At 62.8% G+C, this 57,671-nt stretch carries 53 protein-coding genes (2 of these 53 running past the window's edge); 45 read left to right on the plus strand and 8 right to left on the minus strand.

Translation table 11 applies throughout. From position 1 onward, the window contains the following. The 20 genes from hisH to KOL99_RS10700 all read left to right on the plus strand — a co-directional run. Positions 1–454 carry the 3' portion of an imidazole glycerol phosphate synthase subunit HisH gene (hisH, locus tag KOL99_RS10605; protein ID WP_216510453.1) on the plus strand. The gene continues 167 nt to the left of window position 1, outside the view, so the window shows 454 of its 621 coding nt (coding positions 168–621); its start codon lies beyond the left edge, outside the window; its stop codon occupies positions 452–454. 2 nt (positions 455–456) lie between these two features. Beyond that, complete coding sequence (locus KOL99_RS10610) at positions 457–1,218, plus strand: AglZ/HisF2 family acetamidino modification protein (RefSeq protein ID WP_216510454.1); 762 nt, start codon at positions 457–459, stop codon at positions 1,216–1,218. 1 nt (position 1,219) lies between these two features. Further along, complete coding sequence (locus KOL99_RS10615) at positions 1,220–2,506, plus strand: glycosyltransferase (protein ID WP_216510455.1); 1,287 nt, start codon at positions 1,220–1,222, stop codon at positions 2,504–2,506. Next, on the plus strand, positions 2,500–3,963 hold the full coding sequence (locus KOL99_RS10620; protein WP_216510456.1) for a lipopolysaccharide biosynthesis protein: 1,464 nt from the start codon (positions 2,500–2,502) through the stop codon (positions 3,961–3,963). Before KOL99_RS10615 ends, KOL99_RS10620 begins: the two co-directional genes overlap by 7 nt. A 15-nt stretch (positions 3,964–3,978) precedes the next feature. Then, positions 3,979–4,980: a D-glucuronyl C5-epimerase family protein gene (locus KOL99_RS10625; protein WP_216510457.1), complete on the plus strand. Its 1,002-nt coding sequence runs from the start codon at positions 3,979–3,981 to the stop codon at positions 4,978–4,980. A gap of 385 nt (positions 4,981–5,365) precedes the next feature. Then, a complete protein-coding gene (locus KOL99_RS10630; protein ID WP_216510458.1) occupies positions 5,366–6,802 on the plus strand; it encodes a hypothetical protein in 1,437 nt (478 codons plus the stop codon). Beyond that, positions 6,793–7,794, plus strand: coding sequence for a radical SAM protein (locus tag KOL99_RS10635; protein WP_216510459.1), 1,002 nt, complete (start codon positions 6,793–6,795; stop codon positions 7,792–7,794). The genes KOL99_RS10630 and KOL99_RS10635 overlap by 10 nt, the downstream gene beginning before the upstream one ends. Next, a complete protein-coding gene (locus KOL99_RS10640; RefSeq protein WP_216510460.1) occupies positions 7,775–8,575 on the plus strand; it encodes a glycosyltransferase family 2 protein in 801 nt (266 codons plus the stop codon). The genes KOL99_RS10635 and KOL99_RS10640 overlap by 20 nt, the downstream gene beginning before the upstream one ends. Beyond that, positions 8,562–10,265 carry a hypothetical protein gene (locus KOL99_RS10645; RefSeq protein WP_216510461.1) on the plus strand — a complete coding sequence of 568 codons (1,704 nt, stop codon included), beginning with the start codon at positions 8,562–8,564 and terminating at the stop codon, positions 10,263–10,265. The genes KOL99_RS10640 and KOL99_RS10645 overlap by 14 nt, the downstream gene beginning before the upstream one ends. Beyond that, positions 10,265–11,563, plus strand: a complete 1,299-nt coding sequence (locus KOL99_RS10650) for a glycosyltransferase (RefSeq protein WP_216510462.1) — start codon at positions 10,265–10,267, stop codon at positions 11,561–11,563. Before KOL99_RS10645 ends, KOL99_RS10650 begins: the two co-directional genes overlap by 1 nt. A 19-nt stretch (positions 11,564–11,582) precedes the next feature. Next, positions 11,583–12,557, plus strand: coding sequence for a glycosyltransferase family 2 protein (locus KOL99_RS10655; protein WP_216510463.1), 975 nt, complete (start codon positions 11,583–11,585; stop codon positions 12,555–12,557). 26 nt (positions 12,558–12,583) lie between these two features. Continuing rightward, the gene (locus KOL99_RS10660; RefSeq protein WP_216510464.1) at positions 12,584–13,753 is read left to right on the plus strand and encodes a glycosyltransferase; all 1,170 of its coding nucleotides are present in this window, start codon (positions 12,584–12,586) and stop codon (positions 13,751–13,753) included. Continuing rightward, the gene (locus KOL99_RS10665; RefSeq protein ID WP_216510465.1) at positions 13,750–14,691 is read left to right on the plus strand and encodes an NAD-dependent epimerase/dehydratase family protein; all 942 of its coding nucleotides are present in this window, start codon (positions 13,750–13,752) and stop codon (positions 14,689–14,691) included. Before KOL99_RS10660 ends, KOL99_RS10665 begins: the two co-directional genes overlap by 4 nt. 30 nt (positions 14,692–14,721) lie before the next feature. Then, positions 14,722–15,318 carry a GNAT family N-acetyltransferase gene (locus KOL99_RS10670; protein ID WP_216510466.1) on the plus strand — a complete coding sequence of 199 codons (597 nt, stop codon included), beginning with the start codon at positions 14,722–14,724 and terminating at the stop codon, positions 15,316–15,318. Position 15,319: 1 nt separating this feature from the next. Then, positions 15,320–16,471, plus strand: a complete 1,152-nt coding sequence (locus KOL99_RS10675; RefSeq protein WP_216510467.1) for a DegT/DnrJ/EryC1/StrS family aminotransferase — start codon at positions 15,320–15,322, stop codon at positions 16,469–16,471. Next, positions 16,471–17,070, plus strand: coding sequence for a sugar transferase (locus tag KOL99_RS10680; protein ID WP_216510468.1), 600 nt, complete (start codon positions 16,471–16,473; stop codon positions 17,068–17,070). Before KOL99_RS10675 ends, KOL99_RS10680 begins: the two co-directional genes overlap by 1 nt. 4 nt (positions 17,071–17,074) lie before the next feature. After that, the gene (locus KOL99_RS10685; RefSeq protein ID WP_216510469.1) at positions 17,075–18,505 is read left to right on the plus strand and encodes a flippase; all 1,431 of its coding nucleotides are present in this window, start codon (positions 17,075–17,077) and stop codon (positions 18,503–18,505) included. Between the two features lie 430 nt (positions 18,506–18,935). After that, positions 18,936–20,762 (plus strand): polysaccharide biosynthesis protein, encoded by a 1,827-nt coding sequence (locus tag KOL99_RS10690; RefSeq protein ID WP_456237510.1) that lies wholly within the window; start codon positions 18,936–18,938, stop codon positions 20,760–20,762. A 63-nt stretch (positions 20,763–20,825) separates the two neighbouring features. Further along, a complete protein-coding gene (locus KOL99_RS10695; RefSeq protein ID WP_216510471.1) occupies positions 20,826–21,203 on the plus strand; it encodes a GxxExxY protein in 378 nt (125 codons plus the stop codon). A 56-nt stretch (positions 21,204–21,259) separates the two neighbouring features. Continuing rightward, the gene (locus tag KOL99_RS10700; protein WP_216510472.1) at positions 21,260–22,888 is read left to right on the plus strand and encodes a capsule assembly Wzi family protein; all 1,629 of its coding nucleotides are present in this window, start codon (positions 21,260–21,262) and stop codon (positions 22,886–22,888) included. Positions 22,889–23,307: 419 nt separating this feature from the next. Here the strand turns inward: KOL99_RS10700 and KOL99_RS10705 are convergent, their stop codons facing one another. Continuing rightward, complete coding sequence (locus KOL99_RS10705; RefSeq protein ID WP_216510473.1) at positions 23,308–23,955, minus strand: hypothetical protein; 648 nt, start codon at positions 23,953–23,955, stop codon at positions 23,308–23,310. Between the two features lie 335 nt (positions 23,956–24,290). Here KOL99_RS10705 and KOL99_RS10710 point away from each other — a divergent pair, with 335 nt between their 5' ends. The 5 genes from KOL99_RS10710 (at position 24,291) to KOL99_RS10730 (ending at position 29,268) form a co-directional block, all read left to right on the plus strand. Beyond that, positions 24,291–25,175, plus strand: a complete 885-nt coding sequence (locus tag KOL99_RS10710) for an ExeA family protein (RefSeq protein WP_236026050.1) — start codon at positions 24,291–24,293, stop codon at positions 25,173–25,175. A 25-nt stretch (positions 25,176–25,200) separates the two neighbouring features. Further along, a complete protein-coding gene (locus KOL99_RS10715) occupies positions 25,201–26,046 on the plus strand; it encodes a hypothetical protein (RefSeq protein ID WP_216510474.1) in 846 nt (281 codons plus the stop codon). Positions 26,047–26,051: 5 nt separating this feature from the next. Next, positions 26,052–26,333 carry a YcgN family cysteine cluster protein gene (locus KOL99_RS10720; RefSeq protein WP_236026052.1) on the plus strand — a complete coding sequence of 94 codons (282 nt, stop codon included), beginning with the start codon at positions 26,052–26,054 and terminating at the stop codon, positions 26,331–26,333. 180 nt (positions 26,334–26,513) lie between these two features. After that, positions 26,514–27,767 carry a DUF6178 family protein gene (locus tag KOL99_RS10725; protein WP_216510475.1) on the plus strand — a complete coding sequence of 418 codons (1,254 nt, stop codon included), beginning with the start codon at positions 26,514–26,516 and terminating at the stop codon, positions 27,765–27,767. A 280-nt stretch (positions 27,768–28,047) separates the two neighbouring features. Then, positions 28,048–29,268: a hybrid sensor histidine kinase/response regulator gene (locus KOL99_RS10730; RefSeq protein ID WP_216510476.1), complete on the plus strand. Its 1,221-nt coding sequence runs from the start codon at positions 28,048–28,050 to the stop codon at positions 29,266–29,268. On the opposite strand, the gene mtaB is transcribed toward KOL99_RS10730, so the two are convergent. The 4 genes from mtaB to KOL99_RS10750 form a co-directional block, all read right to left on the minus strand. Continuing rightward, positions 29,265–30,560, minus strand: coding sequence for a tRNA (N(6)-L-threonylcarbamoyladenosine(37)-C(2))-methylthiotransferase MtaB (mtaB, locus tag KOL99_RS10735; protein WP_216510477.1), 1,296 nt, complete (start codon positions 30,558–30,560; stop codon positions 29,265–29,267). The genes KOL99_RS10730 and mtaB overlap by 4 nt on opposite strands. A 227-nt stretch (positions 30,561–30,787) precedes the next feature. Further along, the gene (gene cysE, locus KOL99_RS10740; RefSeq protein ID WP_216510478.1) at positions 30,788–31,456 is read right to left on the minus strand and encodes a serine O-acetyltransferase; all 669 of its coding nucleotides are present in this window, start codon (positions 31,454–31,456) and stop codon (positions 30,788–30,790) included. 321 nt (positions 31,457–31,777) lie between these two features. Then, positions 31,778–32,716, minus strand: a complete 939-nt coding sequence (gene miaA / locus KOL99_RS10745; RefSeq protein ID WP_236026054.1) for a tRNA (adenosine(37)-N6)-dimethylallyltransferase MiaA — start codon at positions 32,714–32,716, stop codon at positions 31,778–31,780. After that, the gene (locus tag KOL99_RS10750; protein WP_216510479.1) at positions 32,713–34,074 is read right to left on the minus strand and encodes a S41 family peptidase; all 1,362 of its coding nucleotides are present in this window, start codon (positions 34,072–34,074) and stop codon (positions 32,713–32,715) included. Before KOL99_RS10750 ends, miaA begins: the two co-directional genes overlap by 4 nt. A gap of 202 nt (positions 34,075–34,276) precedes the next feature. On the opposite strand from KOL99_RS10750, the gene KOL99_RS10755 reads away from it, so the two are divergent. Next, a complete protein-coding gene (locus KOL99_RS10755) occupies positions 34,277–34,867 on the plus strand; it encodes a DUF502 domain-containing protein (protein ID WP_216510480.1) in 591 nt (196 codons plus the stop codon). Between the two features lie 9 nt (positions 34,868–34,876). Further along, complete coding sequence (locus tag KOL99_RS10760; RefSeq protein ID WP_216510481.1) at positions 34,877–35,848, plus strand: D-2-hydroxyacid dehydrogenase; 972 nt, start codon at positions 34,877–34,879, stop codon at positions 35,846–35,848. 136 nt (positions 35,849–35,984) lie between these two features. On the opposite strand, the gene KOL99_RS10765 is transcribed toward KOL99_RS10760, so the two are convergent. Both KOL99_RS10765 and KOL99_RS10770 read right to left on the minus strand, forming a co-directional pair. Then, positions 35,985–37,742: a sensor histidine kinase gene (locus tag KOL99_RS10765; protein ID WP_216510482.1), complete on the minus strand. Its 1,758-nt coding sequence runs from the start codon at positions 37,740–37,742 to the stop codon at positions 35,985–35,987. Then, positions 37,739–38,419, minus strand: coding sequence for a response regulator (locus KOL99_RS10770; RefSeq protein WP_216510483.1), 681 nt, complete (start codon positions 38,417–38,419; stop codon positions 37,739–37,741). Before KOL99_RS10770 ends, KOL99_RS10765 begins: the two co-directional genes overlap by 4 nt. Positions 38,420–38,908: 489 nt before the next feature. Here KOL99_RS10770 and KOL99_RS10775 point away from each other — a divergent pair, with 489 nt between their 5' ends. From KOL99_RS10775 to KOL99_RS10785, 3 genes are all read left to right on the plus strand, one after another. Further along, complete coding sequence (locus KOL99_RS10775; protein ID WP_216510484.1) at positions 38,909–40,558, plus strand: AMP-binding protein; 1,650 nt, start codon at positions 38,909–38,911, stop codon at positions 40,556–40,558. 125 nt (positions 40,559–40,683) lie between these two features. Further along, a complete protein-coding gene (locus tag KOL99_RS10780; protein ID WP_216510485.1) occupies positions 40,684–41,874 on the plus strand; it encodes a M24 family metallopeptidase in 1,191 nt (396 codons plus the stop codon). A gap of 216 nt (positions 41,875–42,090) precedes the next feature. Then, the gene (locus KOL99_RS10785; protein ID WP_216510486.1) at positions 42,091–43,416 is read left to right on the plus strand and encodes a citrate (Si)-synthase; all 1,326 of its coding nucleotides are present in this window, start codon (positions 42,091–42,093) and stop codon (positions 43,414–43,416) included. A gap of 313 nt (positions 43,417–43,729) precedes the next feature. Here KOL99_RS10785 and amrA read toward each other — a convergent pair whose 3' ends face one another. Continuing rightward, on the minus strand, positions 43,730–44,275 hold the full coding sequence (gene amrA, locus KOL99_RS10790) for an AmmeMemoRadiSam system protein A (RefSeq protein WP_216510487.1): 546 nt from the start codon (positions 44,273–44,275) through the stop codon (positions 43,730–43,732). 494 nt (positions 44,276–44,769) lie between these two features. On the opposite strand from amrA, the gene KOL99_RS10795 reads away from it, so the two are divergent. The 15 genes from KOL99_RS10795 to coaBC all read left to right on the plus strand — a co-directional run. After that, complete coding sequence (locus KOL99_RS10795) at positions 44,770–44,970, plus strand: hypothetical protein (protein WP_183346630.1); 201 nt, start codon at positions 44,770–44,772, stop codon at positions 44,968–44,970. 148 nt (positions 44,971–45,118) lie between these two features. Beyond that, on the plus strand, positions 45,119–45,532 hold the full coding sequence (ndk, locus tag KOL99_RS10800; RefSeq protein ID WP_183346629.1) for a nucleoside-diphosphate kinase: 414 nt from the start codon (positions 45,119–45,121) through the stop codon (positions 45,530–45,532). Between the two features lie 65 nt (positions 45,533–45,597). Beyond that, positions 45,598–46,632, plus strand: coding sequence for a 23S rRNA (adenine(2503)-C(2))-methyltransferase RlmN (gene rlmN, locus KOL99_RS10805; protein ID WP_216510488.1), 1,035 nt, complete (start codon positions 45,598–45,600; stop codon positions 46,630–46,632). Positions 46,633–46,696: 64 nt separating this feature from the next. Continuing rightward, a complete protein-coding gene (mtnP, locus tag KOL99_RS10810; RefSeq protein WP_216510489.1) occupies positions 46,697–47,560 on the plus strand; it encodes an S-methyl-5'-thioadenosine phosphorylase in 864 nt (287 codons plus the stop codon). A 92-nt stretch (positions 47,561–47,652) separates the two neighbouring features. Further along, entirely contained in the window at positions 47,653–48,570 is a 918-nt protein-coding gene (locus tag KOL99_RS10815; RefSeq protein ID WP_216510490.1) for a PfkB family carbohydrate kinase, read from the plus strand. Positions 48,571–48,672: 102 nt separating this feature from the next. Continuing rightward, the gene (locus KOL99_RS10820; protein WP_216510491.1) at positions 48,673–49,425 is read left to right on the plus strand and encodes a tetratricopeptide repeat protein; all 753 of its coding nucleotides are present in this window, start codon (positions 48,673–48,675) and stop codon (positions 49,423–49,425) included. A gap of 1 nt (position 49,426) precedes the next feature. After that, a complete protein-coding gene (locus tag KOL99_RS10825; RefSeq protein WP_216510492.1) occupies positions 49,427–50,299 on the plus strand; it encodes a helix-turn-helix domain-containing protein in 873 nt (290 codons plus the stop codon). A 247-nt stretch (positions 50,300–50,546) separates the two neighbouring features. Next, positions 50,547–50,927 carry a response regulator gene (locus KOL99_RS10830; protein WP_012530095.1) on the plus strand — a complete coding sequence of 127 codons (381 nt, stop codon included), beginning with the start codon at positions 50,547–50,549 and terminating at the stop codon, positions 50,925–50,927. A 56-nt stretch (positions 50,928–50,983) separates the two neighbouring features. Further along, complete coding sequence (locus KOL99_RS10835) at positions 50,984–51,427, plus strand: universal stress protein (RefSeq protein WP_216510493.1); 444 nt, start codon at positions 50,984–50,986, stop codon at positions 51,425–51,427. An 88-nt stretch (positions 51,428–51,515) separates the two neighbouring features. Further along, positions 51,516–52,706: a hybrid sensor histidine kinase/response regulator gene (locus tag KOL99_RS10840; protein ID WP_216510494.1), complete on the plus strand. Its 1,191-nt coding sequence runs from the start codon at positions 51,516–51,518 to the stop codon at positions 52,704–52,706. Between the two features lie 72 nt (positions 52,707–52,778). Then, positions 52,779–53,186 (plus strand): response regulator, encoded by a 408-nt coding sequence (locus KOL99_RS10845; protein WP_216510495.1) that lies wholly within the window; start codon positions 52,779–52,781, stop codon positions 53,184–53,186. Between the two features lie 10 nt (positions 53,187–53,196). Further along, on the plus strand, positions 53,197–54,777 hold the full coding sequence (locus tag KOL99_RS10850) for an NAD(P)/FAD-dependent oxidoreductase (RefSeq protein ID WP_216510496.1): 1,581 nt from the start codon (positions 53,197–53,199) through the stop codon (positions 54,775–54,777). Between the two features lie 141 nt (positions 54,778–54,918). Then, the gene (locus tag KOL99_RS10855) at positions 54,919–56,094 is read left to right on the plus strand and encodes a 3'-5' exoribonuclease YhaM family protein (RefSeq protein ID WP_216511114.1); all 1,176 of its coding nucleotides are present in this window, start codon (positions 54,919–54,921) and stop codon (positions 56,092–56,094) included. Positions 56,095–56,160: 66 nt separating this feature from the next. Then, on the plus strand, positions 56,161–56,790 hold the full coding sequence (locus tag KOL99_RS10860) for an MBL fold metallo-hydrolase (RefSeq protein ID WP_216510497.1): 630 nt from the start codon (positions 56,161–56,163) through the stop codon (positions 56,788–56,790). 9 nt (positions 56,791–56,799) lie between these two features. Further along, positions 56,800–57,671 carry the 5' portion of a bifunctional phosphopantothenoylcysteine decarboxylase/phosphopantothenate--cysteine ligase CoaBC gene (coaBC, locus tag KOL99_RS10865; protein WP_216510498.1) on the plus strand. The gene runs 352 nt beyond the window's last position, so the window shows 872 of its 1,224 coding nt (coding positions 1–872); it begins with the start codon at positions 56,800–56,802; its stop codon lies off the right edge, out of view.

The following is a 57,671-nucleotide window of genomic DNA, read 5'->3' on the forward strand; positions in this document are numbered from 1 at the left end:
AGCCGAGCAGGGGATTCGCGAGGTGCTCGACCGCAAGGCGCTGGTCGAGAAGGTGCCGGTGCTGGGAATCTGCCTGGGGATGCAGCTGCTCACCGATTCCAGCGAGGAGGGCCAACTCCCCGGGCTGGGGTGGATACCGGCGCAAACCCTTGCCTTCACCGGACGGGTGGACAGCGCTGCCTGCCGGGTGCCGCACATGGGGTGGAACGTCGTGACGGTCGCGGCGCAAAACCCCGTCACCCAGGGGTTCGAAAGCGTCGAGGAGATGCGCTTTTACTTCGTGCACTCGTACTTCGTCCGTTGCCGGCACCCGGAAAACGTGCTCTTGAAGACGACCCACGGCGTGAGCTTCGACTCCGCCATCTTCAGGGACAACATCTACGGGGCCCAGTTCCACCCCGAGAAGAGCCACAAATACGGCATGATGTTCCTAGAAAATTTCGCAAGGCTCTAATTATGCTCCGAACCCGTGTGATACCCTGTCTTCTGCTCAAGGACGAGAGTCTGGTGAAGACGGTGAAATTCAAAAACTACAGCTACATCGGCGATCCCATCAACACGGTCCGGATCTTCAACGAGCTCGAGGTGGACGAGCTGGTGTTCCTGGACATCGTGGCCAGCCGGGAAAACCGTCCCCCCAATTTCAGGATCCTCGAGCAGATCGCCAACGAGTGCTTCATGCCCCTTGCCTACGGCGGCGGGCTGTGCAACATCGATGACGTCGGGCGTATCTTCGCCATCGGGTTCGAGAAGGTCATCGTGAACTCGCAAGCGGTTGCCGATCCCGCGTTCATCTCGCGCCTGGCCGACCGCTTCGGCTCGCAGAGCATCGTGGGCTCCGTCGATGCGCGCAAGAACCTGTGGGGGCGCTACGAGGTCTTCACCCACGGCGGCACCAGAAAGAGCGGCAAGACGGCCGTCGAGTGGGCGGTCGAACTTGAGAGAATGGGGGCGGGGGAGCTCCTGATCACCTCCATGGATCGCGAGGGGACCTGGGCCGGGTACGACGTGAACCTCACCGAGGGGGTCGCCGCCGCGGTCAAAATCCCGGTCATCGCCAACGGCGGTGCCGGTTCGGTGGCACACCTGGGCGAGGTCGTCAAGCGCGGCAACGCCTCCGCCGTCGCCGTCGGGAGCATGGTCGTGTTCCAGGGCAAGGACCTCGGCGTGCTGGTCAACTTTCCGGACAAGCGTGACCTGAAAGAGGCCCTCCTCTAGCATGGCGCACAAGAAGCCCCGCATCCTGATAGGGTTGTGCGAGATAGCCGGCTACAACGGCTCACTGCAGTCCGGCTTCGAGGCGCTCGGGGTCCGCGCCGACTTCTACGACCTTTCCTGCCACGCCTTCGCCTACCAGGGGACGCGGGTGGAGAACCCTTTGGTCTCGCTGATCCGCCGCCTCGACGGCATGGCCAACTCCAACCGCGGCGCAGCCGCGAGATTCCCCTGGCTCGTCCTGTATTACTTCTGCACCGCGCTGTTGTGCCTTTGGACCCTGCCGCGCTACGACAGCTACATCTTCACCTTCGGCAGGTCCTTCCTGCGCTGCTACGACCTTCCGCTTCTGAAGTTCCTCGGCAAGCAGGTGATCTTCATCTACCTGGGGAGCGATTCCCGTCCTCCGTACCTGAACCGGAAGAGCCACGAACTCGATGTCACCGCTATCTGGCGGCAGACGCGGGCCGTGAAGCTGTGCGTGCGGCGCGTCGAACGGTGGGCCGATTACATCGTGAACCATCCCCCCACGAGCCACTTCCACGAGAGAAAGGTGGTGCAGTTCATGAAAATGGGGATACCCACCTGGTTCGCTCCGCCCCCCCCGTCGAGCGCACCCGGCGCTAGCGAGGGGGTCCGGATCCTGCACGCCCCGTCGCATTCCGAAGGGAAGGGGACCGACCGGATACGAGAGGCGATAGCGAACCTCAGGAAAAAGGGGCACCGCATCGACTACGTGGAGATCACCAATCGTCCCAACGCGGAGGTGCTGCACGAGCTCGAGCGATGCGACTTCGTGGTGGACGAGCTCTACTCCGACACCCTGATGGCCCGCTTCGCCTCGGAGGCCGCTTTCTTCGGTAAGCCCGCCGTGGTCGGAGGATACGCGCAGGAAAAGGACCTGGGCACCCTGACCGCTTTGGAGATCCCGCCGGTGCACCACTGCTCCCCGGCGCAGATCGAGGCGGCGATCGAGAAGCTCGTGGTCGACGAGGCCTACCGCACCGACCTCGGACGCCGGGCCAAAGAATTCCTGGGGCGGCAGTGGTCTTCCCGCGTGGTGGCGGAGCGCTTCTTGAGACTCATCAACAACGAGGCCCCCACGGAGTGGTTCTTTGATCCCGCCGAGCTCCGCTACCTGTACGGCTGGGGCATGCCCGACGAGCTTGCGCGGCAAAGCCTGCGCAGGTACCTGAGCCAGGGGGGCGAGGCGGCCCTGTGCCTCGACGACAAGCCCGAACTGGTGCGCCGGTTCCGCGAGTTCGTCGACGGCGGTGACCGCCGATGCTGAGGCGGTTCTTCAAGGACAGCGTCCTTTACGGCTTCGCCGGACTCCTATCGCGTGGCATCTCGGTGATCCTGGTTCCCGTTTACACGAGGATCCTCGCGCCGGGGGACTTCGGGGTCGTCGACCTCGTTGCGGTTTTCGCCTCGCTGGTGAACGTGCTGGTGCCGCTGGGGATCTCAAGCGGCATCGCCCGCTACTACCCCGAGGCCAGAAGCGGTGCCGACAAAAGCGCCTACGCCTCGAGTGCCCTGTGGTTTACCGTAGCGGCGTACACGGTCTTCTCCCTCGCCGCCCTCTCGATATCGGGGCCGCTGGCCCGGCTGCTGCTGGGCGATCCCGCCTGGCAGCCGGTTTTCCGGCTCGGGATCGCCTCCATCTGTGCCACCGGGCTGTTCTACTTTTTCCAGAATCTGCTGCGCTGGCAGTTAAAGCCGCGGCTGTACATCCTCTCCAGCCTCGCGTCGACCGTGGTCACCGCCGTCGTGGCGGTCTTTTGCGTCGTGGTCTTGAGAAACGGCGTCGCCGGCATCATCACGGGGCAAATTGCGGGGGGGGTCGCCGGCTCCGTCATCGCCTGGCATGCCAATCGCGAGGTGTACGCGTTCACCTTCAAGCGTTCGTCGCTCACGATGATGCTGGTCTTCTCGCTCCCCATCGTGCCGGCCCTCGCCTCCGAGTTCGTCACCAACTACGTCGACCGGATCGCCGTCCGAACCCTTCTGGGCGTGTCCGAGCTGGGCATCTACGGCATCGGCTTTCGTTTCGCCTCCGTGGTCAGCCTGCTCATGATCGGGTTCAACAGCTCGCTCACCCCCCTCATCTACAACAGCTACCGGGAGGAGGGGACCCCCGGCGACATCGCGCGGATCTTCAGGGTCTTCCTGGCGCTGGCCCTGCCATTTCAGCTTTGCATCGCGCTCTTCTCCAAGGAGATCGTGCTCGTGTTCACCACGCCCAAGTTTTACGGCGCCTGGCGCATCATCCCGATCCTGTCGCTTGCGCTCATGATGCTCACCTTGTACAACTTCGCCCCCGGCATGGATATCGCCAAGAGGACCAGGATGATCTCGCTGATCCACCTGGCCACGGCCCTGATCAACACGGCCTTGAACTTCACACTGATACCGCTTCTGGGGATCGCTGGCTCGGCCCTCGCCACCATGGTCAGCGCCGCCTTCTCCTTCGCGGTCTACATGGCGATGAGCCAGAGGCTCTACTACGTGCCGCACAACTGGGGGCGCATCCTGGCGGCGGTGGCAATGGCTGCGCTGTTCGCGCTCTGCGGGACGCTGTTGTTCCCGGAGTTCCGGCTCTCTGCCGGCACCGTCATCGCAAAGCTCGGCCTGGCCTGTCTGTTTTGGGTGGGGTCGCTGCCAGTCATCTTCGGCGTGGCGGAGACAAAGGCGCTCTGGAACCGGGTCGGGCGGAGGTTGCCGCTCCGCCTCGGACAGGCGTCCTGACAAGGAAGGCACATCATGCACCTGGAAATCGGGATGGGGCTCGTATCCCGCGATGCGGATCTCGGCGACTACTACCTGGACTTCTCCAACACCACCGATGAGGTCGGGTCCGGGTTCTATGGCCCCATCGATCGGGACGGGGTCCCCCTGGTGGACTACGACAAGCTGTTTAGCTGTCCAGGTGTCCCGGCGCGCAGTGGGGGGTACGGCGTCCACTACACGCCCGTGACGATCGCCCAGTACGGGCTTGGGCTCTACAGTCGCCACCTCAAGCAGGAGAACCCCGGCGCCTACCGGCTCTTCCTTGCCCAGGCCGACTGGCACTCACGCAATCTCGGCAGGACGCCCGGGGGATGGGGGGTCTGGCTGCATCCTTTCGACTTTCCCCTCTACGACCTGCGGGCTCCCTGGGTCTCGGCGATGGCGCAGGGACAGGGCATCTCGCTGCTGTTGCGGGCTTTCCAGGCCTCCGGTGAGGAGCGCTACCTGGAGGCGGCGCGGCTTGCCTTTGACTCGTTCGGGCATGACCTCCTGGAAGGGGGGGTGTCGCGGCGGGACGCGACAGGGGACGTCTGGCTCGAGGAGTACCCGACCGATCCCGCCTGCCATGTGCTCAACGGTTTCATCTTCGCCCTGTGGGGGGTGCTGGACTACTTCAGGGCCACGGGAGAGCGTTGCGCCGGTGACCTGTACCGGGAGTGCAGCGCCACCCTGAGCAGGAACATGCACAGGTACCAGGGGGTCTTCTGGTCCAAATACGACGTCCTGACCGGCGACAACGTTTCGCGCGACTACCACCTGATACACATCATGCAGCTCAAGGTGATGGCGCAGCTAAACGGCGACGCGACGCTGGCCGAAACGGCGCAGCGCTGGGAAGGGTACGCCCGCGGCAATGGGTGGCTCCTGCGCACCCCATTCAGGTGCCTGCGCGGGGTCATGCGCAGAGTCGGCCTGTGTCGGCCAAAAGGGGTGCGCGGCGTGAACGTCACCCAGCCGGTGACCATGGCGGGGTGACGCCGGCAGGCCGCCCCGGCTCCGTGCAGAGCTCCGGGGACGGCTCGCGGCGCGATCTGGGCCGCGGCCGGCATGACCATCGTACCAGCCGGCGCACCAAGGAGCTGTGGCCGGCGCTTCTGAATCTGCGGGCGTTGCCGTGCTTTCCAGACCGCATATTCCGGCTGTTTGAAGAAAAGTTAATTTCCCGTTGACTTTTAACGAAGGGTTGATATTTTACTATGTCTTTAATTACGGAAAACTTTGAGGATGCTGTGACGACAGCAGTCATAATAGATCTCAGCTGCAACACCACTGACTGTGAGTTAGGCAATTCCCCCCGGTCCTCGTGCATCGCTGAAGGAGCGGGAAGCCGCCTGAACCAATACCGTACCGCCGGAACAACATGCTGATTGCCCTGCGTCCCAAACTTGTCTTTTTCCTGAGCGGCCTGATCGTTTGCTTGGCGTTTCTCTCCTCGGCCCCCACCGACCCGGAAGCCCGCGCGGGGCTGGCGGATGCCGGCTACAACCTGTTCCGCAGGTACGTGCTGGGGGCGGTTTCGACGTGGGACGTGCTGCTTGCGGTGCTTGTTGCCCTTCTTTTCTGGAGCAACCTGTCGACGGCGCGCCCAGCCAACCTGCTGAGCCGGTTTTTCAGCAACAGGATCGTCAACCTGTACTTCGGGATGATGGCCCTGGGGATCGTGGTCGGGGTGTTCGTCATCCTGACGGGGCAGATGCAGGCCTTCTCGATCAAGGACTGGGTGCGCTCGATCATTCCGGTGGCGTACCTGTTCGCCGTCTACTTCGTGGTCGTCAACGTCGTGCGGACTCCGCAGTATCTGGAGCTCATCTGGAAGGTCCTGGAATGGGTTGCCGTCGCCCTGGTCTGCTACGGCTTTTATCGCACCTACGGGGTGCTGACCGGGAACATCAGGACGCTCGCCCCCGGCGATATCCCGATCATTTTGTACTCCGAGATGGTGTACTTCGACCTCCCGGTCTGCGTCTACTGCGCGACGGTCTGGAGCGGCAGGAAACTCGGGCTGTTCCGCTGGATCCTCATGCTCTGCATGGTCGGCTTCGTCCTCGCCAGCACGAGGCGCTTCAACTACATCATGCTGGCGGCCAACATCCTGACGACCCTGGTGGTTGCGCACAGGGCCGGGCTTTTCAGCTACGGCAAGCTCATCCTGCGGTCGAGGTACATCGTGGCGTGCCTGGTGGCCTTTGTGGCGCTGCTGCTGGTGAAACTCCCGGCGCTGGTTGATGGCATCTGGTTCGCCATCCAGACCATCAACATGTTCTCCGAGGTCGGCTTCCAGTACACCGGGGAGTATCGGTTGCTGCAGATCCAGAACATATTTCTCAACTTCATGGACCGCCCGGTGACGCTGCTGACCGGCTTCGGCATCGGGAGCAAGTGGCACGCCATCGAGCCGCTGCCCACAACGACCGACACCGTCGGCTCGTTCATGGCCTTCGACGCGAACGTGGTGGCGGGGGGAGGGGACTGGCTGCCCTTCTTCCATGTCCCCTACTTCTCGACCTTGTTCAGGTTCGGGCCGGTGGGAATGATGGTGCTTTTCTACATCGTACGCAGGCTCTACCTGGACTTCACCGGGTTCATCCGCACCATTGACAACCAGGAGCACAAGATCATCCTGGTGGCCTTGGCGAGCCTCTCGCTTATGCCCGTCATCGTGCTTGGCGACACTCCCTCGCCGGTAGGGTACATCCTCATGGCGCTTAACCTGGGGCTCATCGAGGGGTACCGCGCCTGGTGCAGGGGCGGTGGGGACAACGGGGCCCACGCAAGCAAGGAGGCGGCATGCTCGTGACGGAGGCCCTTGCGGCATGCTCAGCCGTGCTCGGCAGAGCTGCCTTTGCTCCGGGGAGTGCGCCGAATCTGGCGCGGGCAGCCGTGTACGCGCTGAACCCGCTGCGACGGCCGCGCGTCGGGCACTATCCCGCCAGCTACACCGTGTACGTGAACACCCGGTGCAACTACCGCTGCGACTTCTGCTACCTCAAGGTGGACCGGCTGGAGTCGGTTGAGCTCACCATCCCCGCCCTGGAGCGGATCGTGAACCACCCGTTCAACCGCTACGCCTTCAGGGTCACCTTGGGAGGTGGCGAGCCTTTCCTGCACCCCGAGCTCTTCGACTACATCGAGTTGCTGAAGAACAGAGCTAAGTACGTGTCGGTCTACAGCAACGGCTCGCTGCTGGAACGGCACCTGGAGCAGCTCGAGCGGGGGGGGCTCGACTCCCTGCACGTGAGCCACTACGACGGCAAGTACGATGCCGTCAGGCCGGCGATGCGCGAGGTGACCGCCAAACGGCTGGTCCCGTCGGTCTGCTTGCGCAAGATCATCACGGTAGAGAACCTGCACCAGATGGAGCAGGTCATCGAGACCGCCCTTGAGGACGGCATCGGCTCGGTAGTCTTCAACAACTACTACCCCGGCAGCGACGCGGAAAAACGTCTGCCGGTCACCGCCGGACACCGCCCCTACCTCGAGGAACTCAAGCGGGTAAAGGCGAAGTTCGCTGGCGCGCCGGTACGGGTCAGCTACCTAAACCCGGTGGAGCCGCAGGGGGCGTTCAACTGCCAGAACCTCGGGCTCAGCATCATATATGACGCGCACGGAAACGTGGCGCCATGCTGTTTCATTACGCCTCCCAAGGCGCAGTACGGCAATCTCTTCACGGACCGGGATATCTGGAACACCGGGGAGATGATGACCTTAAGGAGGGGAGACTGTGCAAGCTGCACCAACTGTTTCTTCAGGAAAGGGATCAGCAATAGAATTGCCTCTTTCTGCAGATGAACCTGCCGCGCCGCAGGTGACCTCGCACGAGGCCTGGAGGGGGGATGCGGGGCGCCGGCAGTGGTACCTTTCCGTCGTCCTGCCGGTATACAACGAGGAGAAGGCGGTCAGGGAGCATCTGGGACAGATCCACCAGAAACTGGGCCAGATGCTTGGGCGCAGGCCGTTCGAGATCGTCGTCGCCGACAACGGCAGCACCGACGGCACTCGGGAGGCCGTGGCGGCGGTCGCGGCACGTTACGACAACATCGTCTACGACCATACTCCCTGCCGCGGCCGCGGCGGCGCTTTGGCCAGGGGATTCAGGGTGGCCCGCGGGGAGTACATCGCCGTCCTTTCCATAGACAGGGCCTGGAACGAGGAGTTCCTGATCCACGCCATGGAGCACCTCGAGGGGGGCACCGACATCGTCTACGGCCCCAAGAGCCATCCCGACTCCATGGTCCGCCGCCCCCTCACGAGAAAGGTCGGGTCGATCGTCACCCGGCTGATCATGGCGGCCCTGTTTCGCAGGGGCCTTCCCGAGACCCAGTGCATCAAGGTCTTTCGCGCCAGCGCCATCCCCTTTCTCAAGGAACTGGGCAGCTACAACTACTTCGCCGAGGCCGACTTCGCCCTGAGGGCCTACCTGCAAAAGGCGTCGTGCGCCTACCTCCCGGTAGAGGTGAGGGATTTCCGCAAGTCGTCGAAGGTCAAGATCTCCTCCCTGTTAGAGTTCGTCGTGGAGGCACGGCATTTCCGCAAGAACATCTGGATTGCGGGGTTGAATGAGAAACGCTGAAGCAACCTGGAGATACGCGCCGGCTGTGCTGCTGTGCGCACTGCTGATCGTGCTGCACCTCGGGATCCTCGACACCATCCCCCTTTACCGGGACGAACTCGCGTATCTCACCCGGGTGCAGAACCAGAACTGGAACTTCTTCGACACCTACCGCTTCTACCGCTTCCTCGGCATCATCGTCAACTACCTGGTGTACTGGGGGACCGGAGGATCGGAACTGCTGCTCTCGGCGGTGCTCGCGTTTTCCGCATTCCTTCTTCTGCTTCTGTTCGCGGGAAGCTTCGCAAGCGCGTACGGCGGCGGCAGGCGGGGGATCGTGCTCTTTTGCATCCTCTTCCTCGCCTTTCCCTTCTCGCTGGACCTCCTCCTTTTGAGGGTATACGCGCAGCTCGTGTCGATTGCCCTGGTCTTCTACAGCTGCTGCCTGATCGAGCGCTACCAGGGTGAGGGGAAAGGGCGGCTCCTCGTCTGGGCAGCCGCGGCGTATGCCGTTTCACTCTTCATCTACGAGATCACGCTCCTCATGCCTCTTTTTTTCGTCCTTTTGCTGGCCGGCAGGCAACTGCAGGCGGGGAAAAGGGTCAAAGGGGTGCTGGCGCTGGGGGCATTGTCGGCCATTCCCTTGCTCGCGTACCTGTTCACGCAGTTCCACTTCGTCAAGCAGCAGCCCAAGATGACGGCGCCGGTGCTCCTCGCCGCCAATGGACTCACCTTCGGGGATCAGGTGGTCCGCAAGGCGCTCCTGGTCGCCTACAACCTCAAGTGGTCTTGGCACTACATGCTCGAGCAGTTGGCCGCGACGGGGCCGGCTGCCCTTTGCGTCCTCGCCGCGACGGTCGTGTTCGCGGGCTATGCCCTGTGGCGCGCCCTTTCGGATCCTGCCGTCTACCTTGGCCGGAGGGACTCCATCTTCTGCATCGCCAACGGGGCGGTGCTGAACTGCTGCTTCCTCGGGGTCTGGAGCTACTACTGGTTGGCCTTCAGGTATCTCGCGGTGCCGTACTACTACAACTACTACGTCCTCGCCGCGGGAAGCGCCTGCATCGCCGCCGGGGCCCTGTCGCTGGCATCCACCCTGCTGCTGGGCTCCAGATGGGCACGGGGAGTGACGGTCTTTGCCGTGATGGCCGCCTTCGTCGCCAACCTCGGCCTGTTCTTGTCGCACCGCTTCGCCATCGGCACATCGCTTGAGGAGGTGCGCAGGTTCGCCCGGGAAATCGACCGGTCCTACCGGGGAAACCAGGGGGGCTACGAGTACCTCGCCATCCTGGACATGCCACCGCAAACCGGGCTGGCACGGAACATAAGCGCCTACAACACCGCTCTCATGAAGTACCTCGGCTACCTGGACCCCCGGTGGGGCTCCCTGAAGCGGGTCACCTATTGGGCCGGAGCCCCTCACGGCTCCGTGACCCCCTTGCCGGGAGGGACGACCGCCCCGGCGGACAAGGTGATCCTGGTAAGGTACACGAGAACCGCCGGGGGGGCGGCCCTGCCGGTTCCCGCTCCCCCGGGTGCCGCAGCGTCCCCCGAGCCCCCGGATCCCTGCCGGGTCTCCCTCGCGGGGTACGCCCTCTCCTACAGCGCGCAGGAGGATAACTTCACCTTCACCAGGAGGCAGTACACGATGGCGCAGGCAACAACCGCGCGGGGGCAGCGGCCGCTGCCGGCCCCGGAAGGGGAGCGTTGATGAGTGACAAACGACAGGTGGCGCTTGTGATCACCTACTACCATCCCCCCAGCAACGTGACCGGAACGCTGCGCCCGCTTGCCTTCGCGAAGTACCTCGAGGAGCATGGCTACGACGTCCAGATTCTCACTACCGATAAGCACGGCCGCATCGAGGGAGAGGACGAAACCAAGATCCTGAGGGCGCTGGAGCCGTATGGGCGCCTGGTGGCACCGTTCAAGCGACTGCTCTTGCGCTCGACCCCTACCGAGAACAGGGGGGGGGCCCGGGTGCTCTCCTCCGGGAGCAGGCTGGCCCGGCTGCAGAACTACCTCCTGGTCCCCGACCAGGCGGTCACCTGGATACCGTTCGCGGTCCGGCTCGCCGCGCAGCGCTACCGTAAGGCGCCGTTCGATGTCATCTTCAGCACGTCGCCGCCGGAGAGTCCGCACCTGGTGGCGGCGCTCCTAAAACGGAAGTTCGGTGTCCCCTGGATCGCCGATTTCCGCGACGGATGGCTCTTCGAGCCCCTAAAGCCCCCCGAGTGCTACCAGGGGCTGCATGGGAAACTGCTGAAGGCCCTGGAGGGTGTGGTGGTGGCGGGGGCCGACCGGGTCATCGGTGTGACCGCTCCCATCGCGCAGGACTTCCGCGATCGCTATCCGGAGCACGCGCAGAAGGTGGCGGTTCTGACCAACGGGTACGACCATGCCGAGATCGACGGGGTGGAGCGTCGCAGGCGCGAGGATGGGGTATTCCAGATCACCTACACCGGAGCCCTCTCGGTGAGCCGCCCCGGCCGCACCGTGCTCCCCTTCTACCAGGCGGTGGCTGGTGCCGTGCGGGAAAACCGCGCCGGCATCGCCGACCACCTGAAGGTGACCTTCGTCGGCGAAATCCTCTCACAGGAGCGGGAGGCGGTGGTCAGCTTGGGGCTTGAGCGGTGGGTGGAGTTCAAGCCGTCGGTCCCAAGGCCCCAGGCGATTCAGCTGCAAAAGGATGCCGACGTCCTGCTCCTGATCACCGAACCGGGGCGCAAGGGGGTGGCAACGGCGAAACTTTTCGACTACATCGGGGTGCGGCGGCCGGTCCTGGCGCTGGCCAAGGGGGACACAGCGGGCCGGATCGTCGGGGACCTCGGCATCGGCCCCGTGGTGGACCGGCTCGAGGTAGCCGAGATACAGCAGGCCGTCTGCGCGCTTTACGACCGGTGGCGCGCCGGGAACCTCGACCTGCCGGGAGCCCCGCCAAAAGAGTACGAGCGGCGCTACCAGGCCGGTGTTTTGGCAGGCATGTTCGACGCGCTGCTCAAGCGCTAGTAAAAAGGAAGGAGTCATCTTGCATCAACCCGACCTCGTCTCCGTCGTGATACTCAATTGGAACGGCGCGGCTTACCTTGCGGACTGCATTGCAAGCCTAAAGGCGCAGACCTACCGCAAACTCGAGATCATCGTTGTCGACAACGGCTCGACCGACGGCTCGTTGAAGATGCTCGCCGCCGAGTACCCGGAGTTTCCGGTCCACGCCAATGGGAAAAACCTCGGGTTCGCCGAGGGGATGAACGTCGGGGTCGCGCGAAGCCGCGGCGAGTTCGTGCTCCTCCTGAACGAGGACACCTATCTTGCCCCGGACTTCATCGAGCACGGCGTCAAGGAAATGCTGGACCATCCCCGCATCGGCTGGACGGGCGGGGTCGTGTATGCGCTGAGCGACGGGGAGCGCACCCAGCGCCTCGTCAACGCCGGGTACCTGCTCAGGAAAAGGTTCCAGCTCACCACCTCGCCGCGCATCGACGCCCGTCATGAGGTGCTCATGGCCAACAACTGCGCCATGTTCCTGCGGCGTACCGCCTTGGACGACGTGCGGGATGACCACGGCTGGCTGGACCGGGAGTACTTTGCCTACTGGGAGGACACCGACCTCGCGCTCAGGCTCTGCCTGAAGGGGTGGGGATGCTCTTTCCTGCCGCAGATGCGCATGTGGCACGTGATTTCCGGCTCGTTCGGAGGGCGCAGTCGCCTGATCGACAAGCCCCCGGCGCTTCGGCGCATCAGCCTGCGCAACCGCTACCGGACGTTGATCAAGGACCTGCCGCTCGGCATGCTCATCGAACTCGGTCCCTTTTTGCTGCTGACCGAGATCCTCATCGTGCCGTATTTCCTGTTCCTCTCCCCACGCACGCTTTTGTGCAACCTGGGGGCAATCGGCGACGCGGTGAGGGGATTGCCCGCGCTGCTCTCCCAAAGAAGCGCCATCCAGCGAGGGCGCAGGGTCGCGCACGCCAGGCTGCGATCCTTCTTCGCCGGGTGGTAACCATGTCAACTTCAGGAAAAGGAACCATGCCCGAAGCAAAAGTACTTCACGTCATCGGCGGTAGCCAGTTCGGGGGAATCGTCCCCTACGTCGCTTCGCTGGTCAAGATGGCCAGGGAGCAGAACATGGAGGCGGAGGTTCTCGCCACGGCTCCCAGGGTCGTAGACTATTACCGCCAGCGCGGCATCAAGGTGGTCTCGGTGCTGGGTATCGACCGGGAGATCAGCCCAACCGGCGACCTCTCCGGACTCTTCCGTCTGATAGCCCATCTGCGCCGGCACCACTACCGGGTGGTGCACACGCACACCTCGAAGGGGGGTATCATCGGGAGGCTCGCCGCCCACTTGGCCGGCGTCCCGGTAATCATCCACACCACCCAGGGGTATGCCTTCCAGGATTACGCCCAAACCAGGTTCATGCGCTGGCTTTTGCTCACCGCGGAGCGGATTGCCACCGGCTGGTGCCATCTCATCATTGCCGCCAACAAGTTCGACCGTGACCTCGCCATCGAGACCGGGATCGTGCGCCCAGAGAAGATCGTCACCATCAAAAACTGCATCGATCTGGACACCATCGACCGCACCCCTGCTCCCGAGGGAATCAGGGCGTCGCTCGGGCTTGGTCGGCAGGGGAAGGTGATCGGCGTCATGGCGCGCCTCTCCCCCCAGAAGGGGCTCGAATACTTCTTCGACGCGCTTCCATCGGTGCTGGCCGAATTCCCTTCGGTGCAGGTGCTGGTGGTGGGGGAGGGGGAGTTGCTCCAGGCGCTCAAGGCGCGGGTGGAAGGGCTGGGGCTTTCGGGGCAGGTGGTTTTCGCGGGGTTCCGCTCCGATTGGATCGAGGTGCTGCGCGCCATAGACCTGTTCGTCATGCCGTCGCTGTGGGAGGGACTGCCCATCACCCTGCTGGGCGCGATGGCAACCTCCCGCCCCATCGTCACCACCAGGATCAAGGGGATCACCGACGTCTGCGGGGACGGCGAGGTCGCGCTCCTCGTGGAGCCGGCCAACAGCGCCGCACTGTCGGACGCGATGGCGCGGTTGCTGCGCGATGAAGCGGCGGCGGCTCGTTACGGCGCAGGGGCAAGACGCCGGGTTGAGGAGGAGTACTCGGAGACGGTGATGAACGCGCGCATCTGGAACTGCTACCAGACGCTTCTGGCCGGCAAGCCTCTTACTGCCGCGGAGGGCGCGTGACCGGCTCCAGCTGCCTCATAACCGGCGGTGCCGGTTTCATCGGCTGCCACCTGGTCCGGGGCCTCGCGGATGTGGGGTGGAGGGTGAAGGTGCTGGACAGCTTCGTCCCCGAGGAGTGGGCGGGAAGGGATCCGCGTGCCGAGTACGTCGCGGGGAACTTCAGCGACCGGGACCTCCTTCAGAAGATCCTGCCCGGTGTGGACGTGCTCCTGCATCTGGCCTCCACCACCACACCGGCCATGGCCTACGGCCGCTCTGCGTACGACGTCGAGACAAACCTGATCGGGACGCTGCACCTGTTGGAGGAGGCGCTCAGGCAGGGGGTGGGGCGCGTCGTTTTCCCTTCATCGGGGGGGACCGTGTACGGCAAGGTGCTCAGAACACCGATCACGGAGAAACATCCAACGCGCCCCATCTCATCCCACGGCATCATCAAGCTTGCCATAGAGAACTACATCCAGATGCTGAGTCACGAGAAGGGGCTCAAGTATACCATCATGCGTATCGCCAACCCCTACGGCCCCGGGCAGAGGCCGGGCGCATCGCAAGGGGCGGTCGCCGTGTTCGCCGGGAAGATTCTCAACAACGAGCCGGTGGAGATCTGGGGCGACGGAAGCGTGGTACGGGACTTTCTCTACGTGGGCGATCTGGTGCAGGCGGTGCTGGCGGCGCTGAGGTCGAAGGAGTCGGTGAACCAGATCCTGAACATCGGCTCCGGCTGTGGCGTCTCGATACGCGAACTGCTCTCGGTGATCGAGGAGGTGACCGGCCGACGGGCCGATGTGCGTTTTCAGCCGGCACGCAACTTCGACGTCCCGGTAAACATCCTCTCCATCAAGAAGGCGAGGGCAAAGCTCGGTTGGCAGCCCGAAACGAGGCTTTTGGAAGGGGTGAGGGACACCGTTCCCTGGATCGAAGGGTTCCTGTCGCGCAGGTAACCAAATGGGAGGTTTACTATCGTACGGAAAATGAGTACTGACGATGTCCCTGGCGTGGTGCAGGTGCATCTTTCGAGCTTTCCCGGGTTCTTTCTCTCCTTTTTGGGGCCGCGGTTCCTGGGGATCTTCTACCGCGGCATCCGGGAGGATGAGTCCGGCATCGGCTATGTCTATCTGAACCCAGCAGGAGAACCGGCCGGTTTCGTGGCCGGCACTGTCAACCCGCGCGGCTTCTACAAGAGGCTTTTGAAGCGGGACTGGCTCAGGTTTTCCCTCGCCTCGCTTGGCCCCATCGCCAGGCGTCCGGCGGCGGCGGGGAGGATCGTCCGGGCCTTGTTGCACCCAGGCCAGAATCCGGTGGGGGACAGCGTGGCCGGGCTCTTCTCCATAGGGGTGCTCCCCGAGTTGCAGGGGACGGGGGCGGGCAAGCTCCTGGTGCGCGCCTTTCTCGATGAGGCTGCTGCACGTGGGTGCCGCTCGGTCTTTCTCACCACCGACCGCGACGGCAACGATGCGGTGAACCTCTTCTACCAGAAACTCGGCTTCACCCTCGAGCGCCAGTACGTCACACCGCAAGGGCGCAGGATGAACGAGTACTGGATCTCTCTAGCACCGCAAGGAGTTTGACATGAGCGATTTTCTCCCGTTCGCTCTCCCCGACATCGGTGAGGACGAAATTAACGAGGTCATTGATTCACTGCGCTCGGGGTGGCTGACCACCGGACCCAAGACCAAGCGCTTTGAGGAGGATTTTGCCGCGTTTGTCGGCAACGGGGTTGAGGCGATCGCAGTCAACTCCGCCACGGCCGGCCTGCACCTTGCTCTTGAGGCGGTGGGGGTCGGGCCTGGGGACGAGGTCATCACCACCTGTTACACGTTTACCGCTACGGCCGAGGTGGTGCGCTACCTCGGTGGCGAGCCGGTCTTCGTGGACATCGATCCATGCACCTTCAACATCGACACGGCCCGGATCGAGGCGGCCATCACCCCGCGCACCAAGGCCATTGTCCCGGTCCACTTCGCCGGGCTTGCCTGCGAGATGGGAGCCATCCTCGAGGTCGCCAGGCGCCACGGGCTAAAGGTCGTGGAGGACGCGGCGCATGCCCTTCCCACGGTTCAGGGGGGCACTCTCGTGGGGACGCATCCCACCGACGCCACCGTCTACAGCTTCTACGCCACCAAGACCATCACTACCGGAGAGGGGGGGATGGTGGTCACCCGCAACCCCGATACGGCGAAGCGCTGCCGCACGATGCGGCTGCACGGCATCAGCCGCGACGCCTTCGACCGCTACACCTCGACCAAGCCCTCCTGGCACTACGAGGTGGTGGCTCCGGGGTGCAAGTACAACATGACCGATCTGGCCGCCTCCCTTGGCATACACCAGCTGAAAAAGGCGTGGGAATTCAGGCAAAAGCGCGAGTCGATGGCTGCGGTCTACGATGAGGCGTTTGCGGGGCTCCCGGTCCTGCTCCCGCCGAAAGCTCCTGCCGGCGACACCCATGCCTGGCACCTGTACGTGCTTCGCCTGACGGACCAGGCGCCGGTGCGGCGGGACCGCTTCATCGAGCTCATGGCGCAAAGGGGGATAGGCTGCAGCGTCCACTTCATTCCGCTCCATCTCCACCCCTACTGGCGCGATAGGTACGATCTCGCCCCTGAAGCGTACCCAGACGCGCTGCACGCCTACCGCTGCGCGGTAAGTCTGCCGCTTTTCACGCGCATGACCCCGGATGACCAAGCCCGCGTGATCGCCGCCGTGAGGGACATTCTGTCGTGATGGCCAAGAGGGGATTCGACATCCTGTTTACCGTGCCCGGGCTCGTCCTGCTCGCGCCCCTGTTCGCGTTCGTGGCCGTCTGGATCAAGCTTGATTCCTCGGGGCCGGTATTTTTCAGGCAGGTGCGGGTGGGGCAAAACGGTCGTCCCTTCAGGATCTATAAGTTCCGTACCATGTGTATGGAGGCGGAGGCGAGGGGGCGCCAGATAACGGTGGGGGAGGACCCGCGCATCACCGCTTCGGGCCGACTTCTGCGCAAGTACAAGCTGGACGAGCTTCCGCAGCTCATCAACGTGTTGATGGGCGACATGAGCCTCGTCGGACCGCGCCCCGAGGTGCCGCGCTATGTCTCGCTCTACCCTGACTCGGTGCGGGACGTTGTCCTCTCGGTAAAGCCTGGCATCACCGACCGTGCTTCCATCGAGTACAGGGACGAGAACAAGGTGCTTGGGGCGGCTGCCGACCCCGACCGGGCCTACGTCGAGGAGATCATGCCGGTCAAGCTCGGTTACTACGTGAGATACGTCCAGGAGCGCTCCCTGTGGATCGATATCAAGCTCGTCTTCGCAACCTTGTGGGCACTGCTGGGGAAGAGGTAGCGAAATGTCCTCGCTCTCCAGGAACTCCCTTTTCAGCACGCTGTCGCTACTGTTGAAGTTCGGGACCAACGCGGGGCTCTCCATCGTGCTTGCGCGAATTCTTGGCGCCGCTGAATTTGGGCGCTTCGTCTTCGTCGCCACCTTCACCGGCATCTTTGCCGTCATCGTTGATTACAGTTTCCACGTGCAGGTGGTGCGCGAAGTGGCAAGAGCCCCCGAAAGCGTCCGCACCACCGTGCAGCGGATGCTCTCGGCGAAGCTCCTCCTTGCCCTTTTCTGTACCGTTTTGGTAGCAGCGACGGCCGCCTCCTCGCAGCCTCCCGGCATCGCCGCGGCCGTCGTGGTCCTTTGGGCAGGGGCGCTCTTTTGCTCCCTCGGGCAGTTCCTGAACAACGCATTCAGGGGGATCGGCCGGTTTGAACTGGAAACCTACCCGATGCTCTTTTTGAACGCGCTGCTGATACTCTTCGTCGTGGCTCTGCTCGTTTTCGTCCGCGACCTCGTCCTCGTTGCCGCAGCTTACACGGCGGCGCGGCTTCTGTACTTCCTGGTGAGTTACCGAAATTTCCGCAGGCTCTTCGGCAAGCTTTCCTTCAGGTTCGGGTTCCGCGAGGAAATCAAAACCCTGCACGAGCTGTTTCCTTTCGCGCTCTACTCAATTCTCGCCGTCGTTTATCTGCAGATGGACACGGTCATCCTCTCTTACCTGAAGGATGACGCGCAGGTTGGACATTACCAGGCCGCGATGAGGGTGGCGTTCGGGGCCACGATCATCCCCGAGATCCTTGTCGCGTCTTTTCTCCCCCTGCTCGCCAAGGCCATCCGCAGCGACGCCGGTCATTTCCGCTGCCAGGCGCTGCTTCTCAACAAGTGCCTGCTGGTGAGTGGGGCGGCCATTGCATCGTTTCTGGCCGTCTTTGCCGGCCCCGTGGTGCAGGTCATTTACGGCAGCGGGTATGCCCCTGCGGCGCTGCTGCTGAAACTGCTGGCACTCCTCGTATTCCTGCGCTTTGCCGGCGCCGGTTTCGAGATGATGCTCAACATCTCCAGCAACAAGAGAGGCCCCGCTTTGTGCGTGAGCCTGCCAGCAGCGTTTAATGTCGCCGTCAACCTCTGGGCCATCCCCAGGTTCGGCGCCGTTGGGGCGGCATGCACCAGCATCGTCACCCATCTTGTAGTCGGCTCCCTCTACGCCCTCTTCGTGTACCGCTCTGTGCACGGAATCTTCATTGGAAGGCTTTGTGTGCGCGGAATGCTGCTTAGTGTTTTCGCGGGAATCCTGGCGCTGTTCATGAATCAGTTCGGTCCTGCCTGGGGAGTGCTTGCTTTCCTGGCCCTTCCGACTCTGCTTGCCCGCTTTGCTCTTGACAGCACCGAACTGGCTGCCGTTTACCGTCTTCTCAACCGAACCTTTCCAACGTCGCAACGCGTCTAAGAAACCTCTTCGGCTTCGTTCCATGGTCGGGTATCTGTCAGACTGTCTTGGTCCGATAGTATGTGAATAAATTTAAGGTAGGAAATAGTTTATATTTGTTGGTGGTGAGGCCCTCCCAATGACAGAATTTTGTGGTCCAAAGTTGCTTGTGCAGGTTCCAGAAAGTGACTTGGCCCCTGTAATTCATGCGGTAGACTTTATGCGATATTAGAGTTTGCTTTTTTAACAGTTGGTGTTATAGTCAAAGTCTGTTTCGATTAATGTGCTCCAGCTTAAGTCTTTGATTCTGTTGCTTTGCTGTGGGGGGGATATGTTCCGCGCGAGAAGGATTCTGGTATTTTTCCTCGACTTATTTCTAATTGCCGCTGCCTTCGTTCTCTCTTTCCTGCTCCGTTTCGATTTCCAGATCCCGATCAATCAAAGTTTTAACTTGCGTGACGGACTGCTGGTGGTTCTTGCCATCAAACCGATGTTGTTCATCGCCTCCGGCATGTACCGTAGCATCTGGCGCTATGCCTCGTTACAGGACGGCTACGAGATCTTCAAGGTCGTGACGCTCTCCTCTTTGGTTTCGGTACTCTCGCTTGTTTTCATGAAAGGTCCGTTGGGGTTGCCTCGATCGATATACTTCTTGGATTGGTTCATTCTGTTTTCCATGGTTGCCACCAGCCGTTTGCTCTGGCGTATCTACCGGGAAACCCGGTTAATCCCCAGGCTGCGCAAGGGGAGAAGGACACTCATCATCGGGGCGGGCGAGGCGGGGAACCTGTTGCTCAAGGAGATCCGGAAACAGGCCGACGCTACCTACAACGTGGTTGGCTTCGTGGATGACGATCCCGAAAAAACAGGCATGCGCCTTTCCGGCGTCCGCGTGCTGGGGGGGACGGACCGGCTCTGCGCGCTGGTGCGCAAGTACAGCATCGAGGAGGTCATCTTCGCCATCCCCTCGGGCGGTCCGGAGTTGATGCGCCGCGTGATCACCAACTGCGAGCGGGCCAAGGCGCGCTTCAAGACCCTGCCGGGCATCACCGACATCATCGACGGCAAGTTCTCCATGAGCCAGATCAAGGACGTGGAGATCGAGGACCTGCTCGGCCGCGACCAGGTGGTCTTGGACCAGACCGCTATCCGCAACTACCTCACTGACAAGAGGGTTCTGGTGACCGGTGCGGCGGGAAGCATTGGCAGCGAGATCTGTCGCCAGGTGGCGCTTTTCAAACCGGCGAAGCTGGTGCTGTTCGATCACGCCGAGACGCCGCTCTTCTACATCGAAAAGGAACTGGCCACCGCCTTCCCGGACCTGCGCATCATCCCGATGGTGGGGGACGTGAAGAACCAGGACAGGGTCGAGACCGTCTTCGACGAGTTCGGTCCGGAGGTGGTGTTCCACGCTGCGGCATACAAGCATGTCGCGATGATGGAGTACAACCCCGCCGAGGCGGTGCTGAACAACGTTATGGGGTCCAAGATAGTCGCCGACGCTGCCCACAAGTTCAAGGTGCGCAACTTCGTCATGGTCTCCACGGACAAGGCGGTCAACCCGACCAACGTCATGGGGGCCACCAAGAGGAGCGCCGAGATCTACGTCCAGGCTCTGGCGGCAAGAAGCCAGACCAAGTTCACCACCGTCCGGTTCGGCAACGTTTTGGGGAGTAACGGCAGCGTCATCCCGCTCTTCAAGGAGCAGATCAGAAGGGGCGGGCCGGTGACCGTGACCGACAAGGATGTGGTGCGCTACTTCATGACTATTCCGGAGGCGTCTCAGCTGGTCATGCAGGCAGGGTGCATCGGTCACGGCGGCGAGATCTTCGTCCTGGACATGGGGGAACCGGTCCGCATCCTTTCGCTCGCCGAGGAACTGATCAGGCTCTCCGGTTTCATCCCCCACAAGGAGATCGAGATCCAGTTCACCGGCCTAAAGCCGGGGGAGAAGCTCTTCGAGGAGCTTTTGATCGACGGAGAGGGGATCAAGCCCACAAGCCATAAGAAGATCCGGGTTATGGCGCCGGTGGAGACCGATCTCAAAAAGGCTTCGGCCGATCTTGAAGAGCTTTTCAACCATGCGAAGGCCCATGACCTGGGAGCGGTGCTCGCCTCCTTGCGCAGCATCGTCCCTGAGTTCGTGCCGCGCTACCAGTTCGATGTGGCTCCGCCGTTCGCGTTTCAGCGGGTCAGGCCCGACCTGTTCCCGCCCCAGAAACTCTCATTCGTCAGAACCCTCCGCGTCGCCGGCACCAGCGAGGGGACGGCTGCCTAAACCGGCTCACGCCAAGCCGCAAAGACGCAAAGAAAGGCTTCAAGATAACGAGGAGGTGTGCCAATGACCGAAAACGAGATAGCCTCCGTGGTCGTTGATGCCTCTTATAAGGTTCACAAAACGCTCGGGCCTGGGCTGCTGGAATCAGTGTACGAAACCGTCCTTGCATACGAATTGCAACTGAGAGAAATACCAGTTTGCCGTCAACGGCCTCTTCCTGTAATTTACGAGTCTCTTGTATTAGATGAAGGATACCGTGCGGACCTGATTGTAGCCGATAAAGTAATTGTTGAACTGAAGTCTGTAGAAAAAATAATTCCTGTACATAAAAAGCAGCTTTTGACTTACCTCAGATTGTCAAACATGAGGTTGGGGTTGTTGATAAATTTTGGCGATAATTTAATAAAGGACGGGATCACCAGAGTTGTGAATCATTTGTAACAGCAAGTTTTTCGCTGTGCTTTGCGTCTTTGCGGCTTTGCGTGACACAGGATTTTATGCGACTTTTATTTGCTGTTCTCTTTGTTGTAATTGGCTTCTCTTCTTCTGCCTTTGCGCTTTCCTCACCGAATATCCCGCTGGACAGTCCCGTTTATTCATACCTCGAGAAGTTGTCCGGTTTCGGGCTCATATCCTCGGACGTGAAGGGTATCCGCCCCCTGTCGCAGGCGGAGGCCGCACGCCTGGTCAAGGAGGCCGAAGCGCGGGCTGCCGCCGGCGCACAGCCTGCCTTGGCTTCGGAACTGCTCGATCGACTGAACCAACTGCTGCCGCGCGAACTCTCCTACTACGGCCGCGAGGACGCGGCGCCTACGTTCGACTTCGCTCCGGTTGCCACCGCTCGACTTCGCTATGTCTACGTGGACGGTGCTCCGCGGAGCTACTTCCGGGCCGTGCACGACCCGGGCAATGACGGGGTCTTCGGCATCGGCAGTGGCCTAAGGCCCGCCAATCCTTATCCCTCTCCGGTCCAGCAGCGCGGAACTGAAGGAACGCCTCTTTTCGAGAACAACGACGGCGCGGTTTACCGCGCCGGCTCCAATGTCGACCTCAGGGCGAGCGGTGCGCTCTACTTCTCCTCATATGCCTCGGCGTTAGTGGAACCGATGCTGCTTTGGTCAGAAGACGCCGATGAGGCGCGCCTGCGCCTGAACCGGGGCTATGTCAAGCTGGGGGGGAAGGGGCTCGAACTGGAGGTGGGACGGGACGAAAACTGGCTGGGGCCGGGCTATCGCGGTGCCATCACCCTCACCAACAACGCCAGGAACTTCGACCTCGTCAAGCTCTCCAGCCCCGAATTGGTGAAGACGAAATACCTATGGGACCTAAAATACTCCCTGATCTTCTCCCGGTTCGAAAAGACCGTCACCGACGGTGCTGAGCGTCAGCCTTTCTTCTTTGCGGGCAAATTGGCCATGAAGCCGCTGGACCACCTCGAGTTCGGCATCAACCTGGGGCGCCAGGTCGGAGGTCCCGGCGTCAACAACAGCCTGGGGGACATCGTCCGCGGCATCGTCGGCGGTACCAGCGATGACAACTCCAACACTGTGGCGGGGTTCGACCTGCGCTTGAGACTGCCTTGGTTGCGCAACACCGAACTCTACGGCGAGCTCTCGGGCGAGGACTCCGCCTCGTTCTGGCCCATAGTCGAGAGCTACGTCGCCGGCTTCTACATCCCTCGGCTCAGCGACAGCGGACAAGACGACCTCCGCTTCGAGTATTTCCGCGGCAACCGCATCCTCTACACCAACGGCACTTTCCGGGAAGGGTATCTGAGGTACAACATGCCTGTAGGCCATTCGCAGGGTGGCGCCAACCAGGACTTCTTCCTGCGCTACAGCCACTGGTTCTCGGTCCGCAACAACCTGGCGCTCGAGGCCTTCCACACCCGGCGCGGCGACTACGGCCGGGTGACCGTCGATGCCACCGGCCGCTTTGATGCCGCCGGCGTCATGCAGGCGATCGAGCGCAAGAACGCCCTGCGCGCCACCTGGACCTTCCCTTTCTCCAAAGCGTGGAACGCCCTGCTCCTCTACGGGCAGGAATGGGTCCACAACTACGAGCTGCGCGCCGGCGACACCCAGATGAACCGACTCCTGCGCGCGGAACTTTCCTACCGGTATTGATGCTCCGCTGACTGCTTTTCGGGCTCTGCATGATTGCAAAGCACCTTTGCGCGTTGCTTTTACCAAAAAAGCAGCTTTTTCTGTGCCAAATCCACGCTGCAGCAGGAAAAATCCACTGGCTTTGCAACAAGAAACGTGCCGGACTGCGCTCTCTCCTCTCCGTTATAGCGAGGATAAGGCGATGTGCGGCCATTTTTTTGCACCAAAGGGCCAAAGTCAGCTTGCAGAGGACCATTGTCAGCTTGCAAAGGTACAAAGCCAGCTTGCAGAGGTGGAAAGTCTATGTGCAAGCCGCAAAGACGGCACGCAGATGGGCTCTGCAAGGTGGGTCTGCTCGGCAATCAGATGACGCTGGCGGGGATGCGGGCGGTGTGAAAATAGTAACGCCCGCTGACGCGGGCGTTTTGGCGGGCAGTTAGTTAGGTGGGCATGAAGAAGAGGGGAGGGGTCCAGGGGCCGGGACCTTCCGGCATGATCCACCTCATCCTAAAGGCGTATTGCTGCCCTGGGGTCAATCCCTCCAGTTCCATGTTTTTGAATTGGGCGAATACGGCGGCATATTTCCAGTTTCCTTCCACGGTGGGATCGCCTGTCGTCGTGTGGACCTCGCAGCTTGCCGCGCGTGCCAGTTTCCTGGCCTTGGCGACGACCGCGCCTCGTTTTACCCCTTGGGACATTACCACGTTTGGATAGGTCGCCAAGTGTTTTACCTGGGAGGCGGTAGACTCCTTGATGTAGTCAAAGCCGGTAGAGGCGAGAATCTCGACATTGCCTTTGGCGACCAGATCGACATAATCCGCCAGCTCATTCAGTTCATCGATAAGCTTGGCACGCAGGCTCTTACGCTGGGCGAGACTCTGCTTCGCACCGCTACGGGCTTCGATGCAGGCGTTATCAAAATTCCCCAGTGTGCCCTTTACTTGCGCCAGAGGGGTGACGCCTTCAGGATAGGGTTCCTTGATATGAGGGTTGTCGGTCAGCGAGGTGACGATTACCTTCCCTTGTGCGCTCAGGCTTGCGTCGTTTAGACGGCCAAAGCTGCGTTTGACCTTCGGTTTTTTGCCCATGTGCACTCTCCTTTTTATTGGTTTTTGCTAATACAACGTCGGAAGTGTCGCACGATTATCTCGGAATGCAAGCCGCTAAAAATACCTAACCCGCTCCCCTTGCTGCTGCCTCCGTTTGGCAGATGATTGCAGTCCTTGTCTGGCCGGACGCTGCGAATAATGAAAAACTCGGCAGGGATGAAGGGGGGGGGCAGGGATAGCTGCCGCCCTTTGGATCCTTGTAAACGTTCTCCGGCGATGGATCCCCCGCCCCTCGTACCCCTTTCCCCTTTATTTCTCAGCAGATTCGCGCTATATTCACTCCCTCGACAACGGCACCGTTATAAAGGACCCACATGCCTGCGATGTACTGCGAGTTTTACGGCTTCAGGGAGAGCCCGTTCACCATCACCCCCAATCCCCGCTTCCTGTTCATGAGCGAGCAGCACCGGGAGGCCTACGCGCACCTGATCTACGCGGTGGACAACCGCGCCGGTTTCGTGGAACTGACCGGCGAGGTCGGCACCGGCAAGACCACCCTTTTGCGCACCTTCCTGAACCGTCTGGACCAGGAGGGGCACCGCACCGCCCTCATCTTCAACCCGTGTCTCTCTGACCTGGAGCTTTTGAAGAGCGTGAACCGCGAGTTTGGCCTTGTCTGGGAGTCGGAGAGCAGGGTGGAACTGCTGCAGGGACTGAACGCCTTCCTCTTGGAGCAGAAGCAGGCCGGGCGCAGCGTGGTGCTGGTGATGGACGAGGCGCAGAACCTTCCCATAGAGGTGCTGGAACAGATCCGCCTCATCTCCAACCTGGAAACGGAAACGGACAAGCTGATCCAGATCGTTCTCTCCGGGCAGCCGGAACTGCTGTCGGTTCTGGGTCGCAAGGAGTTGCGCCAGCTGAACCAGCGCATTACGGTGCGCTACCATCTGCTCCCGATGGATTACGAGAGCACGCAATCCTACATCGATCACCGCATGGAACTGGCGGGGTGCTACCGCGCCGCCGAGTTCTCCAAGGCCGCCATGAAGCACGTCTACCGCTTCTCCGGGGGGGTGCCTCGGCTGGTCAACGTGGTCTGCGACCGCGCGCTCCTGATCGGGTTCACCGAGGAGGCCCGGACCATCACCGGGAGCATGGCGGCACAGGCCGTCGCCGAGGTTGGCGGTCGTTCCCCGTACGGGCTCGCGGCGCAGGTGCTGCGGCGCCTGACCGGCGGCCTGCCGCGCTGGCGCGGCTGATTCCCTTTACACTTTCGAGGAGTTTATGAGTTCGATATTGAAGGCATTGGAGAAGGTGGACGAATCGCAGCGCTCCCGCCGTCCCGCCGGCACCGGTGGGCTTCCCAAGGGGAGGGGGCGTCGTCCCGCATGGATGATCCCGGTATGGACTCTTGCTGGAGCAGCCATCGCCACGGTGGCAACCTACGGCCTCATGGGCGGCTTCTCCCGTCCGGCCACGCCGGCTACCGCGACGGGCGCCGACGTCGTGGCGACTCCCCCCCCGGTGGCCGCCGCTCCCGCCAAGGCGGCGCCAGTTCGTCTGGACGCCAAGGAGGTGGTCACCGAGCAAAAGTCTACCGCCCCTGCAACCGTCCCCGCCTCGTCCGCTAAACCGGCGCGCGCTGTTGCCGCACCCGGCGGGGTCGCGGCTAAACCGGCTCCGGTTTCTGCCGCCCCGACGAAACAGGCGGCGCAACCGGTTGTCAAACCGGTCACCCAGGCGGCTGCCAAGGCGGCTGCTCAGCCCCAGATCGCGGCCAAGCTCGCGGCGAAGCAACTGGCGCAGCCCTCCGTCGCCGCCAAGGCTCCTGCCGCTGCCCAGCCCACAGCCGTGCACCAGGCGGTGGTGCAACCGGCACCGGTTGTTGCCGCATCGGCTCCGGCCGCGGCACCGGCGGCCCCGCAGAAGTCCCGACCTGAGATCCGCGTGACCGGCATCGCCTGGCAAAATAGCAGCGAGTCGAGCTTCGCCATGGTGAACGGTACTGCGATGCGCCAGGGGAACGTTGTGAATGGCTACAAGATCGAGCAGATCTACGAGGACAGCGTCCGTTTTTCCAACAGCAAGGGCAACAGTCTCGTGGTGCCGCTGGGGGCGGGCGAGGAGTAGGACGCATGTCACCAGGACCCGAAATGGACCAGCAGCAGTGGGAGGCCCTTTGCGAGCAATGCGGCCTTTGCTGTTTTGAGAAGCTGGAGGATGAGGACGGCAGGATCCTGTTCACCTCGACCCCCTGCCGCTACCTCGACATCACCACCCGGCGCTGCAAGATCTACCAGAAGCGCTTCAAGATCTTCCCCGAGTGTGTCCAGCTCACCCCGGAGCTGGTCAAGGAGTTGAAGTGGCTGCACCGAAGCTGCGGCTACAAGAAAGCGATGCGCAAAGGGATCCTTTAACCGCATGTAACAGGGATAAAAGGGATCAAAGGGATAAAGTCAAAAACGGGTTGTTAACGCGAAGGCGCAAAGGCGCGGAGTAAACAAATACAGGTGCAGGGATTGGGTTGAACAACTCCTTTCGGGGGTATCCCCTTCATCCCTTTTATCCCTGTTAAGAACGGTTTTAAAGGGAGTCAAATGGCAGAAAATAAGCAGGTGGCAGCGGTGAAACTTTCCGGGCGCGATTTCCAGGCGCTTACCCTCCAACAGAAAAAAGCGTACCTGGCAACGGTTTCCGGCAAGGAAAAGCTGGACCTTATCGTCGACGACCCCGAATCTAAAAGGCTTGCCACCGGCCTGCAGCCGCAGGAATTCTTCTGGCTCATGAAAGAGGTGGGTGAGGCGGATGCCGTGGACCTGCTGCGCCTGGCTTCCGCGGACCAGTGCGTCTTCATCCTGGACATGGAACTTTGGGACGGCTGGACCTTCTCCGAAGAGCAGGCCTGTCACTGGCTGACCTACTTCATCGAGGGGGGGGAGTCGCGGGTTCATGAGCTGCTCAAGCACCTCGACTACGAGCTGCTGCAACTGCTGTTAAGCCGCGAGATCTTCGTCGGTGGCGGCATCGGCGACCACTCCGACGACGAGGAGCGCTTTGCCGACTACGACCACACCTTCGACGACGTCTTCATGATCAAGTTCAAAAAACCCGAACACAGCCAGTTGATCGGGTCCTTCCTCTCCATGCTGGTCAAGCTGGACAACGGGTTGTACACCGCCCTCATGGAAGGGGTGAAAGGGGACGTCGACCTGGAACTCGAGGAGCAGTGCCAGCGTTTCCGCACCGGCAGGCTGCAGGACCTCGGCTTCCCGCCGCTGGACGAGGCGCTGTCGATCTACGCGCGCATCCATCCGGACCGTTTCGAGCTGCAGGGGGGCAAGGAACTCGCTTCTGCCGGCGAGGGGGGGCAGCTGATGCCCGTCTTTGCCGACGAGGGAACCCTGCTGTCCCGCGCGCTCGCGCTTGCCGGGTCCGACGTCGTACCGCAGGAGCTGAATTACCTGGTCAACAGCGCCCTGGTTGCCGAAGGGGCCGCCTTCCACGAGCCGGAGTCCATGCTCGGGGTGATGCACCGGGTCTGCGGCTACCTCAACATCGCCCTCGAGACGCTGGCGCCCGGAGATGACGGCAAGGCGGCGCGGATTCTGGCGGAGGAGGAGCTGAAGCGCTTGTTCCAACTGGGGTACAGCATCGTGCTGCAGCTCAAGTTCACCGCGCGCGACACCGAAACGGTCGATTACGCCACCGGAAAGCTCCTGGCCGGGCTGAAGTCCAAGCGTCCCCGTTTCTACCGCGGGCTCGACGCCGACGGTGTCGACGGCTACCGCGAGTTCCGCGACCTCGCGGACGTGCGGCGGGTTGCCGACCTGCTGTCCCAGTTGCAGGGATAAGCAAACCTTTTTTAACGGGGTGAAGGGGATAAAAGGGATAAAGGCGTAAAGTCTGGTTTGTAAACGCGAAGACGCAAAAGGCGCAGAGCGAATATATAAGCCAGAACCAGCTTGGGGGCGAACCGAAAATCTTTGTGGGATCCCCTTCATCCCTGATATCCCTGTTTAACAGGTTTTTTCGTCGTTCCCGTCCGCTACTACCCCTCCATTTCCGTTTCTTGCAAAGTACGGCCTCATTGATATCCTTTCAGGCATTTGCCGCAGCCATTAAGGGGGTAGGATGAAGGTCCTGGTCGTCGACGATTCCAGAAGCGATCGCAAGGTCATCCGCTACAACTTGGAGTGGCACGGCTGCCATGTCGTCGAGGCTGCCAACGGCAAGCAGGGACTCGAGGTCGCGGCTGCCGAATCCCCCGATCTCATCATCTCCGACTGCCTCATGCCCGTGATGGACGGCTTCCGCTTCCTCCACGAACTCAAGAAATTCCAGGCACTCCGCAAAATCCCCTTCATATTCTATTCGGCGATCTACACCGGCAGCAGGGAGGCGGAACTCGCCGCCGCGCTGGGCGCCACGGCGTTCCTGGAAAAACCGATGCGCCCGGACGAGTTGTGGGATGCGGTGGGGCGGCTCTTGGCGGCCGATCTCGCGAGCGAACGGGAGGCGGCGCCGCGCCCGATGCACGAGGAGGAGTTCCTCAGGGACTACAGCCAGGTGGTGGCAACCCGCCTGGAAGAGAAGGTGCGGGAACTGACCGAGGAGAACGAGAGCCTGCTCCGGCTGAACGGCGAGTTGGAGCGCAGGGTGGTGGAGCGGACCGCGCAGCTGGAATCGGCGAACCGGGACCTGGAGATGTTCAGCTACTCCGTTTCGCACGACCTGCGGGCGCCCTTACGGCACCTGGAGGGTTTCAGCCAGGCACTCACCGAGGAGTACGCGACCAGGCTCAACACCATAGGCAACGACTACCTGGACCGGATCAGGAGATCCACCCGCCGCATGGCGGATATGCTCGACGCGATCCTGGAACTGTCCCGTAGTGTCAGGGGTAAACTCACCAGGCAGGATGTGGACCTGACCGCGCTGGCAGGTGAGATCACGGGACAACTGCGGCGTTCGCAACCGAAGCGGACGGTCGAGTTCCACGTGATGGAGGGGATGGTGGCGCGGGGCGATGCCCGCCTCTTGAGGGTGGTGTTGGAGCACCTGATAGGGAATGCCTGGAAGTTCACCCAGCCGAAGGAGCATCCCGTGGTGGAGTTTTTCCCCACCGAGTGGGACGGGCACTCGGCATTCGCGGTCCGGGACAACGGGACGGGGTTCGACATGGCCTACGCGGAGAAGCTGTTCTCCCCGTTCCAGCGCATGCACAGCCAGGAGGAGTTCCCCGGCCGCGGCATAGGTCTTGCCATCGTGAAGCGGATCGTCAGCCGCCATGGCGGCAAGGTGAAGATAGAAGCGGAACTGGGGCGGGGGGCCACGGTGACCTTCACCGTCTAGAGTGGCGCCAGTTTCCCAATCAACTCCCCGCCGCGGGTCCCGGTGATGAGCACGGCGACCTCCTGGTTGACCAGCCCCTCGCACTCCTCGATGAGCACCGGAAGGTAGTTCCTGGATAACCCCTTGCGTCCACCCTCGTCCTTTTGCACCAGCACCTGCAGTTCCCGTCCGACGAAACGCGCCGCGTATTCAGCCTTTTTCTTTTCCGACAGGGTCCGAAGCGCCTCGGCGCGCTCCTTGATCACCCGCGGCTGGACCTGCGCAGCCATGGTCGCCGCCGGGGTGCCGGGGCGCTGCGAGAAGGGGAAAACGTGCAGGTACGCCAGGGGGAGCGACCCGATGAAGGAAAGCGTCTCCTGGAACTCCTCCTCGGTTTCACCGGGGAAGCCGGCGATGACATCGGAGCCGATGCTGACGTCGGGCATGGCCGCGGCCAGCGCCTCCACCACGCGGCGGAACAGGGCGGTGTCATAGCCGCGGTTCATGCGGGCCAGTACGCCGTCGGAGCCGCTTTGCAGCGGCAGGTGCAGGTGAGGGCAGACCATCTTGGAACCGGCCATGAAGTCGATCATCTCGGCCGGCACCTCGGTCGGTTCCACCGACCCGATACGCAGCCGTCGCACCACCCCCTGGCGCTCCGCCAGGCGCATCAGGCCGAGGAGGTCCGTGGGGGGCTCGAGGTCGAGGCCGTAGGCGCCCAGGTGGATGCCCGTCAGCACGATCTCCTGGAAGCCCTTGGCGGTGAAGGCCGCCATACCGTCCAGCGCCTCCTGCGGCGCGACGCTCCTGCTGGCTCCCCGGGCGTAGGGGACGATGCAGTAGGCGCAACGCGCGTCGCAGCCGTTTTGCACCTGGAGGAAGGCGCGGGTGTGTTCCGCAAAGCTTTCCAGTTGTGTTCTCTCTCCCGAGCGCTGCCGCGAAATGTCGCTCACCACCGCCTGGGGTACATCGCCCAGCCCCTTGATGAAGCCGACGATGTCCTTCTTCTCGCTGTTGCCGAGGATAAGGTTGACCCCCGGCAGTTTCAGCAGTTCGTCTCCCGCCATCTGTGCGTAGCAGCCGGTGATCACCACGCGCGCCTCGGGGTTCATGCGGGTGGCGCGCCGGATCAGGCGGCGGGACTCGGCATCGGTCTTGGCCGTGACGGTACAGCTGTTGATGACGTAGATGTCCGCGCTTTCGGAGAAGGGGACGAAGCTGTAGCCGTCGCGCTCGAGCGCTTCGGTCATGGCGGCGGATTCGAACTGGTTGATCTTGCAGCCGAGGGTGGTAATCGCGATTCTTTTGCTCATAAAAACCTAAAATAAACAGGGATAAAGGGGATGAAGGGGATAAGAAAACCTTTAACGCCAAGACGCCAAGGCGCAGGGACGCTAAGAAAAGGCATGTTGGGGAACAACAAAATCATAAGCCTTAAAGAATGAGGTTTCCTTGCGCCTTGGCGGCTCCGCGTCTTTGCGTTAAAGCTTTTGATCTTCTCCGGGTTTTATCCCTTTTATCCCCTTCATCCCTGTTGGTGTTAGCCGATTTTCTTCTTGAGCGCCTCGTGCTCTGCGGCGAGCGCATTGTACTTCCTCTCCAGTTCACGGATCTGGTCGAACAGACAGGAGATCGCCTTGGCCTCGGGGTCGGGCATCTTGCCGTGCTCGAGGTCCGGACGGTCCAGCGGCTTCTCGGTCGCCATCACCACGCGTCCCGGTATGCCGACGACGGTCGAGTTGGGGGGGACTTCCTTGACCACGACCGAGTTGGAGCCGACCTTGCTGTCCTTGCCCACGGTGAAGGGGCCGAGGATCTTGGCGCCGGAGCCGATCACCACGTTGTCCATCAGGGTGGGGTGGCGTTTCACCTTCTCCCAGCTCACGCCGCCGAGGGTTACCCCGTGGTAGAGGGTGACGTTGTCGCCGATCTCGGCGGTCTCGCCGATGACCACTCCCATGCCGTGATCGATGAAGAACCCCTTGCCGATGGTGGCGCCGGGGTGGATCTCGATGCCGGTCATGAAACGGCCGATGTGGGAGGTGAACCTGCCCAGGAAATAGAACTTGTGCTTCCAGAGCCAGTGCGCGACACGGTGGAACCAGAGCGCGTGCAGGCCGGGATAACAGAAGATCACCTCCAGCACGCTTCTTGCCGCCGGATCCCTGTCAAACACCGCCTTAATGTCCGATTTGAGTCTTGCAAACATCGGTACCCTCCCTGGCTCTCAGTGCGTTAACGAAACAAGCACCATCTGCTTCGCCTTTTTTTTCGTAACATACCACACTGATTACGTCAATAATTAACTGCCGCGATCGTCTCACGCCCGTTCGCTACGCTCGCTCAAGACGCAAAGGCGCAAAGGAAACCTAAGCAAAGGCATTTAACAGGGATAAAAGGGATCAAAGGGATAACCCCTGAAACCAAAAGATCTTGGGTTAAGACCCAAACGTCTGTTGGTCTTGCCTGGCTTCGCGCCTTTGCGTCTTCGCGTGAGAAGGGTTTTACGCCTCTATCCCTTTCATCCCTTTTATCCCTGTTTGAACGATAGGCCTTTGCTGTTGAGCAGCTCCAGCGACTCGGCCAGCGGATCTCCTGCCCCCTCGACCCAATGGATCACCGTGCCGTGGCTCTGCATCCGCCTGAACCAGTTCTCCTGCTTCTTGGCGAAGTCGTGGATGGCGGCGTTGAGCTTCTGGAACATGTCGTTTCTGGTGATCTCACCCTTCAGATAACGCGCCACATAACGGTACTCAAGACCGTAGAACTCGAACTTGTCCCAACCGGTGCCGGCTTCATGCAGCCGCCGCACCTCCTCGATCATGCCGGCCTCGAGCCGCTCCTTGAGCCTCAGGGTGATCCGCTCCCTGAGCTGCCCGCGCTCCCACCGGATGCCGATGGTGAAGGGGGTGATCGCCGGCCACGGCTCCTTAGTGCCCCCCTGGTACTCCGCTATCTCTATGGCACGCAGCAGACGGCTGCGCTCGGTGAGGTCGGTGTTGTTGTGCAGCCTGGGATTGGCGCGGACGAGCCGGTCGGCGAGTTCCGTCATGGAGAGGGGGGCGAGTTCACGCCTCAGCGCGGGATCCTCGGGGACCTCCACGAGACGGTAGCCGCGCAGCACGCAGTCGAGGTACATGCCGCTGCCGCCGACCAGGACCGGCAGCAGACGGCGGCTGGAGATGTCGGCGAAACAGTCGAGGAAAAGGCGTTGGAACTGGAACAGGTTGAATTCGTGGCCGGGAGGGGCCACATCGATGAGGTGGTAGGGGACCCCTTGGTACTCGTGCAGGTCCTTGCCGGTGCCGATGTCCATGCCGCGGTACACCTGGCGGGAATCGGCGGAGATGATCTCGCCCCGCAACCTCTGGGAAAGCTGCACCCCGAGGCGGGTCTTTCCGGAGGCGGTCGCCCCGAGTATCACCAGCAGGTTCGGGGTGCCGGGCGTATCGCCGCCCGTGCCGATCAACGGAGCAGTCCCTTCTTCAGGACGTTGACTCCCTTGAGCAGTTCCAGGGCGCGGGCGAGCTGGTTGTCCTTTTGCAACAGTTCTGCCTCGCTCAATTCCTTGCCGGCGCCGTTCACGCGGGGCAAAAGGACCGGGTGCGCGGGTTTGGCCGGTGCGGGCGGCTTGGTCTCCGGCACCTCCTGCATGTGCCCGTCGAGGTCCTGCTCGCGGAGTTCCGGGTCCTTTTCCTTCTTCCCCGCCGCCGGTTTCGCGGCGAACTCCACCACGATGTCGGGGGTGATCCCCTTGGCCTGGATGGAGCGCCCGCTCGGGGTGTAGTAACGGGCGGTGGTGAGCTTGAGGCCATCGCCGTTGTTGAGGGACATGACGGACTGCACGCTCCCCTTGCCGAAGCTCTGGGTACCCATGATCACGGCACGCTTGTGGTCCTGCAGCGCGCCCGCCACGATCTCGGATGCGGAGGCGGAGCCGCCGTTGATCAACACCACCATGGGGTACTTGGGCTCCTTCTCGCCGATGGTCGCGGTCAGGGTCTGCACGGAGGCCGCGTCGCGCCCCTTGGTGGTGACGATGTCGCCGTTGGTGAGCCCTTCGCCGATGAAGCGGTCGGCGACACGGTAGGCCTGGTCCACCAGCCCGCCCGGGTTGTAGCGCAGGTCAAGCACCAGCCCGGAGAGGGGGGCGCCGTTGTCGGCCGCCAGCGTCTTCAACGCCTTCTCGAAATCCTCGCCGGTCCGTTCCTGGAACTCGGCGATGCGGACGTAGCCGTAGCCGGATTCCAAAAGACGGGCCTTGAGGCTCTTGGTCTTGATGATGGCGCGGGTCAGCCGGAAGCTGAGCGGTTTCGCCGCCCCCTCCCTGATGATGGTGAGGGTCACCTGGGTGCCGGGTGTGCCGCGCATCCTGCTCACGCACTCGTTGATGGGGAGATCCTTGGTGGGCTTGCCGTCGATCTGCGCGATGTGGTCGCCCGCCAGGATGCCGGCGCGAAAGGCCGGGGTGTCCTCGATGGGGGCGTTCACCATCAGCTTGCCGTTACGCATGTCCAGTTCGATCCCGACGCCGCCGAAGGCGCCGGCCATGTGCACCTTCATCTCGGAGTACTCGGTGACCGGAAGGTAGAGGCTGTGCGGGTCGAGCGCGGCCAGCATGCCGTTGATGGCGCCGGTCATGAGCTTTTTGTCGTCCACCTTGTCGACGTAGCTCTCCTTGACGATGTCGACCACCTCTTTGAACATGGAGATGTACTCCGCCTCGCTCCTGCGGGCGCGCTCCTCCTTGTCCAGAAGGGGCGCGAGGAAAAAGATACTGGCGAGGACGGCGGCAAGGGCCGTTATGGCGAACGTTTTTTTCAACATCGGGGGAGCCTTTGACGTGGAACCTGGGGGATAAAGCCGCGAACGTGTTACTGTAGTTTTTGCGCGTGTCGTTGTCAACTGCTATTGCCCCACCTTCGTCCCTGAAGGGGCCACGTCCGTATTCGTTTCCAGAACCCAAAACCGTTGACACTTCTACCGGTTTTGTTGCATAACCCAGACGAAGTCCATAACGGAGGCGCACGTGGAGAAACTGGTCAAACATTTCAAGGGGAAATTCATCACTGGGCTGTTCGTGGTGGTCCCCCTGGGCATCACCATATTCATCCTGAAGTTCCTGTTCAACTTCGCGGACGGCATCCTGGGGAGCTACCTCGATTCGCTTTTGACCGCGCTCATCAGTGACCACATCTACATCCCCGGCCTGGGCATGCTGACCGGCGTCATCGTTATCTACCTCTCGGGTGTGCTGGCCACCAACGTGATGGGGACCAGGATGCTCAGGTGGTGGGATGACCTCTTCTCGCGCATCCCCCTGGTGAAGTCGATCTACAACTCGAGCAAACAGCTGACCCAGGTGTTCAAGGAGGGAAAAACCTCCTACCGCAGGGCCGTCTTCGTCGAATGGCCGCGCAACGGGGTGCGCGCCGTGGGGTTCGTGACCGCCGAGGTCGAGCGCGACGGCGAGAAGCTGGTGGTGGTCTACGTCCCGACCATGCCCAACCCCACCTCGGGCTTCGCCCTGTTCTTCAGGGAATCCGAGGTCTACGACTGCGGCATGACTGTCGAGGATGCGGTGAAGTTCGTGGTTTCCGGCGGCGTGGTGGTGCACTAGGGAGGTTTCGTGAAGATCGTGGTGCTGGATGGCTACACGCTGAACCCGGGGGACAACCCCTGGGACGAGGTCGCCGCTTTCGGGGAACTCGTGGTGCACGAGCGCACCCCCGATGACCTGGTGCTGGAACGCTGCCGCGGCGCGCGGATCGTGCTCACCAACAAGACACGGCTTTGCGCCGCCACCATCGCGCAGCTTCCCGACCTGCGGCTCATCTGCGTGCTGGCGACCGGCTACAACGTGGTCGATCTCGCCACGTCGGCGGAGCTCGGCATCCCGGTGGTCAACGTCCCCGAGTACGGCAGCGACTCGGTGGCGCAGCACGCCATTGCCCTGCTGTTGGAGCTCACGAACCGCGTGGCCCAGTATCACGCCGCGGTGCAGCGGGGGGAATGGTCGCGCTCCGCCGATTTCACGGTAATGGCGCAGCCGCTGACCGAACTCAAGGGGCGCTCCCTCGGTATCGTCGGTCTGGGTAGTATCGGCGCCCGGGTCGCCGCCGTCGCGCAGGCGCTCGGGATGGAGATTCTCGCCTACAACCCGCGCCACCGGCCCGCGTCAGGAGATCTGGCGGTGCGGTGGCTGGAACTCGATGAGCTTTTCGCCCAGGCGGACGTGGTCAGCCTGCACTGCCCGCTCAACGCGGACAACGAGGGGATGGTGAACGCGGCACGGCTCGCCCTGATGCGGCCCCACGCCCTCCTCATCAACACCGCGCGGGGCGGGCTGGTCAACGAGCGGGACCTGGCGGACGCGCTCAACGGCGGCGTGATCGCCGGCGCCGCCGTCGATGTCGCGGCCCGCGAGCCGATCCCCGCGGACAGCCCGCTGCTGTCGGCCCAAAACTGCATCATCACCCCGCACATCGCCTGGGCCACCCTCGCGGCGCGGCGCCGCCTCATGGCGATCACCGCCGGCAACATCGCCGCCTTCCTGGCGGGGACGCCGCGCAACGTGGTGAACGGGGTACCGGCGAGGTGACGTCCCGGGTGCCCCCGGTTCCGCGCCCCTAAGGGAGCGGGCAGGAAGAGGGGCGTTCCGCCAGACCGGACGCGAAAAAGCCGGGGGAGGGGGAGCGTCCGCCCGGCTTTTTTCGCGCCCAGTCGAAAGGCTGATGCTATGCGTTGGCCCTGGGGAGGGTGAAGGAGAACACGGAACCTTGTCCGGGGGTGCTCTCCACGAAGACGCCGCCGCCATGTGCCTGGACGATGTGCTTGACGATGGAAAGCCCCAAGCCGGTGCCGCCCCGCTCGCGGCTGCGCGCCTCGTCGACCCGGTAGAACCGCTCGAAAAGGCGGCCGAGGTCCTTGCCGGGGATGCCGATCCCCTGGTCCCGCACCGAAACCCGCACCATGTCTCCCTCGCCGGCCGCATCGACCCTGATTGTGCTGCCGGTGCCGCTGTACTTGATGGCGTTGTCCAGCAGGTTTATCAACACCTGGTCCAGCCGGCCACGGTCGGCCATGACGCTCGCCGCCCCGCCGTTGCCGACCCACTCCATGGCGATTCCCTTAGCCTCCGCGCGCTGCGCGACCAGCAGAAAGGCCTGCCGGACGGCATCCTCGATCAGCACGCTCTGCGGCTGCATGGCGAGCTCGCCCGACTCCAGCTCGGAGAGGGCGAGCAGGTCGCGTACCAGGCTGGAGAGGCGCTCGGCGTGGTTCTGGATGATGGCGAGGAAACGGTCCCGGCGCGCCGGATCGTCGGCCAGGTCGCCCGAGAGCAGCGTCTCCGCGTACCCCTTGATCACGGTGACCGGCGTCCTCAGCTCGTGGGAGACGTTGGCGACGAAATCGCGCCGGATCCGGTCCGCCCTCTTCATGGCGCTGATATCGTGGAAAACCGCCACCACGCCGCGCAGCTTCTCCCCCTCAAGCAAGGGGACCCAGTGCACCAGGGCGGCCCTGCCGTCGGGGAGGGTGAGCTCCTGGTGCTCCTCATGCCTGCCGGCGAGCACCTGCCGGCAGAAGGTGTGCAGGTCCGGGTGCCGCGTGATCTCCAGCAGCTGCTTGCCGATGACCTGGTCGGTGGCGCCGAACATGTCGCGGAAGGCGGGGTTCACCAGGGTCACCACGGCGGCCGCGTCGGTGACCATGACCCCTTCGCCCATCCCCCCCAGGATGGCATCCAGGCGGTTCTTCTCCGTGGAAATCCGTTCCAGCTGCTGCTCGATCCGGGCCGCCATGTCGTTCATCACCTGCGCCAGTTCGCCCATCTCGTCCGAGCTGCGCACCGCGATCCTGGTGCCGTACTCGCCATGTCCGATGCGCGCGGCGCCGGCGCTGAGGGTCCTCAGGTTGCGCGAGTTGACGTTGGAAAGGATGTACGACAGTAATAGCGAAGCCGCCACCGCCACCGCCAGCGCCGCCGCCAGGGTGCGCTGCAGCTGCACCTTGGCCTGCTCGAGGCCGGAGAGCGGCAGGGCCAGGCGGATGACGCCGCCAGCGCCGAAGGAGGAGGCGACGTACATCATGTCGGTGTGGAGCGTCGCCGAGTAGCGGATGGCGCTCCCGGTACCGCTGCGCAGGGCCTGGCGCACCTCGGGGCGGTCGCCGTGGTTTTCCAGCCGCCCAAGTTGCGCAGGAGCGACCTCGGAATCGGCCACCACCTCGCCGTTTCGGGCGATGACGCTCACCCTGGCCCGGATCGCGCGCGACAGCGACCCCGTGACATCCGGCGCGTCCCGGCGCAGGTCGCGGATCTCCTTTGAGGCCATCAGGGAGGCGACCCGCGCCTCGTCCTCGAGGTGGCGCCTGGTTCCGGAGGTGATGGAGTCTTCCAGGTTGAGGGAAAGGTAGCAGTAGAGGCCCGCGCCAAGGAGGAGCACCAGGATGAGGTAGGAGGCCATCAGCTTCGAGCGGAAGGTGCTGGTCATGGCTTTTCCAGTTTGTAGCCGAAGCCGCGCACCGTCTTGATCAGGTCGCCGGCGGGGCCGAGCTTCGTGCGCAGCCTGGTCAGGTGCGTATCGACGGTTCGCGTGTCGCCCAGGTAGTTGTAGCCCCAGACGTTTTGCAGCAAAAGCTCCCGGCTCTGCACCCGGTCGGTGCGCTCGGCCAGGTTCATCAGCAGCTTGTATTCCGTAGAGGTGAGCGCCACCTCCTTGCCGCCGACGCTGACCAGGTGACGCTCGGTATCGATGACCAGGTCGCCGATCACCAGGGTCGCCGCCTTGGGACTCTGCTCGCTGGTCCTTCTCAGCACGGCCCGCACCCGCAGCATCAGTTCGCGCGTCGAGAACGGTTTCACCACGTAATCGTCCGCACCCACCTCGAAACCGACCACCCGGTCGATCTCCTCCCCCTTGGCGGTGAGCATGATGATGGGAATGGCAGCGGTCCGCTCGCCGCTTTTCAGGACCCGGCAGAGCTCGGTCCCCATCATCCCGGGGAGCATAAGGTCGAGCAGGATCAGGTCCGGCAGCGCGTTCCTCGCCTCCAGCAAGCCCGCGTTGCCGTCACTGGCGACGATGGGCCGGAAACCTTCCTTCTCCAGGTGATAAGCGATCAGCTCCGCGAGGTCCGCTTCGTCCTCGACCACCAGCACCGTCTGCATCGATTCTTCCTCCTGGCGGGAAACCCTCAAGCTTTCCCTGGGTGTAAAGGCTTGTAATGTATACGTAAAAGCCGCAGCTCCACATGCGCTGTGGAAAGCGCTGTGGATAAATTGTGGAACCGGGACAAAAGCGCTTTCACATTGCGGGGATCAGCGTTTTGCCTAAGATTTGGGCAGCGCACCGGCGGGGGGGGCGTGACGCAACCCCAATGATTCCGGCGACTTCCTGCAAGTGTGGGAACGGCTGGGCGAAATCCTGTCAAGCTTTTTCTTCAGCCCCCCGCGCGACGATCCCGGCTCCGGCAGGCCCGACCATATATAAGTTCATTGAACGGGCATTACAAGAGCTTTCAGCATGGCTCGCGTCCGCCGCGAAGCGCACCATAAAGCTTGTTGACATGCCGCAGGCGCTGTGATAGATCGAAAGCGCTTTATTTTAATGACTTAATGGGCATAACAAAAGTTTCGCGAAAGGAAACAGGGGGACTCATGACACAACAGATCGAACTCACGGTCGGGGCATTGCTGGACGATATAGCCGCGAGGTTCCCGGATAACGACGCGCTGGTCTACGTCGAACGCGGCCTGCGTTACAGCTATCGCGAGTTCAACGAAAGGTGCCGCCAGGTGGCCAAGGGTCTCTTGCGCATGGGGGTCAAGAAGGGCGACCACCTCGCCATCTGGGCCTACAACGTGCCGGAGTGGGTCACGCTGCAGTTCGCCACCGCCAAAATCGGCGCGGTGCTGGTAACGGTGAACACCAGCTACAAATCGGCGGAACTCGAGTACCTCTTGAAGCAGTCGGACTCCAGCGTGCTGTTCCTGGTGCAGGGCTTCAAGGACACCAATTATATAGAGACCCTGGAGAGCGTGGTCCCGGAACTCGCCGGCAGCACCCCCGGAGGGCTCACCAGCGCGGCGCTTCCCTGCTTGAAGCACGTGGTCTTCATCGGCGACGGGGCTCCCGACGGGATGATAAACTTCGAGAGCATCGTCGAGCTCGGCAAGGAGGTCTCCGACACCGAACTTGCCGCGGTGGAGGCGACCCTCTCCACGTACGATGTCATCAACATGCAGTACACCTCCGGCACCACCGGTTTCCCCAAGGGGGTCATGTTGACCCACCACAACGTGGTCAACAACGGCTTCAATATCGGCGAGTGCATGCGCTTCACTGAAAGGGACCGCCTCTGCATCCCGGTCCCCTTCTTCCACTGCTTTGGCTGCGTCCTGGCCGTCATGGCCTGTGTCACCCATGGCACCACCATGGTTCCCGTGGAGATTTTCGATCCCCTCAAGGTGCTGCAGGCCATCGAGAAAGAGCGCTGCACCGCCGTGCACGGCGTCCCCACCATGTTCATCGCTGAGCTCGAGCACCCCCGCTTCGCTGAGTTCGACCTGACGTCGCTGCGGACCGGCATCATGGCGGGTTCCAACTGCCCCATCGAGGTGATGCGCCGCGTCATCCGCGACATGCACGCCAGCGAGATCACTATTGCCTACGGCCAGACCGAGTCCTCGCCGGTGATCACCCAGACCCGCACCGACGACCCGATCGAGCTGAAGGTCGCCACCGTCGGACGTGTGCTCCCCAACGTGGAGCTGAAGATCGTCGACATCGAGACCGGCGCGGAGCTCCCCCCGGGGAAGCAGGGGGAACTGTGCACTCGCGGCTACCTGGTCATGAAGGGGTACTACAAGATGCCGGAGGAGACCGCCAAGGCGATCGACGCCGACGGCTGGCTGCACACCGGTGACTTGGCCGTCATGGACGAGAACGGCTACTGCAAGATCACCGGCAGGATCAAGAACATGATCATCCGTGGCGGCGAGAACATCTACCCGCGCGAGATCGAGGAGTTCCTCTACACCCACCCGAAGATCTCGGACATCCAGGTCTACGGGGTCCCCGACCGCAAGTACGGCGAGCAGGTGATGGCCGCGGTGGTGCTGAAGCAGGGGAGCGAGATGACCGAGGAGGAGGTGAAGGAATTCTGCCGCGGCAGGATCGCCAACTACAAGATCCCCAAGTACGTCCGCTTCGTCGATTCCTACCCCATGACCGCCAGCGGCAAGATCCAGAAGTTCAAACTGCGCGAGATGGCGATACGCGAACTGCAACTGGAAGAAAATGTCTGATAGCCGGCACAGCGTTGCTAATAACCCCTTGATCTGACAGGCCCGCGGGGTTGACGCGCTACCGATTGTGAGTTATCTTTCCTTCTCCTCCTCATGAGATCGTTCATGGGGAGAGAGGAGGGGATATGCGGCTCACGCCGAAGAACGAACTGGAATACCGCTACAGGAAGCTGCAAGTCGAGATGGCGGCCGCGGGCATGGACGCGGTCCTCATGGTGCAAAACGCCGACCTGTTTTACTTCACCGGAACCGTGCAGGCCGGTGTGCTCTACGTTCCCGCCTCCGGGCGTCCGCTGTACCTCGTGCGCCGCGACTTCATGCGGGCGCGCATGGAGAGCGGCCTCGCCGACGTGGTCCCGCTGCCGTCCCTAAACGAGCTCGCCGGGCTCATCACCGATCACGGCCACCCGCCGCCGCGACGTCTCGGTCTCGAGCTGGACGTCCTGCCGGTCAACCTCTACCAGAACTACCTTTCCCTGTTTCCCGACACCCGGGCGCTGGACGCCTCGCCCGCCATCAGGCGGGTGCGCATGATCAAAAGTCACTACGAGATCCACATCCTCCAGGACGCCGGCACCCAGGCCGACAAGATGTACCGGCGCGCCGCCGAGGTGATCCGCGAGGGTATGAGCGAGGTCGAACTCGCCGCCGAGCTGGAACGGGTGGGGCGCCAGGAGGGGCACCAGGGGTACGTCCGGATGCGCGCCTTCAACGGCGAGCTCTCCGGCGTCCAGGTCCTCGCCGGCGCCGACGGCGCCGCTCCCGCCTGCACCAACACCGCCCTCGGGGGGATGGGGCTCACCCCCGCCTTCGGGCACGGCGCCAGCTACAACAGGATCCGGCGCGACGAGCCGATCATCGTCGACTTCGCCAGCTGCTACGACGGCTACCTCGCGGACCAGACCCGGGTCTTCGCCATCGGCTCGGTCTCGGAGCGCATGCGGCGCGGCTACGAGGAGATGCTGCGCGTCGAGGAACTGATGGTGGAGCGCGCGGTGGAAGGGGCCAGCTGGGGTGGAATCTACGACGCCTGCGTGGAGCTGGCGCGGCAGATGGGGTACGCCGAGCACTTCATGGGGAGTTCCGGCAGTCAGATCTCTTTCATAGGCCACGGTCTGGGCATTGAAATAGACGAATATCCTTTCATAGCGAAAGGGTTCTCTGAAGAGACCCTGAAGGTCGGCATGGCCTTCGCCTTCGAGCCGAAACTCGTGTTTCCCGGGGAGGGCGCAGTCGGCATCGAAAACTCTTTTTATCTCTCCGAACAGGGACTTAAGCGTCTCACCTTCTCAAGTCAGGAACTGGTACTGCTGTAACGTGAATTAAAATGTATGCAAAATACTAGAACACAATTTTTTTGTGTTGAAATTGGATCTATGCGGTGGTATACATTTGAAAAATCTTTGTATACAGTATACCTACCTCACGCAACCGGCCGACTGCCATCATCGACCGGCACGGTGTCAGCGGGCGATTCGATTTGGTAATTCCACGTATGTACCTCAACCCCAACAGCAAAGGAGATCTGGCACATGACGCAATTAAAAGAGAAGTTATTTGAGAAGATCCAGGCCCACCGTCCCCGCATCACCAGACTGACCAAGGAGTTCGGCTCCGTGATCATCGACAAGGTGGACATCGGTCAGTGCATCGGCGGCGCCCGCGACATCAGGTCGCTGGTCACCGACATCTCCTATCTCGACCCGCAGGAAGGCATCCGTTTCCGCGGCAAGACCATCCCGGAGACCTTCGAGGCCCTGCCGAAAGCTGCTGGCTCCGAGTATCCGACCGTCGAGTCCTTCTGGTACTTCCTGCTGACCGGCGAAGTTCCGACCCTGGACCAGGTCGCCGCTGTTGAAGCTGAGTTCAAGACCCGCCAGGTTGTGCCCGAGTACGTCTACACCGCCGTACGCGCCCTCCCGAAAGAGAGCCACCCGATGGTCATGCTCTCCGTCGGCATCATGGCGATGCAGAAGGATTCCAAGTTCGCTGCTTTCTACAGCGGCGGCAAGTTCAACAAGATGGACGCCTGGGAGTACGTGTACGAGGATGCCAGCGACATCGTCGCCCGTATCCCGGTTCTCGCCGCCTTCATCTACAACCTGAAGTACCGCGGTGACAAGCAGATCAGCATCGATCCCAAGCTCGACCTGGGCGCCAACTTCGCTCACATGATCGGCCAGAGCGACCAGTACAAGGACGTGGCAAGGATGTACTTCATCCTCCACTCCGACCACGAGTCCGGCAACGTTTCGGCCCACACCACCCACCTGGTGCACTCGGCCCTCTCCGACCCGTACTACGCGTACGCCGCGGGCCTCAACGGCCTGGCCGGCCCGCTGCACGGCCTTGCCAACCAGGAAGTTCTCGGCTGGATCATGGAGTTCCAGAAGAAACTCAACGGCGCCGAGCCGACCAAAGAGAACGTCACCAAGGCGCTCTGGGATACCCTCAACGCCGGCCAGGTCGTTCCGGGCTACGGCCACGCCGTTCTCAGGAAGACCGACCCGCGCTACACCGCGCAGCGCGAGTTCTGCCTCAAGACCCCGGGCCTCAAGGACGATCCGCTGTTCAAGCTGGTCGCCATGATCTTCGAGACCGCACCGGGCGTCCTCACCGAGCACGGCAAGACCAAGAACCCCTGGCCGAACGTCGACGCGCAGTCCGGCGTCATCCAGTGGTACTACGGCCTCAAGGAGTGGGACTTCTACACCGTTCTCTTCGGTGTGGGCCGCGCCCTGGGCTGCATGGCCAACATCACCTGGGACCGTGGCCTTGGCTACGCCATCGAGCGTCCGAAGTCCGTCACCACCGACATGCTCGAGAAGTGGGCTGCCGAGGGCGGCAGGAAGATGTAACAGGCTTCGCCGCATCGACCGCAAAACAAGAAGGGGGGACACGCGAGTGTCCCCCTTTTCTTATGGTGCAGTGGGGAGTGCCAGTCGTCGACGGGATTGGGGCATGGGCCTGGCGCGCCTGGCAGCGGTACTCCAAGGCAAATCCCCTCTGTCTCCCCTTTATAAAGGGGAGGACGCGGGGCTCGTGCGGCGCTTCGTGGACATAGGTGGTTCCTGTGGCCCAAAGCGCTGTCGGGGAAGATGGTGAGTTGCGGGGGGGGGGGGAGTGAGGGCCGCCCAGGGGATGAGCGGCTCTTGGGTGGAAGCGCTACTGTTATTCGCCGAACACCTCGGCGCTGAACACGTAGAGGTCGGCTCCCTCCTTCCAGTCCTCCTTTTTCAGGCCCGCTTTTAGGGCGGTCTGGTTCAGGAAGGTCTCCCGGTCCCAGTTGTGCTCCACGGCCACCTGCGGGAGCAGCACGCCGCGCGAGAAGTTCTTCTCCAGGTACAGCCCATGTTTGCCGACCTCGACCTCCTCGGGTGACGAGATCTTGCTGAGCGGCGACAGCACGGAGATCTCCAGCTCGAATTCAACCAGGTCCGCCTCCTTCATGGGATAGAAACGGGGATCCCTGGTGGCGGCGGAGGCGGCCATCTCCTGTACCAACTGGTAAAGCGGCTTGTCCGAACTGAAGTTGCCGATGCACCCCCTCAGGGCTCCCTGCTTCTTGATGGTGACGAAGCATCCCTGGGGCGTGGCGAGCTTGGGGTTCTCCACTTGCTGCATTTTCAGTTTTCCGGTCTGGACGGTGCCGGTGATCGCCTCACGGGCCAGCTGCAACAGGATCGTCTTGTCTTTGGAATTGAGCGTATCGGTCACGGGTCCCCCCTTGGTGGCGTTGCGCAGGCTCGCCGGAGATTAATGGGGCCAAAATAATATATTTACGAGCCGTTTACAAGAAAGAACCGTGCTCCCTCCCCCGATTCACCCCCGTTTTTTCCGCTCCTTCCGGCGCCGGGCGGGGTGGAGAGTCCCCGTCGGGGCGCGCAGGAGGAGGCGCCTGGGCGGGGTGGACCCGGTTGTGGCGCGCCTTCGGCGATGTTTCGACGCGGAAACGGCAGGTTGCGCGACCGGTGCCTTTTGCCCGGGACGGCTCCGTCGGCAGCGTCCGTGGATATTCGGCGTGCTGCATGTTTGGCGCGGCCGTCCAAAAGTTCGGGATAATCGTTTAATATTTTTTTGCGATTTCCAGCTTTAAAAAGTATTGACTTTTCCAGGAATGCTAGTATATTCGGCCTTTGTTGTCGCACGAAAAAAACCATGCGCTTTGCGCAGTAATGGTAAATCTAAAAAGAAAAGAGGTGATATCGTCAATGAAAAAACTGATCTCCTTGGCACTTTGCCTGGCTCTGGCCCTGTCCTTTGCTGCTGGCTGCAAGAAGAAAGAAGAGGCTCCGGCTGCTCCGGCTGCTGAGCAGGCTGCTCCGGCCGCTCCGGCTCAGGCTCCGATGTCCTCCGCTAAAGCTCCGGAAGCTGCTCCTGCTGCTCCGGCCGCTCCGGCTGAGAAGAAGTAAGCTGAAACAGGGCCTCCCTGTTTCACGAAGCCCACAGATCCATCTGTGGGCTTTTTTTGTCTCTCTATCCGGCCATTTGCCTTGACAACGGGCGGACCGGAATGCTAATTAGAAGGGTCGTCAACTATAATTGATTTCGGAGGAAACAATGGAAAGAACATTTGCCATCATAAAGCCTGATGCGGTCGAGCGGAACGTCACCGGCAAGGTACTCGCCATGATCGAGGCGGGCGGCTTCAAGATCGTCGGCATGAAGAAAATCCTTCTCTCCAGGGCACAGGCCGAAGGCTTCTACTACGTGCACAAAGAGCGTCCGTTCTTCGGCGACCTCTGCACCTTCATGTCCCGCGGCCCGGTCATCGCGCTGGTGCTGGAGAAGGAAAACGCCATCGCCGACTGGCGCGGCCTGATGGGCGCCACCAACCCGGCCAACGCCGAGGCGGGCACCATCCGCAAGGAACTGGGCGTGAGCATCGAGGAGAACACCGTTCACGGTTCCGACTCCCCGGAGTCCGCTTCCTACGAGATTCCCTATTTCTTCAATCAGCTGGAACTGGTTTAATCCGAAGCAGGTTCAGGCAGATCAAGAGCCCTTCGCGAGAAGGGCTTTTTTAGTATCCGGAAAGCATGGAAAAGACCGATATAAAGAATTTGACCCTCTCCGGGCTGGAGGCCTACATCTCCGGCCTCGGCAAGGAGCGTTTCCGCGCCAAGCAGATCTTCAAGTGGCTCTACCAGATGGATGCCATGGATTTCGACGAGATGACCAACGTCTCCAAGGAATTCCGTTCGGTGCTCAAGGAACGGGCCGAGATCAGCAACCTCCTTCCCGAGGCCGTGGAGGCCTCCGAAGACGGCACCAGGAAGTACCTGTTCCGGCTGCGGGACGGTGCCGCCGTCGAGAGCGTCCTCATCCCCGACGAGGGGCGGAACACGCTCTGCATCTCCAGCCAGGTCGGCTGCGCCATGAAGTGCGCCTTCTGCCTGACCGGCACCTTCGGCCTGTCGCGCAACCTGACCACGGCCGAGATCGTGAACCAGGTCTGCGCGGTGAAGCGCGAGCACCCGGTGAACAACATCGTCTTCATGGGGATGGGGGAGCCTCTGGCCAACCTCGGGGGCGTGATCCCGGCGGTGAACATCCTCACCGACCCGGACGGCTTCCAGTTCTCCACCCGCAAGGTGACCGTCTCCACGTCGGGGCTGGTCCCCGAGATGGCGGAACTGGGGCGCGGCTGCACCGTGAACCTCGCGGTCTCGCTGAACGCGACCACGGACGAGGTGCGGGACCAGATCATGCCCGTGAACCGGGCGTATCCACTGAAGGAGCTCCTGGCGGCGTGCAAGGCGTTCCCGCTCCCTTCGCGGCGCTGGATCACCATCGAGTACGTCATGATCCGCGACCTGAACGACACCCTGGACGACGCCAAGCGCCTGGTGCGCCTGATCAGCAACATCCCGTCCAAGGTGAACCTGATCCCGTTCAACGAGCACGACGGCTGCGGCTTCAAGAGCCCGACCCAGGAGACCATCGACCGCTTCCACAAGTACCTGCTGGACAAGCACGTCACCGTGATCACCCGCTCCAGCCGCGGGGGGGACATCTCCGCAGCCTGCGGGCAGTTGAAGGGGAAGCTGGACCAGGTGCGGCAGCAAGGGTAGCCGCGCGGGGATAGCGCGGCGGCACGAACCGTAGTTAATAATTCAATGACGCTGGAGGTAGCGTATGGCTAACGAGGTAATCGGGGTAATCGGCGGCAGCGGCCTGTACGAGATGGAGGGGATGACCGGGGTGACCCAGGTGACCGTGGACACCCCCTTCGGCCGCCCCAGCGACGAGTACGTCACCGGGACGCTGGACGGCGTGCGGATGGTCTTCCTGCCGCGCCACGGCAAGGGACACCGCTTCACCCCCAGCGAGGTGAACTACCGCGCCAACGTCTACGGCATGAAGAAGCTCGGGGTCACCCGGATCATCTCGGTGTCGGCGGTGGGAAGTCTCAAGGAGGAGATCGTCCCGGGGCATATCGTGGTGCCGGACCAGTTCATCGACCGTACCCGGGGCTTCAGGAAGGACACCTTCTTCGGCAACGGCGTGGTCGGCCACGTCCAGTTCGCCGATCCGGTCTGCGGGGAACTATCCGAGATCCTGTACCGGTCGGCGGGCGAGGTGGGCGCCACCGTGCACAAAGGTGGGTGCTACGTCTGCATGGAGGGGCCCGCCTTCTCAACCCGCGCCGAGAGCCACCTGTACCGCTCCTTCGGCGCCTCCATCATCGGCATGACCAACCTCACCGAGGCGAAGCTGGCCCGGGAGGCCGAGATCTGCTACGGGGTCATCGCCCTCTCCACCGACTACGATTGCTGGCACGAGTCCCACGACGACGTCTCGGTGGAGGCGATCATCGAGATCATCAAGAACAACGTCGCCACGGCGAAAAAGATCATCCGCCAGGCCGTGGCCCAGGTCGCCGCCGGCCGCGGCTGCGCCTGCGGCGACGCCCTCAAGTACGCGGTGATCAGCGACACCTCGGTGATCCCGGTCGAGACCCGCGAGAACCTGGAGCTGATCCTCGGCAAATACCTGTAACGCCTGTCCCGGCGCCCCCGCTCGAAGCGGTGGGCGCCGGTTTCATCTGGAAGCTCTAACCAACCCTGATCCCGCAGCACACCGGAGGCTTCATGAGCATACTTGTCGTTGGATCCGTCGCGCTTGATTCTGTGCAGACCCCCTTCGGGGAGAGGGACCGTGTCCTTGGCGGCTCGGCCACCTACTTCTCCACCTCGGCCAGCTTCTTCACCGACGTCAACCTGGTCGCGGTGGTCGGGGAGGACTTCCCCGAGGAGCACACCCGCTTCCTCACCTCGAGAAACATCGACCTCACCGGGCTGTCCCGGGTTCCCGGCCAGACCTTCCACTGGAAGGGGCGCTACGGCTACGACCTGAACGAGGCGCAGACCCTGGAGACCCACCTCAACGTCTTCGAGAGCTTCAAGCCCGTGATCCCCGAGTCGTGGGCCGACGCGCAGTACCTGATCCTGGCCAACATCGATCCCGAGCTGCAGATGGAGGTGCTGAACCAGGTGAAGCAGCCGCGCGTGGTCGCCTGCGACACCATGAACTTCTGGATCTCCTCCAAGCTGGAGGCGCTCAAGAAGGTGATCAGCCGGGTCGACTTCCTGATCATCAACGAGGGCGAGGCGCGCCAGCTCTCCGGCGAGGTGAACCTGGTCAAGGCGGCCCGCGCCATCATCGCCCTCGGGGTGAAGAACCTGATCGTGAAGCGCGGCGAATACGGCGTGCTCATGTTCAACGGCCACTCCGTGTTCGCGGCTCCCGCCTATCCGCTGGAGGAGGTCTTCGATCCGACCGGCGCCGGGGACACCTTCGCCGGCGGTTTCATGGGGTATCTCGCCAACACCGGCAACCTCTCCGAGGAGGGGGTGCGCCAGGCGATCATCTTCGGTTCGGTCATGGCTTCCTTCAACGTCGAGGCCTTCAGCCTGGACCGCCTGAAGACCCTGACCTACCCCGAGATCGAGGCCCGCTACCGCAGCTTCAAGAACATGACCCATTTCCAGGGGGTGGGGGAGCTGTAACACCGCGCCGGCATTGCGTCCGGTAAGAGGCTCCTCATTGACAATGATCATCATATCTGTTAATTTTTGCTGGTGCATTTCCCCCAGTATCCCGTGAGGTTTATGATCCGTCCCAGAACCTTCATGTTGGTTGCCCTCCTCCTGCTTGCCTCGGGATGTGCCTTGAGCCAGGCTGAGAAGAACAAGTCCATCTACCACTACCAGATGGGGCAGTCCTTCTTTGCCGAAAACAACTTCACCGGCGCCCTCCAGGAGCTGACCGAGGCCGAGAAGCTCACCCCAAAAGACCCCGAACTGCTCAACCTGCTGGGGCTCACCTACTTCCGCAAGGGTCGCTACGAGCTCGCGGAGGCCAAGTACCTGAAGGCGCTTGATCAAAGGGAGAACTACTCCGAGGCACGCAACAACCTCGGGGTGAACTACCTGGAGATGAAGCGCTGGGACGACGCCATCGCCCAGTTCAAGGTGGTGCAGGAGGACCTCTTCTATGCCGGGCAGGACAACGCGGCGGGGAACCTCGGGCTCGCCTACCTGGGCAAGGGGGACTACCAGCAGGCGCTCGCGGTGCTGCGCGGCCTGGTCGCCAAAAACGGCAACGATCCGCGCACCAGGTTGAACCTCGGCCGGGTCTACTTCGCCATGGACAAGACCGAGCTCGCCGTCGACGAGTACCAAAAGGCCCTGCGCCTGAACCGTTCCTACGCGAGCGCCTACTACCACATGGGGCTTGCGCAGATGAAGTTGAAGGACGCCGAAGCGGCCAAGAGCGCCTTCCAGGAAGTGGTGCGGATCTCCCCCGATTCCGAAATGGGGCAGCTCTCCAGGGAGTACCTGGACCTGCTCAAGGTGAGGTAACGTGGCTGAGCCAGAGGTTGAAAGCGGCGAGGAAGTACCGGTTGGGGAGTACCTGCGCCGTGTCCGTGAGGCGAAGGGGCTCCAGCTGGAAGAGGCGTCGCGCGTCACCAAGATCGGCAAGAACTACCTTGCCGCCATCGAGCAGGGGGAGTTCCAAAAGCTCCCCAACGCCGCCTACATCAAGGGCTTTCTGAGGCTCTACGCCGGCTTCCTCTCCCTTTCCGGGGACGAGGTGGTGGCGCGCTACGAGAGAGGACTCACCCCGCCTTCCGGAGCCCAGCCCGAAGCGAGCGCCCCGCGTGCGGCGCACGCTCCGCAGGCGCAGGGGATGGCGCCGCAGACCGGGATCGATACCCTGGAGCGGGCCAAGATCCGCGCCCCCGGCCGCTGGATCGTCCCGGCGCTGCTTCTGGGCGCCGTAGTGGTGGCGGCACTCTTTTTCACCGAGGGAGAGCCGCCCCGGGTGCAGCCCCCCCCGAGCGCTCCGGCCCCCGCCGCCCCGCCGGCGCCGGCACCGGCGGCACAGCCCGTGCAAAAGCCGATGAGCAGCGCGCGCAACGAGGCCGCCGCCCCGCTGCCGGCCGGGACCGCGAACGCCCCGTCGACACCCGCCGGCAAACAAGCCGGCGTCGTGCTGAAACTGCGCTTCAACCGCGACAGCTGGCTCAGTATCACCATCGACGACAGCATCACCCAGCGCTACGACCTCAAGGCGGGCGACCTCATCGAGTGGAAGGGGCAGCGCTCCTTCGCCCTGGACCTGGGCGACGGCGGTGCCGTCGAGGCCGAGTTCAACGGGCGTCCGCTCAAGCCCTTGGGCGAGGCGGGCAAGCCGGCCCACGTGGAACTAAAGGGTGACCAGGCGGCGCCGTGACGGCTGCGACCGTCGTGAACGGGGCGACTTCTTCCCCGAGGGCATGACCCTTTAATGGGAACCGTGAGAACGCCGACGCCGCCAGGTCCGGACGTGGTCCAATCCTCTCAATCGCAGCAAGCGTTGCCGTACGCGGAGTTAGACCTTCGCGAGATAATCGCGCGCCTGGCGCGCAACCGCGCTTGACACATCTACTCGCAGTGTTAGAATCATTCCTGCAGTTTTTAATAAGAATCTGGAGCCGATCTTGCCAAAGCAGCCGAAGCGAATACTGGTAGTAGACGACGAGGAGAATGCGCGCATCGGCCTCTCCCGGTTGCTGGCCAAGGAAGGTTTCCTGGTAGACAGTGTGGCAAACGGATTCGAGGCGCTCAACTACCTGCGCGAGCAGGAGGTGAACCTGATCGTCACCGACATCAACATGCCGGAGATGAACGGCATCACCTTCTTGAAAGAGCTGAACCGCAGCTACCCGTCGAGCAACGTGATCATGATAACCGCCTACGGCGGCGTCGAGTCCTACATCGAGGCCATGAACCTGGGCGCCTTCGAGTACATCAACAAGCCGGTGAAAATCGACGAGTTGAAGTCGATCCTGAAAAAGATCTTCAAGGAAACGAGCCACTGACCCAAGGCGCGGAGCCGGGCCCGACGCCACCAACTCGCAGCACAGCGGGGGAGCAGATGCCAAACTTCGACAAGATTCTCTTCGCCACCGATTTCTCCGAGAACTCCGACCACGCCTTCGAGTACGCGCTCACCCTGGCCAAGCAGTTCAACAGCCGGTTGACCATTATCCACGTCATCAACGAGCCGGTGGACCTGCGCGGCTTCTACGTCCCGCACGTCTCCTTCGAGAACCTGGAGAAGGAGATCGAGGAGGGGGCGCAGAAGATGATGGCGACCTTCGTGACCAACAACGTGTCCGGTTTCAACAACTACGAGACGGCCATCGTGACCGGCGTGCCCTGGGAGGAGATCCTGAGGCGTGCGGAAGCGGACCGCTCTTCCTGCATCGTTTTGGGGACCCAGGGGAGAAGCGGCATCGATCACCTGCTGTTCGGCTCCACCGCCGAGCGCGTGGTGCGAAAGGCCCATTGTCCGGTAGTCACCGTCAGGCTCCCCTGACGGCAGCGGCATACATCCATGCGGGGCAGCGTTCGCTGCCCCTTTTTTTTGACGACTGCGATCTTAATTGGAAGGAGCAGCCCCCGACATGACCACCACGGATAAAGAGCCGCGCGGTCGCGTGTTGATCGTCGATGACGAGAAGGTCATCCTCGATCTCACCGGCATCATCCTGAAAAACCGCGGCTACCAAGTCTTCACCGCCCTGAGCGCGCAGGAGGGGTTGGCGACCATCGAGGTCGAGCGCCCCGAGCTGGTCCTTTTGGACTACATGATGCCCAACATGGACGGCCTCACCGCGCTCAAGGAGATCAAGAGGCTCTACCCCGACACCTACGTGATCATGTTCACCGGCAAGGGGAGCGAGGAGATCGCCGTCGAGCTGATGAAGGCCGGCGCCTCCGACTACATCCTCAAGCCGTTCAACAACCAGGACCTCGTGGAAAGGATCGAGAGCGTCCTGAAGCTGCGCGGCATCGAGCTGCAGAACAAGGCCCTTTTGAGCGAGCGCGAGAGGCTTCTGGCCGAGATCGCGGACTGGAACCGCGAGCTGGAGGCCCGGGTGCAGGAGAAGAGCGAGGCACTGTCCCGCGCCCAGGCCGAGGTGGTGCAGTCGGAGAAGCTCGCCTCGCTTGGCTACCTTTCCGCCGGCATGGCGCACGAGATCCGCAACCCGCTCAACTCGATCGCGCTCTTCGTGCAGCTCATCAAGGGGGGGCTGGACGAGCCGGAGCGCCAGGAGTACGTGGAGAAGATCCTGAAGGAGGTGGACCGGATCGACAACATCCTCGGCAAACTCCTGGACGCCTCCAAACGCCCAAGGTTCGAGATCAGCGAGGTGCGCATGGACCGCATCCTGGAGCACACCCTGGAGGCCTTCACGCCGCAGCTGCGCCAGAAACGGATCAAGGTGGTGCGCGACTACAGGAACATCCCTCCCGCGATCAAGGCCGACCCGATGGAGATAGAGCAGATCTTCACCAACCTGTTCCTAAACTCCATCCACGTCATGCCCGAGGAGGGGACCCTGACCGTCGAGCTGGACCAGGACCAGGATTACATCAACCTGAGGGTCTCCGACACCGGCCCTGGCATCCCGCCGGAGAACCTCCCCAACATCTTCGATCCCTTCTTCACCACCAACAGCCGCGGCACCGGCCTCGGCCTCTCGGTGGTGCTGCGCATCGTCAAGACGTATCGCGGCAAGATCGAGGTGGAGAAAAGCGACCCAAGCGGCACCACCTTCGCGGTGCGCCTGCCGCTCAACGCGCCGAGGTAAGGGGCGGTTTTCACTTTTCATTTCGGCCGCATTTTTGTATGATGTCGCATTCCATCATGCCTTGAGGTCGAGATGACAGCAGAGAACAGGGGCAAGATCCTCCTGGTAGACGACGACAAGTTCTTCCTGAAGGTGATGTCCGACGCCTTCACGGGCGCGGGCTTCTCCGTAGTGACCGCGGCGGACGGCGTCCTCGGGGTCGAGGCGTACGCCGCCGAGACCTTCGATGCGGTGATTCTCGACCTGGTCATGCCCCGGATGGGAGGGGTGAGCGCATCACTGGAGATCGGGCGCCTGGCCAAGGAGCCGGACCCGATCATCATCCTGCTGACCTCCATGTTCCAGGGCGCCCCGCACGAGCACCCCATTCCCGAGATGGGCGCCAAGGTGCACATTCCTAAATCCACCCCACCGCTGGACATCGTCATCATTGTCGAACAGCTCCTGGAAAGAAAACGGCGCGGCACCGGCGCCGCCTGACGGACACCCCATGCCATTTCTGCTACGTAACCTCACCCTGAGCCCGGGGGTGGAGGAGAGTGCGCTACGCCCGCTGGCCGCTGCCAAGCTGGGCGTGCGCGAATCTGAGATCTCGGCGCTCACCCTGGTCCGAAAGGGGGTGGACGCCAGGAAAAAGGGCGCCATCAAGCTGGTGTACACGGTACAGGTGACGCTCCGGGACGAGTCGCGGGTCCGCCCATACGGCGACGTCGCGCGGGTCGAGGCCGGCGCGCCTGCGCGTTTCCCGAAGCTCGCCTCCCCGGAGCGCACCGTCATCGTCGGCATGGGGCCGGCCGGGCTCTTCGCGGCGCTGCGGCTCGCGCAGTACGGCCTCACGGCGCGCATCCTGGAGCGTGGCCGCGACGTGGACCGGCGCGCCTCGGACGTGTCGCGCTTTTGGCGCCTGGGCGAGCTTTGCGAGCAGAGCAACGTGCAGTTCGGCGAGGGGGGTGCCGGGACCTTCTCCGACGGCAAGCTCACCACCAGGGTCAAGGATCCCAATTGCGGCTGGGTGCTGGAGCGCCTGGTCGAGTTCGGCGCGCCCCCCGAGATCCTCTATGCGGCCAAGCCCCACATCGGCACCGACCGGCTGCGCGCGGTGGTGCGCGGCATGCGGGAGCGCCTGATCGAGAGCGGCTTCCGGGTCGGCTTCGAAAGCCGGCTGACCGGGATCGGGATCGGCCAGGGTGGGGTGAACGCCGTGATGGTGAACGACGCCGACGAGGAGCCCTGCGACTCCCTGGTGCTGGCGCCCGGGCACAGCGCGCGCGACACCTATTCGCTTTTGCACCGGCTGGGAGTGGCCCTGGAGCCAAAGCCGTTCGCGGTGGGACTCCGGGTGGAGCACCCGCAGGCCCTGATCAACGAGATCCAGTACGGCCGCAACGCGCATCCCTCGCTGCCGCCGGCCGAGTACGCGCAGACCTACAACAACGAGACGACCGGGCGTTCCGCCTACTCCTTCTGCATGTGCCCCGGCGGGGTGGTCGTGGCGGCCGCCTCTGAGGCGGGCGGGGTGGTGGTGAACGGCATGAGCGGCTACCGCCGTAACGGCCCCTACGCCAACAGCGCCCTGGTGGCCACGGTTGGTCCGGCCGACTTCGCGGGTGACTCGCCGCTGGCGGGTGTCGAATTCCAGCGCGAGCTGGAGCGCCGGGCCTTCGCCGCGGGGGGGGGAAGCTACCGGGCGCCGGCCCAGAGCCTGCTCGACTTCATCGGGCGAGGGGGAGGGCGCATCCTCTCCAGCTACCGCCCCGGGGTGACCGAGTACGACCTCGCCTCGCTGCTGCCGGCGCCGGTAGCCGCGACCCTTAAGGAGGGGATCGAGCACTTCGACCGCAGGATGCGCGGCTTCGTCAGCGCCGAGGCGACCCTGACCGGGGTCGAGACCCGGACCTCCGCTCCCTTGCGCATCGTCAGGGGGGCGGACCTGCAGTCCCTGAGCCATCGGGGGCTCTACCCGACCGGGGAGGGCGCGGGGTATGCCGGGGGGATCATGAGCGCCGCCCTCGACGGCATCCGCGTCGCCGACGCCATCGCGGCCAGGATCGCCGCGGGGTCGCGGCCTTGAGAGCGTGTAGCGAAGAACGCGGGAGGCCCGCGAAGAGCGGACAGGGACTCCGGGGCTGACACCGAAAGTTTTAACGACATTTCGCAAGGAAAAAATACGGAGCCGACTGCCCCAGAACGGGGCTTTCATTACAAGGAGTGTATTTTGAAAAAAACCGTTGCCGAAATAAAGGACCGTGACGTCATCGAAGCGGTCTTCCTGGTCAAGGAGAAGATCGTCGCCATGGCCAAGAACGGCAAGCCGTACCTCACCCTGAAGCTGATGGACAAGACGGGGGAGGTGGACGCCAAGGTCTGGGACAACGCCGACCAGGTCGGCGCCCTCTTCGACCGCAACGATTTTCTCGCGGTGAAGGGTAAGGCGAGCGTTTACCTCGGCAAGATGCAGCTGATCGTGTCCGAGCTGAAACGGGTCCCCGAGGAGTCGGTCGCACTCGCCGACTTCCTTCCCGAGACCGATAGCGACATCAGCGCCATGGTCGGCGAGCTGCACGCCCTGGTGGCGAGCCTCACCGACCCCGACCTGGCGCGGCTTCTGCGCTGCTTCTTCGAGGACCCGGAGCTCATGGCCCAGTACCGCACGGCGCCGGCCGCCAAGGGGATGCACCACGTCTACCTGGGAGGGCTCCTGGAGCACTCGCTCGCCGTGGCAAAGCTGGTCGACGCCATGGTGCCGCTCTACCAGGGGCTAAACCGCGACCTGCTGGTGACCGGGGCGCTCCTGCACGACATCGGCAAGGTGCGCGAGATGACCTACCTGCGCTGCTTCGACTACTCCGACGAGGGAAAGCTCCTCGGCCATATCACCATCGGCGTGGAGATGCTGCAGGAGCGGATCGCGCTGCTCCCGGGCTTCCCGGTCGAGCTCGCCATGCTCCTAAAGCACATGATCCTGTCGCACCACGGCCAGTACGAATACGGCTCCCCCAAGCGCCCCAAGACGCTGGAGGCGACCATCCTCAACTACCTGGACGACCTCGACTCCAAGATCAACGGCATCAGGACCCACATCCGCAAGGAACCGGACAACCCGTCGCGCTGGACCTCGTACCACCGCCTCTATGACCGCTACTTCTTCAAGGAGAAGCCGCTCTCGGAGCAAGCGGGAGGGGAGCGTCCCACGGATTCGGCCCCCCTCGAGAGCTACGCGGAGTGCCTGGAGCCTTCGGAGTTGCTACCGGAAACGGTGCCCGCCCCGGCTCCGCCAGCCAACGAGCCCGCAAGGCCCGCGCCGGAAAGGCCGCGCCAGGACCAGCGCGGTGGTGACCAGGGGCGCAAGGCCTTCAGCAACAACCCCTTCGCCGTCCTGAAAAAGTGACGGCAGACCGCATCTACCGGAGAGCCCCCGCCGCGCACCAGGGGCTTCCAGCACGGAGGAATTGCCATGTTATTTGAGACCATAGTGGTGGGCCCGCTTGGGGTGAATTGCTTCATCCTCGGTGACAAGCAGAGTAACGAGGGTATGGTGGTCGATCCCGGCGCCGACTGCGAGATGATCCTCGCAGCGGTGAACCATTTCGGCATCAAGGTGAAGTACATCGTCAACACCCACGGCCACTTCGACCACATGGGCTGCAACCGTACCTTGAAGGAGAAGACGGGCGCGCAGCTTCTGGCCCACAAGGAGGACGTTCCCTTCCTCCTGAACGCCTCCCGTTCCGCCCAAAAGTACGGGCTGACCGTGGAGAACTCGCCGGCGCCGGATGCCTTCCTGACCGACGGCATGAAGCTGGAGCTCGGGCGGCGGGTGATCGAGGTGCTGCACACCCCGGGGCACACCCAGGGCGGATGCTGCCTCTACCTGGCCAACGAGAAGCTGGTCATCACCGGCGATACCCTGTTCGCCGACTCGGTCGGCCGTACCGACCTCCCCGGCGGCAGCCACGACCAGCTGATCCAGTCCATCAAGACCAAGCTCATGCCGCTCCCCGACGACACCGTTGTCTGGCCCGGCCACGGCCCCTCCAGCACCATCGGTCAGGAGCGGAGCTTCAACCCGTACCTCAACGAGTAGGGGGAGCACATGCTGAAAGGCAAGGAGATCGTTCTCGGGGTGACCGGCGGCATCGCCGTCTACAAGGCGGTGGAGTTGTTGCGCCTGCTGGTGAAGGCCGGCGCCAGCGTGCACGTGGTGATGACCAAGTCAGCCACCGAATTCGTGACGCCGCTCACCTTCCAGACCCTGTCCCAAAACCCGGTGCACCTGGAACTCTTCAACCTGATTTCCGAGGAGAAGATCGGGCACATCGCCCTCGCCGACCGCGCCGACCTCTATATCATCGCCCCGGCCACGGCCAACTGCATCGGCAAGCTGGCCAACGGCATCGCCGACGACCTCTTGACGACCACGGTCATGGCGACCAGGGCGCCGGTCCTGATCGCCCCCGCCATGAACGTCAACATGTACCGCAACACGATCTACCGGGAGAACGAGGCGCGCCTGAAGGCCCACGGGTACCTCTTCGTCGCCCCCGCCTGCGGCATGCTCGCCTGCGGCTATGAAGGGGAGGGGAAGCTGCAGGCGCCCGAGGTGATCTTCGAGGAGGCCATGGCGGCCCTGACCCCCAAGCGCCTGGCTGGGGAGAGGATCCTGGTCACCGCGGGTCCGACCCTCGAGGAGATCGACCCCGTGCGCTACATCAGCAACCACTCCTCCGGCAAGATGGGGTACGCCATAGCGCGCCAGGCGCGCCTGAGGGGGGCGGAGGTGACGCTGGTGACCGGCCCGAGCTGCCTCGCCCCGCCGCTCGGCGTGGAGGTGATCCGGGTGCGGAGCGCGCAGGAGATGCGGGCCGCGGTGCAGGGGTGCCTGCCCCGGATCGATGTCGTCATCAAGGCGGCCGCGGTGGCGGATTACCGGCCCAAGACGCGTGCCGGCGAGAAGGTCAAGAAGAG

The organism is Geomonas azotofigens (genome assembly GCF_018919395.1).
In the GTDB taxonomy this organism is placed as follows: Bacteria; Desulfobacterota; Desulfuromonadia; order Geobacterales; family Geobacteraceae; genus Geomonas; species Geomonas azotofigens.

Bases quoted from the DNA above. Each gene is read 5' to 3' on its own strand.
- KOL99_RS10770 (WP_216510483.1), bottom strand. From the start codon at position 38,419: ATGCAGACGGTGCTGGTGGTCGAGGACGAAGCGGACCTCGCGGAGCTG.
- KOL99_RS10615 (WP_216510455.1), top strand. From the start codon at position 1,220: ATGGCGCACAAGAAGCCCCGCATCCTGATAGGGTTGTGCGAGATAGCC.
- KOL99_RS10610 (WP_216510454.1), top strand. From the start codon at position 457: ATGCTCCGAACCCGTGTGATACCCTGTCTTCTGCTCAAGGACGAGAGT.
- KOL99_RS10765 (WP_216510482.1), bottom strand. From the start codon at position 37,742: ATGACCAGCACCTTCCGCTCGAAGCTGATGGCCTCCTACCTCATCCTG.
- KOL99_RS10820 (WP_216510491.1), top strand. From the start codon at position 48,673: ATGATCCGTCCCAGAACCTTCATGTTGGTTGCCCTCCTCCTGCTTGCC.
- KOL99_RS10785 (WP_216510486.1), top strand. From the start codon at position 42,091: ATGACGCAATTAAAAGAGAAGTTATTTGAGAAGATCCAGGCCCACCGT.
- KOL99_RS10850 (WP_216510496.1), top strand. From the start codon at position 53,197: ATGCCATTTCTGCTACGTAACCTCACCCTGAGCCCGGGGGTGGAGGAG.
- KOL99_RS10630 (WP_216510458.1), top strand. From the start codon at position 5,366: ATGCTGATTGCCCTGCGTCCCAAACTTGTCTTTTTCCTGAGCGGCCTG.
- ndk (WP_183346629.1), top strand. From the start codon at position 45,119: ATGGAAAGAACATTTGCCATCATAAAGCCTGATGCGGTCGAGCGGAAC.
- rlmN (WP_216510488.1), top strand. From the start codon at position 45,598: ATGGAAAAGACCGATATAAAGAATTTGACCCTCTCCGGGCTGGAGGCC.
- KOL99_RS10620 (WP_216510456.1), top strand. From the start codon at position 2,500: ATGCTGAGGCGGTTCTTCAAGGACAGCGTCCTTTACGGCTTCGCCGGA.
- KOL99_RS10775 (WP_216510484.1), top strand. From the start codon at position 38,909: ATGACACAACAGATCGAACTCACGGTCGGGGCATTGCTGGACGATATA.
- KOL99_RS10670 (WP_216510466.1), top strand. From the start codon at position 14,722: ATGAGTACTGACGATGTCCCTGGCGTGGTGCAGGTGCATCTTTCGAGC.
- KOL99_RS10750 (WP_216510479.1), bottom strand. From the start codon at position 34,074: ATGTTGAAAAAAACGTTCGCCATAACGGCCCTTGCCGCCGTCCTCGCC.
- KOL99_RS10650 (WP_216510462.1), top strand. From the start codon at position 10,265: ATGAGTGACAAACGACAGGTGGCGCTTGTGATCACCTACTACCATCCC.
- mtnP (WP_216510489.1), top strand. From the start codon at position 46,697: ATGGCTAACGAGGTAATCGGGGTAATCGGCGGCAGCGGCCTGTACGAG.
- KOL99_RS10695 (WP_216510471.1), top strand. From the start codon at position 20,826: ATGACCGAAAACGAGATAGCCTCCGTGGTCGTTGATGCCTCTTATAAG.
- KOL99_RS10715 (WP_216510474.1), top strand. From the start codon at position 25,201: ATGAGTTCGATATTGAAGGCATTGGAGAAGGTGGACGAATCGCAGCGC.
- KOL99_RS10840 (WP_216510494.1), top strand. From the start codon at position 51,516: ATGACCACCACGGATAAAGAGCCGCGCGGTCGCGTGTTGATCGTCGAT.
- KOL99_RS10720 (WP_236026052.1), top strand. From the start codon at position 26,052: ATGTCACCAGGACCCGAAATGGACCAGCAGCAGTGGGAGGCCCTTTGC.
- KOL99_RS10705 (WP_216510473.1), bottom strand. From the start codon at position 23,955: ATGGGCAAAAAACCGAAGGTCAAACGCAGCTTTGGCCGTCTAAACGAC.
- KOL99_RS10660 (WP_216510464.1), top strand. From the start codon at position 12,584: ATGCCCGAAGCAAAAGTACTTCACGTCATCGGCGGTAGCCAGTTCGGG.
- KOL99_RS10680 (WP_216510468.1), top strand. From the start codon at position 16,471: ATGGCCAAGAGGGGATTCGACATCCTGTTTACCGTGCCCGGGCTCGTC.
- KOL99_RS10675 (WP_216510467.1), top strand. From the start codon at position 15,320: ATGAGCGATTTTCTCCCGTTCGCTCTCCCCGACATCGGTGAGGACGAA.
- KOL99_RS10685 (WP_216510469.1), top strand. From the start codon at position 17,075: ATGTCCTCGCTCTCCAGGAACTCCCTTTTCAGCACGCTGTCGCTACTG.
- KOL99_RS10635 (WP_216510459.1), top strand. From the start codon at position 6,793: ATGCTCGTGACGGAGGCCCTTGCGGCATGCTCAGCCGTGCTCGGCAGA.
- KOL99_RS10835 (WP_216510493.1), top strand. From the start codon at position 50,984: ATGCCAAACTTCGACAAGATTCTCTTCGCCACCGATTTCTCCGAGAAC.
- KOL99_RS10780 (WP_216510485.1), top strand. From the start codon at position 40,684: ATGCGGCTCACGCCGAAGAACGAACTGGAATACCGCTACAGGAAGCTG.
- KOL99_RS10845 (WP_216510495.1), top strand. From the start codon at position 52,779: ATGACAGCAGAGAACAGGGGCAAGATCCTCCTGGTAGACGACGACAAG.
- KOL99_RS10645 (WP_216510461.1), top strand. From the start codon at position 8,562: ATGAGAAACGCTGAAGCAACCTGGAGATACGCGCCGGCTGTGCTGCTG.
- KOL99_RS10700 (WP_216510472.1), top strand. From the start codon at position 21,260: ATGCGACTTTTATTTGCTGTTCTCTTTGTTGTAATTGGCTTCTCTTCT.
- cysE (WP_216510478.1), bottom strand. From the start codon at position 31,456: ATGTTTGCAAGACTCAAATCGGACATTAAGGCGGTGTTTGACAGGGAT.
- KOL99_RS10710 (WP_236026050.1), top strand. From the start codon at position 24,291: ATGCCTGCGATGTACTGCGAGTTTTACGGCTTCAGGGAGAGCCCGTTC.
- KOL99_RS10730 (WP_216510476.1), top strand. From the start codon at position 28,048: ATGAAGGTCCTGGTCGTCGACGATTCCAGAAGCGATCGCAAGGTCATC.
- mtaB (WP_216510477.1), bottom strand. From the start codon at position 30,560: ATGAGCAAAAGAATCGCGATTACCACCCTCGGCTGCAAGATCAACCAG.
- KOL99_RS10795 (WP_183346630.1), top strand. From the start codon at position 44,770: ATGAAAAAACTGATCTCCTTGGCACTTTGCCTGGCTCTGGCCCTGTCC.
- KOL99_RS10625 (WP_216510457.1), top strand. From the start codon at position 3,979: ATGCACCTGGAAATCGGGATGGGGCTCGTATCCCGCGATGCGGATCTC.
- KOL99_RS10860 (WP_216510497.1), top strand. From the start codon at position 56,161: ATGTTATTTGAGACCATAGTGGTGGGCCCGCTTGGGGTGAATTGCTTC.
- KOL99_RS10815 (WP_216510490.1), top strand. From the start codon at position 47,653: ATGAGCATACTTGTCGTTGGATCCGTCGCGCTTGATTCTGTGCAGACC.
- KOL99_RS10725 (WP_216510475.1), top strand. From the start codon at position 26,514: ATGGCAGAAAATAAGCAGGTGGCAGCGGTGAAACTTTCCGGGCGCGAT.